Source organism: Streptomyces liangshanensis (genome assembly GCF_011694815.1).
Lineage (GTDB): Bacteria > Actinomycetota > Actinomycetes > Streptomycetales > Streptomycetaceae > Streptomyces > Streptomyces liangshanensis.
Window position 1 is genome coordinate 7643038 of sequence record NZ_CP050177.1, and the last position, 55949, is coordinate 7698986.

General features: G+C 71.7%; 54 protein-coding genes and 1 pseudogene (2 of these 55 only partly in view). 34 read left to right on the forward strand and 21 right to left on the reverse strand.

The window, feature by feature from the left end; all coding sequences use genetic code 11:
* From HA039_RS33180 to HA039_RS33195, 4 genes are all read left to right on the forward strand, one after another.
* Window positions 1-561, forward strand: partial view of a hypothetical protein gene (locus HA039_RS33180; protein WP_167035711.1) — the 3' portion only. Its footprint begins 123 nt before the window's first position; the window shows 561 of its 684 coding nt (coding positions 124-684); its start codon lies off the left edge, out of view; its stop codon occupies window positions 559-561.
* A gap of 315 nt (window positions 562-876) precedes the next feature.
* Window positions 877-2550 (forward strand): ABC-F family ATP-binding cassette domain-containing protein, encoded by a 1674-nt coding sequence (locus HA039_RS33185; RefSeq protein WP_167035713.1) that lies wholly within the window; start codon window positions 877-879, stop codon window positions 2548-2550.
* Complete coding sequence (locus tag HA039_RS33190) at window positions 2540-3064, forward strand: GNAT family N-acetyltransferase (protein WP_167035715.1); 525 nt, start codon at window positions 2540-2542, stop codon at window positions 3062-3064. The genes HA039_RS33185 and HA039_RS33190 overlap by 11 nt, the downstream gene beginning before the upstream one ends.
* Window positions 3061-3438, forward strand: a complete 378-nt coding sequence (locus tag HA039_RS33195) for an SCO4402 family protein (protein WP_167035717.1) — start codon at window positions 3061-3063, stop codon at window positions 3436-3438. Before HA039_RS33190 ends, HA039_RS33195 begins: the two co-directional genes overlap by 4 nt.
* A 576-nt stretch (window positions 3439-4014) precedes the next feature.
* Here HA039_RS33195 and HA039_RS33200 read toward each other — a convergent pair.
* The 4 genes and pseudogenes from HA039_RS33200 to HA039_RS33215 form a co-directional block, all read right to left on the reverse strand.
* Entirely contained in the window at window positions 4015-4782 is a 768-nt protein-coding gene (locus HA039_RS33200) for a dienelactone hydrolase family protein (protein WP_167035719.1), read from the reverse strand.
* A gap of 121 nt (window positions 4783-4903) precedes the next feature.
* Entirely contained in the window at window positions 4904-5410 is a 507-nt protein-coding gene (locus HA039_RS33205; RefSeq protein WP_167035721.1) for a GNAT family N-acetyltransferase, read from the reverse strand.
* 139 nt (window positions 5411-5549) lie between these two features.
* Entirely contained in the window at window positions 5550-6044 is a 495-nt protein-coding gene (locus HA039_RS33210; protein ID WP_167035723.1) for a hypothetical protein, read from the reverse strand.
* Between the two features lie 164 nt (window positions 6045-6208).
* A pseudogene (locus HA039_RS33215) lies at window positions 6209-7032 on the reverse strand (NAD(P)H-binding protein).
* Window positions 7033-7059: 27 nt separating this feature from the next.
* On the opposite strand from HA039_RS33215, the gene HA039_RS33220 reads away from it, so the two are divergent.
* The 3 genes from HA039_RS33220 (at window position 7060) to HA039_RS33230 (ending at window position 9289) form a co-directional block, all read left to right on the forward strand.
* On the forward strand, window positions 7060-7605 hold the full coding sequence (locus tag HA039_RS33220) for a TetR/AcrR family transcriptional regulator (RefSeq protein WP_243870297.1): 546 nt from the start codon (window positions 7060-7062) through the stop codon (window positions 7603-7605).
* Between the two features lie 9 nt (window positions 7606-7614).
* Window positions 7615-8334, forward strand: a complete 720-nt coding sequence (locus HA039_RS33225) for a TetR/AcrR family transcriptional regulator (protein ID WP_208298750.1) — start codon at window positions 7615-7617, stop codon at window positions 8332-8334.
* Between the two features lie 136 nt (window positions 8335-8470).
* Window positions 8471-9289 carry an SDR family oxidoreductase gene (locus HA039_RS33230; protein ID WP_167035725.1) on the forward strand — a complete coding sequence of 273 codons (819 nt, stop codon included), beginning with the start codon at window positions 8471-8473 and terminating at the stop codon, window positions 9287-9289.
* Window positions 9290-9380: 91 nt separating this feature from the next.
* Here the strand turns inward: HA039_RS33230 and HA039_RS33235 are convergent, their stop codons facing one another.
* Window positions 9381-10442, reverse strand: coding sequence for a LacI family DNA-binding transcriptional regulator (locus HA039_RS33235; protein WP_167035727.1), 1062 nt, complete (start codon window positions 10440-10442; stop codon window positions 9381-9383).
* Between the two features lie 140 nt (window positions 10443-10582).
* On the opposite strand from HA039_RS33235, the gene HA039_RS33240 reads away from it, so the two are divergent.
* The 5 genes from HA039_RS33240 to HA039_RS33260 all read left to right on the forward strand — a co-directional run bounded on the left by HA039_RS33240 (window position 10583) and on the right by HA039_RS33260 (window position 16748).
* Window positions 10583-11881 (forward strand): ABC transporter substrate-binding protein, encoded by a 1299-nt coding sequence (locus tag HA039_RS33240; protein WP_167035729.1) that lies wholly within the window; start codon window positions 10583-10585, stop codon window positions 11879-11881.
* A gap of 14 nt (window positions 11882-11895) precedes the next feature.
* Window positions 11896-12834: a carbohydrate ABC transporter permease gene (locus tag HA039_RS33245; protein ID WP_167035731.1), complete on the forward strand. Its 939-nt coding sequence runs from the start codon at window positions 11896-11898 to the stop codon at window positions 12832-12834.
* Window positions 12831-13649: a carbohydrate ABC transporter permease gene (locus tag HA039_RS33250; RefSeq protein WP_167035733.1), complete on the forward strand. Its 819-nt coding sequence runs from the start codon at window positions 12831-12833 to the stop codon at window positions 13647-13649. Before HA039_RS33245 ends, HA039_RS33250 begins: the two co-directional genes overlap by 4 nt.
* Before the next feature lie 134 nt (window positions 13650-13783).
* Window positions 13784-16081 carry a beta-xylosidase/alpha-l-arabinosidase gene (locus HA039_RS33255; protein WP_167038039.1) on the forward strand — a complete coding sequence of 766 codons (2298 nt, stop codon included), beginning with the start codon at window positions 13784-13786 and terminating at the stop codon, window positions 16079-16081.
* Between the two features lie 106 nt (window positions 16082-16187).
* Window positions 16188-16748 carry an isochorismatase family protein gene (locus HA039_RS33260; protein ID WP_167035735.1) on the forward strand — a complete coding sequence of 187 codons (561 nt, stop codon included), beginning with the start codon at window positions 16188-16190 and terminating at the stop codon, window positions 16746-16748.
* Window positions 16749-16839: 91 nt separating this feature from the next.
* On the opposite strand, the gene HA039_RS33265 is transcribed toward HA039_RS33260, so the two are convergent.
* From HA039_RS33265 to HA039_RS33275, 3 genes are all read right to left on the reverse strand, one after another.
* Window positions 16840-18357, reverse strand: coding sequence for an amidohydrolase (locus tag HA039_RS33265; RefSeq protein ID WP_167035737.1), 1518 nt, complete (start codon window positions 18355-18357; stop codon window positions 16840-16842).
* A gap of 72 nt (window positions 18358-18429) precedes the next feature.
* Window positions 18430-18840, reverse strand: a complete 411-nt coding sequence (locus tag HA039_RS33270; RefSeq protein WP_167035739.1) for a VOC family protein — start codon at window positions 18838-18840, stop codon at window positions 18430-18432.
* 117 nt (window positions 18841-18957) lie between these two features.
* Complete coding sequence (locus HA039_RS33275) at window positions 18958-19380, reverse strand: helix-turn-helix domain-containing protein (protein WP_208298751.1); 423 nt, start codon at window positions 19378-19380, stop codon at window positions 18958-18960.
* 89 nt (window positions 19381-19469) lie between these two features.
* Here HA039_RS33275 and cpt point away from each other — a divergent pair, with 89 nt between their 5' ends.
* Window positions 19470-20003 carry a chloramphenicol phosphotransferase CPT gene (cpt, locus tag HA039_RS33280; protein ID WP_167035741.1) on the forward strand — a complete coding sequence of 178 codons (534 nt, stop codon included), beginning with the start codon at window positions 19470-19472 and terminating at the stop codon, window positions 20001-20003.
* 60 nt (window positions 20004-20063) lie between these two features.
* Here cpt and HA039_RS33285 read toward each other — a convergent pair whose 3' ends face one another.
* Entirely contained in the window at window positions 20064-21551 is a 1488-nt protein-coding gene (locus tag HA039_RS33285; RefSeq protein ID WP_425086437.1) for an MFS transporter, read from the reverse strand.
* 252 nt (window positions 21552-21803) lie between these two features.
* Between HA039_RS33285 and HA039_RS33290 the strand changes: the two genes are divergently transcribed.
* A complete protein-coding gene (locus HA039_RS33290; RefSeq protein WP_167038047.1) occupies window positions 21804-22214 on the forward strand; it encodes a MarR family winged helix-turn-helix transcriptional regulator in 411 nt (136 codons plus the stop codon).
* A 66-nt stretch (window positions 22215-22280) separates the two neighbouring features.
* On the opposite strand, the gene HA039_RS33295 is transcribed toward HA039_RS33290, so the two are convergent.
* Both HA039_RS33295 and paaI read right to left on the reverse strand, forming a co-directional pair.
* Window positions 22281-23147: an NPP1 family protein gene (locus tag HA039_RS33295; protein WP_167035743.1), complete on the reverse strand. Its 867-nt coding sequence runs from the start codon at window positions 23145-23147 to the stop codon at window positions 22281-22283.
* Between the two features lie 353 nt (window positions 23148-23500).
* Window positions 23501-23938 carry a hydroxyphenylacetyl-CoA thioesterase PaaI gene (gene paaI, locus HA039_RS33300; RefSeq protein WP_167035745.1) on the reverse strand — a complete coding sequence of 146 codons (438 nt, stop codon included), beginning with the start codon at window positions 23936-23938 and terminating at the stop codon, window positions 23501-23503.
* 205 nt (window positions 23939-24143) lie between these two features.
* Between paaI and HA039_RS33305 the strand changes: the two genes are divergently transcribed.
* From HA039_RS33305 to paaE, 6 genes are all read left to right on the forward strand, one after another.
* Window positions 24144-25367, forward strand: a complete 1224-nt coding sequence (locus HA039_RS33305) for a thiolase family protein (protein WP_167035747.1) — start codon at window positions 24144-24146, stop codon at window positions 25365-25367.
* Window positions 25368-25505: 138 nt separating this feature from the next.
* Entirely contained in the window at window positions 25506-26495 is a 990-nt protein-coding gene (paaA, locus tag HA039_RS33310) for a 1,2-phenylacetyl-CoA epoxidase subunit PaaA (RefSeq protein WP_167035749.1), read from the forward strand.
* The gene (gene paaB, locus HA039_RS33315; protein ID WP_167035751.1) at window positions 26492-26794 is read left to right on the forward strand and encodes a 1,2-phenylacetyl-CoA epoxidase subunit PaaB; all 303 of its coding nucleotides are present in this window, start codon (window positions 26492-26494) and stop codon (window positions 26792-26794) included. Before paaA ends, paaB begins: the two co-directional genes overlap by 4 nt.
* A 10-nt stretch (window positions 26795-26804) precedes the next feature.
* The gene (gene paaC / locus HA039_RS33320; RefSeq protein ID WP_167035753.1) at window positions 26805-27635 is read left to right on the forward strand and encodes a 1,2-phenylacetyl-CoA epoxidase subunit PaaC; all 831 of its coding nucleotides are present in this window, start codon (window positions 26805-26807) and stop codon (window positions 27633-27635) included.
* The gene (gene paaD, locus HA039_RS33325; protein ID WP_167035755.1) at window positions 27629-28144 is read left to right on the forward strand and encodes a 1,2-phenylacetyl-CoA epoxidase subunit PaaD; all 516 of its coding nucleotides are present in this window, start codon (window positions 27629-27631) and stop codon (window positions 28142-28144) included. The genes paaC and paaD overlap by 7 nt, the downstream gene beginning before the upstream one ends.
* Complete coding sequence (paaE, locus tag HA039_RS33330; RefSeq protein ID WP_208298752.1) at window positions 28144-29247, forward strand: 1,2-phenylacetyl-CoA epoxidase subunit PaaE; 1104 nt, start codon at window positions 28144-28146, stop codon at window positions 29245-29247. Before paaD ends, paaE begins: the two co-directional genes overlap by 1 nt.
* A gap of 27 nt (window positions 29248-29274) precedes the next feature.
* Here paaE and HA039_RS33335 read toward each other — a convergent pair whose 3' ends face one another.
* Window positions 29275-29478, reverse strand: a complete 204-nt coding sequence (locus HA039_RS33335) for a hypothetical protein (protein ID WP_167035757.1) — start codon at window positions 29476-29478, stop codon at window positions 29275-29277.
* 333 nt (window positions 29479-29811) lie between these two features.
* Here HA039_RS33335 and HA039_RS33340 point away from each other — a divergent pair, with 333 nt between their 5' ends.
* From HA039_RS33340 to HA039_RS33355, 4 genes are read left to right on the forward strand one after another with little or no spacing between them, the layout of a single operon-like run.
* The gene (locus HA039_RS33340; protein ID WP_167035759.1) at window positions 29812-30561 is read left to right on the forward strand and encodes a (5-formylfuran-3-yl)methyl phosphate synthase; all 750 of its coding nucleotides are present in this window, start codon (window positions 29812-29814) and stop codon (window positions 30559-30561) included.
* Window positions 30562-30569: 8 nt separating this feature from the next.
* Complete coding sequence (locus tag HA039_RS33345) at window positions 30570-31985, forward strand: aldehyde dehydrogenase family protein (RefSeq protein ID WP_167035761.1); 1416 nt, start codon at window positions 30570-30572, stop codon at window positions 31983-31985.
* A 2-nt stretch (window positions 31986-31987) separates the two neighbouring features.
* Window positions 31988-33139 carry an NAD(P)-dependent alcohol dehydrogenase gene (locus HA039_RS33350; RefSeq protein WP_167038053.1) on the forward strand — a complete coding sequence of 384 codons (1152 nt, stop codon included), beginning with the start codon at window positions 31988-31990 and terminating at the stop codon, window positions 33137-33139.
* 13 nt (window positions 33140-33152) lie between these two features.
* The gene (locus HA039_RS33355; protein WP_167035763.1) at window positions 33153-34061 is read left to right on the forward strand and encodes a class I SAM-dependent methyltransferase; all 909 of its coding nucleotides are present in this window, start codon (window positions 33153-33155) and stop codon (window positions 34059-34061) included.
* Window positions 34062-34158: 97 nt separating this feature from the next.
* Here HA039_RS33355 and HA039_RS33360 read toward each other — a convergent pair whose 3' ends face one another.
* The gene (locus tag HA039_RS33360) at window positions 34159-34761 is read right to left on the reverse strand and encodes a TetR/AcrR family transcriptional regulator (RefSeq protein WP_167035765.1); all 603 of its coding nucleotides are present in this window, start codon (window positions 34759-34761) and stop codon (window positions 34159-34161) included.
* Window positions 34762-34881: 120 nt separating this feature from the next.
* On the opposite strand from HA039_RS33360, the gene HA039_RS33365 reads away from it, so the two are divergent.
* Window positions 34882-37104: an MMPL family transporter gene (locus tag HA039_RS33365; protein ID WP_167035767.1), complete on the forward strand. Its 2223-nt coding sequence runs from the start codon at window positions 34882-34884 to the stop codon at window positions 37102-37104.
* A 54-nt stretch (window positions 37105-37158) separates the two neighbouring features.
* On the opposite strand, the gene HA039_RS33370 is transcribed toward HA039_RS33365, so the two are convergent.
* On the reverse strand, window positions 37159-38160 hold the full coding sequence (locus HA039_RS33370) for an aldo/keto reductase (protein WP_167035769.1): 1002 nt from the start codon (window positions 38158-38160) through the stop codon (window positions 37159-37161).
* 220 nt (window positions 38161-38380) lie between these two features.
* Here HA039_RS33370 and HA039_RS34290 point away from each other — a divergent pair, with 220 nt between their 5' ends.
* On the forward strand, window positions 38381-39610 hold the full coding sequence (locus tag HA039_RS34290) for an RICIN domain-containing protein (RefSeq protein WP_243869945.1): 1230 nt from the start codon (window positions 38381-38383) through the stop codon (window positions 39608-39610).
* Window positions 39611-39855: 245 nt separating this feature from the next.
* On the forward strand, window positions 39856-41106 hold the full coding sequence (locus HA039_RS33380) for an MFS transporter (RefSeq protein ID WP_167035771.1): 1251 nt from the start codon (window positions 39856-39858) through the stop codon (window positions 41104-41106).
* Here HA039_RS33380 and HA039_RS33385 read toward each other — a convergent pair whose 3' ends face one another.
* Window positions 41107-41532 carry a VOC family protein gene (locus HA039_RS33385; RefSeq protein WP_167035773.1) on the reverse strand — a complete coding sequence of 142 codons (426 nt, stop codon included), beginning with the start codon at window positions 41530-41532 and terminating at the stop codon, window positions 41107-41109.
* A 176-nt stretch (window positions 41533-41708) separates the two neighbouring features.
* On the opposite strand from HA039_RS33385, the gene HA039_RS33390 reads away from it, so the two are divergent.
* Window positions 41709-42770, forward strand: coding sequence for a helix-turn-helix transcriptional regulator (locus HA039_RS33390; RefSeq protein WP_167035775.1), 1062 nt, complete (start codon window positions 41709-41711; stop codon window positions 42768-42770).
* 20 nt (window positions 42771-42790) lie between these two features.
* On the opposite strand, the gene HA039_RS33395 is transcribed toward HA039_RS33390, so the two are convergent.
* Window positions 42791-43642: an SDR family NAD(P)-dependent oxidoreductase gene (locus tag HA039_RS33395; RefSeq protein WP_167035777.1), complete on the reverse strand. Its 852-nt coding sequence runs from the start codon at window positions 43640-43642 to the stop codon at window positions 42791-42793.
* A 197-nt stretch (window positions 43643-43839) separates the two neighbouring features.
* Here HA039_RS33395 and HA039_RS33400 point away from each other — a divergent pair, with 197 nt between their 5' ends.
* The 3 genes from HA039_RS33400 to HA039_RS33410 all read left to right on the forward strand — a co-directional run bounded on the left by HA039_RS33400 (window position 43840) and on the right by HA039_RS33410 (window position 46200).
* Entirely contained in the window at window positions 43840-44673 is an 834-nt protein-coding gene (locus HA039_RS33400) for a helix-turn-helix transcriptional regulator (RefSeq protein ID WP_167035779.1), read from the forward strand.
* 159 nt (window positions 44674-44832) lie between these two features.
* The gene (locus HA039_RS33405; protein WP_167035781.1) at window positions 44833-45822 is read left to right on the forward strand and encodes an MFS transporter; all 990 of its coding nucleotides are present in this window, start codon (window positions 44833-44835) and stop codon (window positions 45820-45822) included.
* A 111-nt stretch (window positions 45823-45933) separates the two neighbouring features.
* A complete protein-coding gene (locus tag HA039_RS33410; RefSeq protein ID WP_167035782.1) occupies window positions 45934-46200 on the forward strand; it encodes a hypothetical protein in 267 nt (88 codons plus the stop codon).
* 28 nt (window positions 46201-46228) lie between these two features.
* Here HA039_RS33410 and HA039_RS33415 read toward each other — a convergent pair whose 3' ends face one another.
* Complete coding sequence (locus HA039_RS33415) at window positions 46229-46861, reverse strand: hypothetical protein (RefSeq protein WP_167035783.1); 633 nt, start codon at window positions 46859-46861, stop codon at window positions 46229-46231.
* Window positions 46862-47088: 227 nt separating this feature from the next.
* On the opposite strand from HA039_RS33415, the gene HA039_RS33420 reads away from it, so the two are divergent.
* Together HA039_RS33420 and HA039_RS33425 are read left to right on the forward strand one after the other, a co-directional pair.
* Window positions 47089-47697, forward strand: a complete 609-nt coding sequence (locus HA039_RS33420; protein ID WP_167035785.1) for a cadmium resistance transporter — start codon at window positions 47089-47091, stop codon at window positions 47695-47697.
* Between the two features lie 111 nt (window positions 47698-47808).
* Window positions 47809-49287 carry a hypothetical protein gene (locus HA039_RS33425; protein ID WP_167035787.1) on the forward strand — a complete coding sequence of 493 codons (1479 nt, stop codon included), beginning with the start codon at window positions 47809-47811 and terminating at the stop codon, window positions 49285-49287.
* A gap of 272 nt (window positions 49288-49559) precedes the next feature.
* Here the strand turns inward: HA039_RS33425 and HA039_RS33430 are convergent, their stop codons facing one another.
* The 4 genes from HA039_RS33430 to HA039_RS34295 all read right to left on the reverse strand — a co-directional run bounded on the left by HA039_RS33430 (window position 49560) and on the right by HA039_RS34295 (window position 54651).
* Window positions 49560-50204 (reverse strand): response regulator, encoded by a 645-nt coding sequence (locus HA039_RS33430; RefSeq protein ID WP_167035790.1) that lies wholly within the window; start codon window positions 50202-50204, stop codon window positions 49560-49562.
* Window positions 50205-50208: 4 nt separating this feature from the next.
* A complete protein-coding gene (locus tag HA039_RS33435) occupies window positions 50209-51594 on the reverse strand; it encodes a sensor histidine kinase (protein ID WP_243869947.1) in 1386 nt (461 codons plus the stop codon).
* A gap of 78 nt (window positions 51595-51672) precedes the next feature.
* Window positions 51673-52911: a hypothetical protein gene (locus HA039_RS33440; RefSeq protein ID WP_167035793.1), complete on the reverse strand. Its 1239-nt coding sequence runs from the start codon at window positions 52909-52911 to the stop codon at window positions 51673-51675.
* A 1386-nt stretch (window positions 52912-54297) separates the two neighbouring features.
* Window positions 54298-54651 carry a hypothetical protein gene (locus tag HA039_RS34295; protein WP_243869949.1) on the reverse strand — a complete coding sequence of 118 codons (354 nt, stop codon included), beginning with the start codon at window positions 54649-54651 and terminating at the stop codon, window positions 54298-54300.
* 758 nt (window positions 54652-55409) lie between these two features.
* On the opposite strand from HA039_RS34295, the gene tap reads away from it, so the two are divergent.
* Window positions 55410-55949, forward strand: partial view of a telomere-associated protein Tap gene (tap, locus tag HA039_RS33450; RefSeq protein ID WP_208298753.1) — the beginning only. 1815 nt of this gene lie beyond the right edge of the window; the window shows 540 of its 2355 coding nt (coding positions 1-540); it begins with the start codon at window positions 55410-55412; its stop codon lies beyond the right edge, outside the window.

Sequence of the window (55949 nt, forward strand, 5' to 3'; positions counted from 1 at the left end):
CCGCCGCCCCCGTCGACGCCGTGCACGGCGGCCAATCAGGGCGAGGAGCAGGTCACCACCGACGCGAGGGTGGAGCCCACCGTGGTCTCCTTCGCGATAGTCAACGTCGCCGCCGGAACCACCCACACCCAGAGCGTGACGCTCACGCACAGTGCGACGGCCACGACCCAGACCTCCACCAACGTCTCGACCAAGGTCGGGTTCAAGCTCTTCGCCTCGGCGGAGGTCTCGGCGGGGTTCTCGCTGGTCAAGACCAAGAGCAGCACCGACTCCTGGTCCAATACGATGACCTGGAACTTCACCGCTCCCGGACGGTACATCCTCTACAAGGGCACCCGCTCCGTCACCGGCCGTTACGAGAACTACCGCTGCTGGAAGACGGGCCCCACCGCCCCCATCCCTGGCGTGTACATGTGGCAGATCTACAGCCCGACCGGAACCGAATTCGGCACCTACTCGGCCTACAGCGGCGAGGAGAGCGGAACGGTGCGCTGCGAGGAGAACCCGCCCGTCAACACGGTGGCCGGACAGGCCCGGAAGCTGTTGGACGGCTGCGCCTGACGCCGACGGACGACAGCGGGCGCCCCGGCCGCGCGCCGGGGCGCCCGCCCGAAACGCCCGTCCGCCCGCAGGAGCAGCAGTGCTCAATTCGTTTGGCGGGCAAGATCGCCCTTGTTAATCTCGTGATATCAGCGTGACCGGATCAGGGAGCGGACATGGCAGGCGACGACGACATCTCCGGGTGAATCCCGGAAGTGAGAGGCCACCGGCCGCCGCGCACCGAGCGCCGCCACCGTGGCCCCTTTGTCGTACCCCTTCCCTGTCTGCCTTGCCGGGCGGCCCCGACCCGCCCGTACGACCCCTGAGGGCTCACGCATGTCCGACGCGTTCATCGTCTGTTCGAACCTCTCCTTCTCCTGGCCCGACGACACCCCGGTCTTCCAGGACCTCTCCTTCAGCGTGGGAGGCGGCCGCACCGGCCTCGTCGCGCCGAACGGAGCCGGGAAGAGCACGCTGCTCAAGCTGATCGCCGGCGAGCACCGGCCCACCGCGGGGGCCGTCTCCGTCGACGGCGTGCTCGGCCACCTCCCGCAGAGCCTGCCGCTCGCCGACGGCCTGACCGTCGCCGACGTCCTGGGCATCGCGCCGGTGATCCGCGCACTCGACGCCATCGAGTCGGGAGACGCGAGCGACGAGCACTTCGCCACCATCGGCACCGACTGGGACATCGAGGAGCGCACCCGCGCCCAGCTCGACCGGCTCGGTCTCGGCGGGATCGCCCTCACCCGTCACCTGAGCACCCTCAGCGGTGGCCAGATCGTGTCCCTCGGACTCGCGGCGCAACTGCTCAGGCAGCCGGACGTCCTGCTGCTCGACGAACCGACCAACAACCTGGACCTCGACGCCCGGCACAGGCTCTACGGCGTGCTCGACGACTGGAACGGCTGCTTGCTGGTGGTCAGCCACGACCGGGCCCTGCTGGACCGCGTGGACCGCGTCGCCGAACTCGACCGGGGTCATGTGCGTTTCCACGGGGGGAACTTCACCGCGTACGAACAGGCCGTGCGGGCCGCGCGCGAGGTCGCCGAGAAGAACATCCGCAGCGCCGAACAGGACGTCAAGCGGGAGAAGCGCGAGATGCAGCAGGCCCGCGAACGGGCCGAACGCCGCGCGGGAAACGCCGCCCGCAACCTCAAGAGCGCCGGCCTGCCGAAGATCTTCGCGGGGACGATGAAGCGCAACGCCCAGGAGTCGGCGGGCCGATCGAACGAAACGCACGCCACGCGGGTCGGCGACGCCAAGGCCCGGCTCGACGCGGCGGGCCGCGCGCTGCGGGACGAGGACACGATCGCGCTGGAGCTGCCGGGCACGAACGTCCCGGCCGGGCGCACGGTCTTCCTCGGCGAAGGGATGCGGGTACGTCACGGGGAGCGCGACCTGTTCGCCGGGCCGGGCGTCGACCTGACGATCAGGGGCCCCGAACGGATCGCTCTCACCGGCCCCAACGGGGCAGGCAAATCAACGCTGCTGCGCCTGATCCAAGGTGATCAGAACCCGAACCAGGACCGCAACCAACCGGCCGAGGGCAACCAACCGGCCGAGGGCATCAAACGGGCCGAGGGCCGGATCGCGTACCTGTCCCAGCGCCTGGACCTGCTGGATCTCGACCGCACCGTGGCCGAGAACCTGGCCGCGTCCGCCCCCGCGATGCCCGAGGCGCACCGGATGAACCTCCTGGCCCGTTTCCTGTTCCGGGGCTCCCGCATCCACCTCCCGGTCGGGGCGCTCTCCGGCGGCGAGCGGTTGCGCGCCACGCTGGCGTGTGTCCTGTACGCCGAACCGGCCCCGCAACTCCTGCTGTTGGACGAGCCGACCAACAACCTCGACCTGGTCAGCGTCGACCAGTTGGAGGGGGCGCTCCACGCGTACGAGGGTGCGTTCGTGGTGGTCAGCCACAACGAGCGATTCCTGGCGGCGATCGGTGTGAACCGCTGGCTGCGCCTGACCGAGGGCCGGCTGCTGGAGACGGGAGCGCCCCATGAGGGCTGAGACCGGCGCCCGGTGGCTGCTGCGTCCGGCCGCACCCCGGGATGTCGAAGTGATCGCCGAACTGAGGGCGACGGTCATGCGAGCGGACCTGGAGCGGCTCGGCCGTTTCGACGAGCACCGGGTACGGCAACGGCTCCGCGACTCCTTCTCCATGCACTACACCTCGGCCATCGAGGTCGACCACGCGCTCGCGGGCTGCGTCACGGTACGGCCCGCCGGGGACGGTCAGTGGCTGGAGCACTTCTACCTCGCACCGCACCTCCAGGGCCAAGGCCTCGGATCAGCGGTCCTGCACACCCTGCTCGCCCGCACCGACGCCCAGCGGGCGACGGTCCGCCTGAACGTCCTCCAGGGCAGCCCCGCCCGCCGCCTCTACGAACGTCACGGCTTCACCCTGGAGTCCGAGGACCCCATAGACGTCCTGATGGTGCGCCGTGCCGCCACACAACCCCACCCACCCCCACCCGAAGAGCCACCAACGAAGCCACGCGACACGCACACCCCCGATCCGTGACCGACCACGGCATCGCGCTACCCCACTACCGCCTCCACGTCGTGCAGGCGGTCGTCTCCCTGGCCAGCCCGACGTGGCAGCGAGAAGCGTGGCTCGACCCGGACCGCTTCGAGGATCTCGACCACGTGGTGCACGTACTCTTCGACGACTTCTGCGACGCGGACAACCCCCTCCCTTGGCTCGGGCAATGTCTTCGCACAGAGGAGGAGGTCGAACTGATGGCGCGACTCGGCGCGGCCTACGGAGCAGCCCAGGACGCGATGGGCGCCGCCGCCGACAAGGCCTACCTGGAATCACCGGGCTGGCCCGCCGTGATCGCCGCAGCGGACCGGCTCGCTCAGGTACTCGTTTCCAACGACCATCTGGGAGTGTGACCGAGAGACGCGCCAAAGGGGCAAGGGCCGATCTCGAAGCCCTGACCGCGCCGCTCCGACCAGGCATAGCCGATCTCCGGGCACGTCAAGCGCCTGGCGTTCCGCCCGACGCCTCGCGCCCCGGGGAACAGCGGGCCGCCCGTGCGACGCCGATGAACGGGGCTGGCGCGGGGCGATCCCGGACTGCCAGTGCATCCACTCGGTCGCCCGGCCCTGGGCGGTGATCTACCCTCGCTTGTCCTGCGGGTTCGGGCGGAGGTCTGGTTCTGCACCAGCGCGTTGGCACGGTCCGGCGGTATTGGCCGCCACTCGTTGCCGATCGCGGGATCGGCAACGATCCAGTCCTGGAGCCGCCCCAGCCGATCGCTTTGGGCCGGATGGACAGTCCGCATGACGCTGTCGGCCGTCCATCCCGCCCGCCAGAACTCAGGTAGTACAAGGGCCGTCGATCGCGGCGAGGGGCGACGGGGGGCTTCGCTCCGAGGCGGGCGGCGGGCGGGTCCGGTCGTCGCTGGATCGCCGACCAGCATCCGCCCGAATACCGTACTGCTGCGCGGACTTGAAGGGAGGGGAGTGTCAGTGCCGGGCGCTGGAACGCTTCCCTGGGGCGTGCCCCGGATCCTCCGACACGGGCAGGCACTCGGTGAGCAGGTCGAGGACGTCGCGCCAGGCTCGCTGCGCGTGCTGGGGGTGGTGGCCGACGCCGGGGACCGTGGGGTGGTTGACCGGTGGGTGGTGGAAGGCGTGCAAGGCGCCGCCGTAGACCGTGAGGCGCCAGTCGACGCCCGCGGCCTGCATCTCGGCGGTGAACGCCTCCCGTTGCGCGGGCGGCATGATCGGGTCCTCCGACCCGACCCCGGCCCACACCGGGCAGCGAATGCGCGCCGCCTCGCCCGGTCGGCCCGTGGTCGTCGCGTTGACTGTCCCGATCGCGCGCAGGTCGACGCCGGCGCGCCCGAGTTCCAGCCCGACCGCGCCCCCGGTGCCGTAGCCGATGGCCGCGATCCGGTCGGGGTCGGTCCGCGGTTCGGCGCGCAACACGTCGAGCGCCGCATGACCGATGCCCCGCATCCGGTCGGGATCGGCGAGCAGCGGCAGGCAACGCGCCAGCATCTCCTCGGGGTCGCCCACATAGCGCCCGCCGTGAAGGTCGAAGGCCAGCGCTACGTACCCCAGCTCGGCGAGCGCATCGGCCCGTCGGCGCTCGACGTCACTGAGCCCCATGCCCTCCGGCCCGATCAGCACCGCGGGCCGACGGCCGACACCGGCCGGGAGCGCGAGGTGCCCGATCATCGTCAGCCCGTCGGCCGGGTACGCGACCGCACGCGCCGTAATCGTCGTCATGAGACCGGACTGTAGTGAGCGGCGCCCCCCGTCCGGACGCTGTTCCGCCCCCGGCAGAACAGCGCGGGCGCTCCGCTGCCCCAACGCGGTGTTGATCAGGTCCGCCGCGCGATCCGTGACGTCACAGCACTCGGGACATGCAGGCGCGCGGCCACCGGTTCAGGCCGTGTGCCGCTTCGCGTTCGCGGATCCTTCGGAGGCCGGGCGTGAGCGCGGAGTCGTCCAGGAGCCGGAAGCCGCAGCGCGCGTAGTAGGGGGCGTTCCACGGGACCTCCGTGAACGTGGTGAGGGTCAGGGCGCGCGCACCCTCGCCTACGGCGTGGGCCGCCAGATGGTCGAGCAGCGCCCGCCCGACACCACGACGCGCGCTGTCCGGGTGCACCGAGACCTGCTCGACGTGAAGACCGCCGTCGACCCGGTCGGCGATCAGGTAGGCGACCGGGGCGTCGGATTCATCGGCCATGACCCAGGCGAGTCCGGCATCGTGGTAGCGGGCGAGTTCATCGATCGGAAGCGGGTCGTCGTCGGCGATCTCCGGCATCCCCACGTCCCGGAAACACTCCCCGGCGGCCCTCTCGATGTCCTGGAGAACGGTCAGGTCACTCAGGCGCACGGCTCGAATGGGCATGGAGGCATTCTCCATGGCCGGTCGGCCGCTCGGTCGGACAGAGGTACGGAACCGGCCTTGCCGGAATACCCCGCCCGCCGTGGTCCGCCGATGACGTGTCGGCGTCATCGGTGGACCACGGGCCGGCGCCGCGCTGGGGTCAGCCGCGCCAGATCTTGATGTAGTCGATGTCGTCGTTCAGCGTCGACCCCACCCACGGAACGTCACCCGTGAAGCTGGCGTTCCCCCGGTCGCCGCGGGCGAAGGACTTGTTGCAGCCGCTGTGCACGAGGTACGACGACAGGCGGCTCGACCACCAGGAGTTGGGGTTGAACGAGTACCCCGCGCTGTCGCAGGCCGCGCCGCCGTAGATGTGGGTGTACTCGCCGCCGTAGTTGGCGTCCGTCGCCCACGTCATCAGCTGTACGGCGGCGGCGGGCGCCGCGGCGACCGCTCTCCGCTCGGCCTGCGGGCCGGTGAAGCAGGTGTACGACCGGGGCGCGGACGCCTCTTCTCCCGGCCGGAGTTGGTCCAGGACCAGCAAACAGTGCTTCGCGGAGACCGGCTCCGCGTCGGCCGCCGAGACCGGGACGGTGAGGGCCGTCAGCGAGGCGACCGCGGCGGCGACCACGGAGACAACACGTAGAGCTTTCACAATTCTCCCTTTCGAGGTGCTTTCAGCGGAGATTGACTACCCGGCCGCCATTTTCCGGAATCGTCCATGGCGACCTCTCGCCACCGAAGGGAGAGTCGACGACGTGTTGTGGTTCTCTGACCAGTTGGCCGCACAGCCGCACAGCCGCACACCCACCAACCGCCCTACCGCATGGCCCCCTCGGCGTACGCGCGGAAGCTCCTGGCCGGGCGGCCGGTCAAGCGCTCGACAGCGTCCGTGACGCGGTCCTCCGCCCCCTCGGCGATCGCGACGTCCAGACCCGCAAGCAGGGCGGCGAACCCTGACGGCATGCCCGTCGCCGCCAAGCGGTCGCGCATCTGCTCGTACGTCAGCGGCCGGTGCGACACGGGCCGTCCGGTGACGTCGCTGATGACGGCCGCGACGGCGTCGTAACTCAGCGCCTCGGGCCCGGTCATGACCAGGTCCGTGTTGGGGGCCGAGGCGTCGGTGAGCGCCCGTACGGCGACCGCGGCGATGTCGTCGGCGTCGATGAAGCCGACCCGGCCCCTGCCGGTCGCGGACATGATGGCGCCCTCTGTACGGATGCTGTCCGCGTGCAGGTGCCGCCCGGAGAAGTTCTGCATGAACCAGGACGGCCGCAGCACCGCCCACTCCTCGAACAACTCGGCCACCAGGCTGTGCACTTGGCCGACCGCCGGACCCCCGGCGGGTATCGCCGACGAGCTGAGCAGGACCGCGCGCCGCACCCCCGCCGTACGGGCCCGGCGCAGGAACGGCAGCATGACGGCGGCCGGATCCGGTTCGCCGATGGGCGGGATCAGGTACATCCGGTCCGCGCCGCGCAGCGCGTCGGCGTAGGTAGCGGGCTCGACCAGTCGAAGCGGACGGACCCGGCGTCACCCGGCGCGGCGGGCCGGCGGCCGGCCGCCCTGGCGGGGTGGCCCAGCCCGACCAGCCGGGAGACGACCCGGCTGCCGGTGGTTCCGGAGGCTCCGGTGACGAGGATGGCGCGGCGCGCAACCGGGAAGCCGTCCTGGTCGCCGCAGACGAGATCTTCGCCCGCAGCGCGAGCCCGCGCGGCGTATCCATGGACGACGTCGCGGCGGCTGCGGGTGTCGGCAAAGGCACCCTGTTCCGACGGTTCGGCGACCGTACGGGCCTGATCCGCGCCCTGGTCGAGCGGCGGATCGAACCACTGCGCCAGGCCGTCGAGTCGGGTCCCGCGCCACTGGGCCCCGCCACCCCGCCGCGCGACCGCGTCCTGGCGCTGCTCGACGCGATCCTGCGGTTCAAGCTCGACAACCGGTACCTGGCCCTCGCCCTGGAAGAGGCGGGGAGCGCCAGTCCCTACCGGGCCGGGCACTACGCGTGGTGGCACGGCACCCTCCAGGACACGCTGAGCCGGGTGCCGGAAGTCGCCGACAGCGGGTTCACCGCCCACGCGCTGCTGGCCGCCACCCGCGCCGATCTGGTCGAACACCTGGTGACCGAGGAGCGCATGACTCCTGATCGGATGAGGGAGCGCCTGGCGGCCTTCGCCGCCACGACCCTGGGAAACACCGCACAGCCTGTGCGCTAAAGTGGACAGGTGACGAACCCTTCCTTCCAGCGTGCGCGCTCCGCCGAGAACAAGCGCCAGAGGGCGAGCGCGCTCATGGAGGCCGCCCGCTCCCTGGCGCTGGAGAGCGGCGTCGCGTCGGTGACGCTGACGGCGGTCGCCGACCGCGCCGGCGTCCACCACTCAGCCGTGCGCCGCTACTTCAGCTCCCACAAGGACGTCCTTCTCCAGCTTGCCGCCGAGGGGTGGGTGGCCTGGTCGGACGCCGTACGCGAAGGACTCGACGCCCTGGCGCCCGCCACGCCCGTCACGCCCGCCGCCGTGGCCGGGATCCTGGCCCGCGCGCTGGACGCGGATCCGCTCTTCTGCGACCTGCTGGCCAACGTCCCGCTGCACCTCGAACACGACGTCCACGTCGAGCGGGTCACCGCCTTCAAGCACGTCAGCCGCGCCGCCGTCGTCTCCCTGGCCGACGCGATCGAGAACGCCCTGCCCGGGCTCGACGGCCGCGGCGCGCTCGACATCGTGACCGCCGCCAACGCCCTCGCCGCCACGCTCTGGCAGGTCGCGCACCCGCCCGAGGCCCTGGCGCGGGTCTACGCCGAGGACCCCGGCGTCTCGCCTTCCTGGGCCCTCGACTTCGTCCCCACGCTCACCCGCCTGCTCACCGCGACCGTGGTGGGACTGCTGGTCCAGGCGACGGTGACCGGCACCTCCGGCGGCGATGCCATCGCAGGCCCTTCTCGATAACGCACGGGCTGCGCGTTGACTGTCGGGAGGGGTGGGCGTAGGCTCTTTAACACACAAGCTGTGCGTTAAGTCCGAGTCGGCCGCGCGCAGCCCGTACGGGTTCCACCCGTCCCCACGACCCGACAGGAGCCGTCCGATGACGTCCAAGACCTGGTTCATCACGGGAACCTCGACCGGATTCGGCCGCGCGCTCACCGAAGCGCTGCTCGCGCGTGGCGACCGCGTCGCCGCCACCCTGCGGCACCCCTCCGCCCTCGACGACCTTGCAGCCGCGTACGGCGACCGCCTCTGGCGCGCCGCACTCGACGTGAGCGAGCCCGCGCGGGTACGCGACGTCGTCGACGCCGCCTTCGCCGCGCTCGGCCGTATCGACGTGATCGTCTCCAACGCGGGGTACTCGCTGGTCGGCGCCGCCGAGGAACCCACCGACGAACAGGTCGAACGCCAACTCGACACCAACGTGCTCGGCTCGATGACCCTCGCCCGCGCGGCACTTCCCCACCTTCGCGCCCAGGGCGGCGGTCACCTGATGCAGTTCTCCAGCATCGGAGGACAAGCCGCGTTCCCGTTCGTCAGCGTCTACAACGCCACGAAGTGGGCGATGGAGGGCTTCTACGAGGCCCTTGCCCAGGAGGTCGCCGGGCTCGGCATCGCCACCACGCTGATCGAGCCGGGCGGGTTCCGTACGGACGCGAACACCCGCAGCGTCGACGCCGCGCCCGCCCTGCCGGCCTACGCCGAACTGCGCGCGCGGACGCTGGCCGGCTTCTCCGCGCCCATCGGCGACCCGGCCCGCCTGGCCACCGCCGTCATCGCCGCCGCCGACGCGCCCCGCCCTCCCCGCAGGCTGCTGCTCGGGACCGACGCCTACGACGCCGTACACGCGTCCCTCAGCGCCCGGCTCCGGGAAGTGGAAGCGCAGAAGGACACCGTGTCCGTGACGGACCACGCCTGACGGAGAAGCCGCACGCCGACAAGCGAAACGCACGATCGCCCCGCCCCACTGCTCAGACGCCGCCCCGCCCCGCGGCGGCCGACGCGCCCCGCTACTCGGACCCCGCCCCGCCGCCCCCGGAAGGCTCCGCGCCGACAGCGCCGACAGCCGCCGTGCTGTTCCTGACCACCAGCTTCGTCCCCAACTCGATCCGCGCGTCGGTCTGATCGGTGGTGTCGCGCAGCCGCAGCAGCATGCGCGCCGCCTCCTCCGCCATCTCGACCAGGGGCTGGTGGACGGTCGTCAGCGCGGGGCTGGACCACTGCGCGGGCGGGATGTCGTCGTACCCCACGACGGACAGGTCCTCCGGGACCTGGAGGCCGAGGACCCGGGCCGCTTCCAGCACCCCCAGGGCCTGTAGGTCGCTGCCGGCGAAGATCGCGGTCGGGCGGTCGGGACGGTCCAGCAGGTCCAGGGCGTGGGCGTGGCCGGACCCCACATGGAAGTCGCCGAACCGGACGAGCGCGGGATCCGCCTCCAGCCCCGCCATCCCGAGGGCCGAGCGGAAGCCGTCGAGGCGCGCGAGCGAGCAGATCATGTCCTCGGGCCCGGTGATGACGGCGATCCGGCGATGCCCCAGCTCGATGAGGTGGCGGGTCGCGGCCAGCCCGCCCGCCCAGTTCGCCGAGCCCACCGACGGTACGTCGGGCTCGGGGTCGCCCGCCGGGTCGATGATGACGAACGGGATCGCGCGGGACCACAGCTTCTTCTTCAGCTCGTCGGGGAGCGTGGAGAAGACCAGCACCACCCCGAGGGGCCGGCGGCGCAGCACCCCCTCGACCCAGTCGGCGCCGGGGGAGTGCCGGGTGCCGGTCTCCGTGAGCACGACGCTCATCCCCGTGGCCTTCGCGACGTTCTGCACCCCCCTGATCAGCTCCATGGACCAGGCGCTGTCCAGCTCGTGGAAGACGATCTCCAGCAGGGGCGCCTCCGGCGGCGTGGGGGACGAGCGCCGGTAGCCGTGTTCGTCGAGCAGCCCCTCGATCCTCACCCGTGTCGGAGCCGCGACGTCCGCGCGTCCGTTGAGGACCTTCGAAACTGTCGAGAGCGAAACTCCGGCTTGCGAAGCCACCTGGGCGAGGGTCACTCGGCCTGCACTCCTGTCTTCACGCATGGCCGAATGATAGGGCACCGCCGCTCGGTAACGGTTTGGTTGCGCGCGGGCCGGGCTGTTGACCGCTCCCGGTACACGTTCTACGGTCGCCCGCCAAGAGACTTTCGGCAATGCGGCCGATACTTTCGAGAGGTCATTCGATGAAGATACGCATGCGACTCGCCCGGTGTGTGGCGGGCGGCGCGGCCCTGGCGATGGGGCTGTCCCTGACGGCCTGCGGGGACGGCGGCGGCGCCGGCGGGGCCCAGGAGTTCCACGTACTCGTCTACGGAGACGCGGCGAACAAGGTCGAGAAGGAGATCGTCGCGACCTTCAACAAGACCTCCGACGTCAAGGCCGTCCTCGACACCGTGCCCGGCGCCGACTACCAGCAGAAGCTCCAGACCGTCATCAACACCCCGCAGGCCCCCGACGTCTTCTTCAACTGGGGCGGGGGCAGCATCCAGCCCTTCGTCAAGGCAGGGCTGCTGCTGCCGCTCGACGACATGATCAAGAAGGAGCCGGGCCTCAAGGCGAACTTCCTGCCCTCGGTCTTCAACACGGCGGTCGTCGACGGCAAGGCGTACGGCGTGCCGATGCGCGGCACCCAGCCCGTCCTGCTCTTCAACAACCGCGCGGTCCTCGCCGACGCGGGCGTACAACCGCCCAAGACCTGGGACGAACTGCTCACGGCGGTGGACAAGCTCAAGGCGAAGAAGGTCACCCCGATCGCGCTCGGCGGCGGCGACCAGTGGCCCACGCTCATGTGGTTCGAGTACCTGTACGACCGTGTCGCGGGCCCCGGACTCTTCGAGAAGGCCCTCGCGGGCGACAAGGAGGCGTGGGACAGCCCCGACAGCAGGAAGGCGCTGAGCATGCTCAAGGAGCTGATCGACGCCAAGGCCTTCGGGACCAACTACGACTCGGTGAAGTTCACCGACGGCGGTTCCGCCGCCCTCCTGGCGAGCGGCAAGGCCGGGTTCGAGCTGATGGGCTCGTGGGAGTACTCGACCCAGCAGGACGCCAGCCCCGACTTCGCGAAGAAGGACCTCGGGTACGACGCCTTCCCGGCCGTCGCGGGCGGCAAGGGCGACGCCGCCGGCATCGTCGGCAACACCAACAACTTCTACTCCGTGACGAAGAAGACCAAGCACGCCGACGCCATCGCCAAGTTCCTGGAACTGATGTACTCCGACGCGTTCGTGAAGTCGCAGCTCGCCATCGGGAACCTCCCCACCACCACCAACACCGAGAAGCACCTCGCCGGCGCCGCCAACCCCGACTACCTCAAGTACCAGCTCGACCTGGTCGGCAAGGCCCCGTCGTTCCAGCTCTCCTGGGACCAGGCGTACGCCCCCGAGAACATGACCCCCATCCACCAGGCCGTCCAGCAGTTCTTCAACGGCAGCCTCGACGCCGACGGCTTCATCAAGGCCATGCAGGCCCTGACCACCGCGTAGGGGCTGACCTGATCATGACTGCCACCGCCTCCCGGGCGCCACGCGCCCGGCCCCGGCCCGGACGGGGGGTGTCCCCGCCCGGGGTCGCCCGCCCCGGCATCGGCTGGGCCGTGCCCGCCACCCTGTTCTTCGTCCTGTTCGCCCTCGTACCGCTCGTGCTCGTCGCGGTGCTCTCCTTCACCACCTGGAGCGGTCTGGGCTCACCGCGGTTCGCGGGACTCGGCAACTGGACCAAGCTGTTCCACGACCCGGTCATGATCAAGAGTCTCTGGCTCAGCCTCCTGCTCACCGCGCTGGGCGTGGCGGTCCAGACACCCCTGAGCCTCCTCCTCGGTGTCTGGGCGGCCGGCCCCCAGCGCAACCGCGCCGTCCTGTCCGCCGTCTTCTTCGTCCCGCTCCTGCTCTCCGCCACCGCCGTCTCCGTCCTGTGGCGCGCCCTGCTCGACCCCAACTTCGGCGTCCCCGCCCAGGCCCGCTGGCTCTTCGGCGACGGCAACCTCCTGGGCTCACGGACCGGCGCGATCGGCGTCCTCGTCCTCGTCAGCACCTGGCAGTTCACCCCGCTCCACGCACTGATCTACCAAGGGGCCGCGCGAGCCGTACCGACCGTCCTCTACCAGGCAGCCGCCATCGACGGGGCGGGAACGGTACGGCAGTTCTTCCACGTCACCCTGCCGCAACTGCGCAACGCCATCATCACGTCGGTGATCCTCATGGTCGTCGGCGGGCTCACCACCTTCGACACCGTACTGATCCTCACCCAGGGCGGACCGGGCACCGACACCACCATCACGGCCTTCTACATGTACCAAAAGGCCTTCAAGGGCTTCGACTTCGGAGCGGGAGCCGCGATCGCGCTGCTGCTCGTCCTCGTCGCGACCCTCGTCTCGCTCGTCGTGGTCCGGGTCTCCGGCTACGACAAGATGGCCGGCACCAAGGACGGACTCTCATGAGGCGCACCCCCAACTACCTCGCGGGCGCGGGCGTGTTCGTCTGGCTCTGTCTGGTCGGACTGCCGCTGTACGTGCTCCTCGGCGCCACCGTGCAGTCCCGCGCCGAGTACACCGCGGGCGGCCCACTGTCCTTCCCCCGAACCTTCAGCCTCTCCAACTACACCGAGGACTTCTCCAACGGCTTCGGCCGCTACTTCCTCAACACCGTCATCGTGACCACCAGTGTCGTGGTCATCGTCCTCCTCCTCGTCCCCCCGCTCGCCTTCTCGATCGTCCGCCACCGCGGCCGGTCGGGACCCCGCGTCTTCCGCCTCTTCCTGCTCGGGCTCGCCATCCCCGCGCAGGCGGTGATCGTCCCGATGTTCTACGTCATCAGCAAAGCCGGCCTCTACGACAACCTCATCGGCGTCATCCTCCCGACGGCCGCGTTCTGCCTGCCCGTCTGCGCGCTCATCCTCACGGGCGCCATGCGCGACATCACCGACGAGCTCTTCGAGGCCATGGCCATCGACGGCGCCGACACCCGCCGGGTCTTCTTCCAGCTCGTCGTCCCCCTCTCCAAGGGCGGTATCTCGACCATCGTGGTCTTCTCCGCCCTCCAGGCCTGGAACGGCTTCCTCTTCCCCCTCGTCCTGACCCAGTCCGAGAACACCAAGGTCCTCACCCTCGGGCTGTACAACTTCCAGACCCAGTACGGCATCAACATCCCCGGCCTGCTGGCGGCCGTGGTCCTCTCCACCGTGCCGGTCCTGCTCGTCTACCTGTTCGCCCGCCGCGCCCTGGTCCAGGGGCTCATGGGCGTCGGAGGAAAGTGAACCCCAACGTGACCGCCGACACCCGCCCCGACAGCATCCGTCCCGACAACACCCGCCCCCACAGCGCCCATCCCGCCCCTCGCGTCCGGCACGGCGCGTCCGGCGCGCCGACCGTGGACGAGCTGATCGCCGCCATGACGCTGGAGGAGAAACTCGCCCAGCTCTACGGCCTGTGGGCCGGCGCCTCCCACGACGGCGCCGAAGTGGCCCCCCACCAGCACGACATGGACGAACCGCCGACGCTGGACGAGCTACTGCCGCACGGACTGGGCCAGTTGACCCGGCCCTTCGGCACCGTCCCGGTCGACCCCGCCCTCGGGGCCCTCTCGCTCATGCGCACCCAGGAACGCATCGTCGCCGCGAACCGCTTCGGCATCCCCGCCATGGCCCACGACGAGTGCCTCGCCGGGTTCGCCGCCTGGGGCGCCACCACCTACCCGGTCCCGCTGTCCTGGGGAGCCGCCTTCGACCCCGCCCTGGTCGAGGAGATGGCCCGCGCCATCGGCCACGACATGCGGTCGGTGGGCGTGCACCAAGGCCTCGCCCCCGTCCTGGACGTCGTACGGGACGCCCGCTGGGGCCGGGTCGAGGAGACCATCGGCGAGGACCCCTACCTCGTCGGCACCACCGCCGTCGCCTACATCAAGGGACTTGAGTCCGCCGGGATCGTGGCTACCCTCAAACACTTCGTGGGGTACTCGGCCTCGCGCGGCGGGCGCAACCTGGCACCCGTCGGCATGGGGCCCAGGGAGCGCGCCGACGTCATGCTCCCGCCCTTCGAGATGGCGGTGCGCGAAAGCGGCGTACGGTCCGTCATGCACGCGTACACCGACACCGACGGCGTGCCGTGCGCGGCCGACGCGGACCTCCTCACCGGACTCCTCCGCGACACCTGGGGCTTCACCGGAACGGTCGTGGCCGACTACTTCGGCATCGCCTTCCTCGCGTCCCTGCACGGGGTCGCAGCCGACGCGGGCGAGGCCGCCGCGGCCGCGCTGACCGCCGGGGTCGACGTCGAACTGCCCACCGTGAAGACGTTCGGCGCACCCCTGCGCGACCTGGTGTCGTCCGGGCAGGTGCCGGAGGCCGTGGTCGACCGGGCGGTACGCCGCGTCCTGACGCAGAAGGAGGCGCTGGGCCTCCTCGACCCGGACTGGAGCCCGGTCCCGTCGGCCCTCGCCCACGTCGATCCGCGCGTCCCGGGCGCCACGGACCGGCTGCGCGGCACCGTCAGCCTCGACCGCCCCGAGCACCGCGACATCTCCCGCCGGCTGGCGGAGCGGTCCGTCATCCTGCTCAGCAACCAGGGAGCCCTGCCCCTCGGGCGCCCCCGAAGGATCGCCCTCGTCGGCCCGCAGGCCGACACGCCGACGGCCGTACTGGGCTGCTACTCCTTCCCCGTGCACGTCGGGTCCCAGCATCCCGGCACCCCCGTGGGCATCGAACTGCCCACCCTCCGGGAGGCGTTGGCCGCCGAGTTCCCCGACAGCGAGGTCGTCACCGTCGCCGGGTCGGACATCGACACCCCGGACACCAGCGGCTTCGCCCGGGCCGTGGCGGCGGCCAGCGAGGCGGACGTGGTCGTCGTCGCGCTCGGGGACCGGGCCGGGCTGTTCGGCCGCGGCACCAGCGGCGAGGGCTGCGACGCGGAGAGCCTGGCCCTGCCCGGCGTACAGCACCACCTCCTCGACGCGCTCCTCGACACCGGGAAACCGGTGGTGGTGACCCTGCTTGCCGGCCGGCCCTACGCGCTGGGCCGCGCCACCCACGAGGCGGCCGCGATCGTCCAGGCGTTCTTCCCCGGCCAGGAAGGCGCCGGGGCGGTGGCGGGCGTGCTCGGCGGCCGGATCAACCCCTCCGGGCGGCTGCCGGTGAGCGTCCCCCGGCTGGCGGGCGCCCAGCCCTCCACGTACCTGGCCGCCCCCCTGGCCATGGCCGGTGACGTCTCCAGCATCGACCCCACCCCCGCCTTCGGATTCGGACACGGGCTCACCTACACCACGTTCGCCTGGTCGGACCTCGACACGGGCGGCGACGGGGACCGTACGCCCCCCGTGGCCACCGACGGCGAGGTCGCCCTCGCCTTCACCGTCCGCAACACCGGCGAGCGGGCGGGCGACGAAGTGGTCCAGCTGTACCTGCGGGACCCGGTGGCGTCCGTCGTCCAGCCGGTCCAGCGGCTGATCGGGTACGTACGGGTCGCGCTCGACCCGGGCCGGTCGGCGCGGATCGGCGTCACCGTGCCCGCGGACCTGGCGTCCTTCACCGGCAGGGACGGACGACGGGTCGTCGAACCGGGGCGGCTGGAGCTGCGGTTGGCGGCCTCCAGCACCGACGTCCGGTTCACGGCCGCGGTGACCCTCACCGGGCCGCCGAGACACGTGGACCACACCCGTGAACTGCACGCCCGATTCACCGTCACGCGCACCTGAGCGGGGGCGACGGAGGGGAGCGGCCTGGGGGACGAGGCCCATTGTCAGTGGTCACGTCTACGGTGGATTCCAGGAGATGTCCAGCGCGAGTGAGCAAGGGAGAGTCATGACGACGCTTGAGGGCCGGCCGAACACCGCACTGCTTGTGGTCGACGTGCAGAAGGGCGTGGTCGGGGAGGCACACGAGCGCGAGACCGTCGTGGGCAACATCGCCGGCCTCGTCGAGAGGGCGCGGCGCGAACGGGTCCCGGTGGTCTGGGTCCAGCACTCCGACGAGGGGCTCGTGCACGGAAGCGACGACTGGCGGATCGCCCCCGAACTGGCGCCGGACGACGCCGAACCCCATGTCGAGAAGCGGCACGGCGACTCCTTCGAGGACACCACCCTGGAGAGCGTCCTGGCGGACCTCGCGGTGGGTCGCCTGGTCGTGGTCGGCGCGGAGACCGACGCGTGCGTCCGCTCGACCATCCACGGCGCCTTCACCCGGGGGTACGACGTGACCCTGGTGAGCGACGCGCACACGGCGGGGGACAAGTCCCAGTGGGGCGCGCCGCCGCCGGACCAGGTCATCGCGCACACGAACCTGTACTGGAGCTTCCAGACGGCGCCGGGGCGCACGGCCGGGACGGTCGTCAGCAAGGACGTGGACTTCGCCACCGCCCCCTGATCCGACGCGCTGCGCCGGCGTCCACGACCCGGACGCCGGCGCGGTCGCGGCGCACGTGACAGCGCCGCTCACGTTCCGGGGAGGGGATCGATCAGCCCGTTCGGTACGTCCACCGGCCGGCCAGGAGCGTGCCGTACACCGGCATCTCCCGCAGCTCACGCGCGGACACCCGCGCCGGGTCGCCGGCGGTGAGCACCAGGTCGGCCGTGTCCCCGACGCGCGGTCCGCGCCGCCCGCCCGAGGCCGCCACGAGGGCGTCGTCCAGGGTGATCGCCTGCTCGGGGTGCCACGGGTCGCGGCCGTCCGGTCCGGACCGGTGCACCGCGGCCGCGATGCCGTGCCACGGATCCAGCGGGGAGACCGGCGCGTCCGAGCCGATCTCCAGGGTCGCCCCGGCGCGGAGCAACTCGGCGTACGGGTAGGACCGGTCGGTCCGCCCGGCCCAGTGGTGGTCGGCGATGTCACGGTCGTCCGGGGCGTGCGCCGGCTGGACGCCCAGCACGAGACCGGGCGCGGCGAACCGGGCAAGGTCCGCACGGTCGATCAGCTGGGCGTGCTCGATCCGGCCGGGACAGCCGACCTCCTCGAACGCGTCCAGGGCAAGGGTGTTGGCACGGTCGCCGATCGCGTGCACCGCGGCGTGGATGCCGTGCTCCGCCGCGCGGGCCATGAGCCGCGCCAGCTCCGCCGGAGGGGTCTGGAGGATCCCGTGCCGCTCCCCGGGCCGGGCCGCCCCGGGATACGGATCGGCGCACAACGCGGTCCGCGTGTTGAGCGAGCCGTCCACGAAGAGCTTGAGCGGACCGACCCGCGCCAGCCCGCCGGTGCCGGGCAGCACGTCGCCGGTGCGCCGGCCCTCCTCGATCGCCCGCTCCAGATGGGTCGGATAGACCGAGCAGATCACCTGGACGCCCAGGTCCGCCACGGACGCGCGGCGGGTCCAGTCGGCGATGTTGTCGGCGTACTCGAAGTCCAGGATCCCCACCACACCCCGGGCCGCGGCGGCGCGTACGGCGTCGCGCACCCAGCGGTCGACGACCTCGGGACCCGCCTGGGCGAGGCGGGCGACCGCGTCGAGGCACGCCTGCTCGCGCAGCACCCCGGTCGGGTGGCCGCCCTGCCCGATCCGGCGCAGGGCGGCCCGGCCGAACCACGCCGTGTGCAGGTCGTTGCTGACCAGCGCCACGGCATGGCCGGTGTCCTCGGACCACGCGAGCAGGGACGGATCCGGCGCGTCGGGCCACAACCCGTCGCGGAAGCCGAACCCGATGAGCGGCTCGTCCGGTCCGTGCTGCCCGTCGAGCGCCGCGGCGGCCATGAGATCCGCCGCCGCCCGCGCGGACCGTGCGCCGGACAGGTCGACGCGGCGGCGCGCGCTGGCCCACTGGACGCTGTGCACGTGCGCGTCCCAGAAGCCGGGGAGCACGGTGAGGCCCCGGCCGTCCACGGTCTCGCTACCGGGAGGGGGAGCGAGGTCCGTACCGATGGCGGCGATCCGGCCGCCGGAGACCACGAGGTCACGGACCGGACCGCCGGAGCCGACGCGTATCGCGCGGAGCAACAGCGGGGCGGCCCCATCGGCGGCGATGCGTGCGTCACTCGTCTGCATCGGCTCATCCTAGGGACCGCCCAGGTCCGGCAGGCCCGGACCTCAGGGCGCCCGGCTGCGGGCCTTCGGGTCTTAGCCCTTCGGCTCGGTGAAGCGGATGTGGTTGCCGAAGGGGTCGCGGAGGCCGCAGTCGATCCCGTACGGGCGCTCGGTCGGCTCCTCGGTGAACTCGACGCCCTTCTCCACCAGCGTCGCGTAGGTCTTGCGGCAGTCGCCCGTGCTGAAGATGAGGTGGCCGCCCACCGCCCCCTTGGTCAGCAGCTCGCGGACCTGCCCGGCGGTCTCCTCGGACATCGCCGGGGGTCCCGGCTTCTCCAGCAGGATCTGGCGCTCCGGGTGGCCGGGGACGTGGACGGTCAGCCAGCGCATGAAGCCCATGTCGATGTCGGCGCCGACCTCCAGGCCGAGCTTGCCGACGTAGAAGTCGAGGGCCGCGTCCTGGTCGAGGACGTAGATCTGTGAGTGTGTGATCGCGTTGAACATGAGTGTCACGCTACCGACCGGACCGGACGAAAACTTATCCGAAACTGCTCGATCGGCGGCGGTCCCAAGCACGCTGCACCGCCCGGGCACGGTGGACCGCCCAGGTGCGGGGGACGCTCAGGCGCTCGGCCGGGTCCACGCCATGGTGAAACACGTGGGCACCCCCTTGGCGGCCGCCGCTTCCCTGGCCTCCCTGGCGGCCCGGGCCTCCTTCCGGTACGTCCTCGGTGACCGGCCCACGATGTCGCGGAACGTGCGGCTGAAGGTCCCCGGACTGCCGAAGCCGACCTGGAAGCAGATGTCCGTCACACTGCGGTCGGTGTCCCGCAGCAGGAACATCGCCCGCTCCACCCGGCGGCGCTGGAGGTAGCGGTGCGGCGTCTCGCCGAAGGTGGCCCGGAAGGTACGGGCGAAGTGCGCCTCCGACACCAGGGCGATCCGGGCCAGGGTCGGCACGTCCAACGGCCGCGCGTACGCGTGGTCCATCGCGTCCCGCGCGCGGAGCATGCGGCGGTTGGTCTCTTCTGCGGCCCGGCTCACCCGGCCATCACACCACGGCGCCGATCCGCCGCGACAGTCGAGGCGGAAATGGCTTCGACCGCCGCGGTGGTTGCCTCTACCGTGGCCCGGTGACAACTCAGGTGATCGTGTTGAACGGCGGTTCCAGTTCGGGCAAGTCCGGCATCGTCCGGTGTCTCCAGGCAGTGCTGCCGGACCCGTGGCTCGCCGCCGCGATCGACTCGCTGGTCGACGCGATGCCCGCCTCCCTCAGAAGCTCGGACGCCGGCATCGAGTTCACCGCGGACGGGGGTGTGAACCTCGGAGCGGAGTTCCTCAGACTGGAGGCCGCCTGGATGGAGGGCGTCGCCGCGACGGCGCGCGCGGGCGTGGGCGTCATCGTGGACGACGTCTTCCTCGGCGGCCCGGAATCCCAGGAGCGGTGGCGCAAGGCCCTGGTCGGACTGGACGTGCTGTGGGTGGGCGTCCGGTGCGAGACCCCGGTCGCCGAGGGCCGCGAGATCGCGCGCGGCGACCGGGCCAGGGGAATGGCCGCCGCGCAGGCGGACCTGGTCCACCGCGGCGTGGTCTACGACCTGGAGATCGACACCACCCACGCGGAGTCCCTGGACTGCGCACGGTCCATCGCGGCCCGCGTCACCTAGCCGAGGCCGCCCCTCCCTCCCCGCCCGCGCCGGCGGACGCCCTGACGTACGAGACGTCCGTCAGGCCTGCGCGGCGGCCTCGGGCGCGGGGACCGGCGCCGGGGCGGACCCGGCCGGCGTGGTCCTCCGTACCGGAATGAGGGCGGCGACCACCGCCGCCGCCAGCCCCACACCGCATCCGATGAGCATGGCGGCACGGAAGCCGTCCTCGGACGGCAGGGCGTACCCGCCGAAGTCGGTGGTCATCTGCGCCAGGACCACACCGATCACGGCGGCGGAGACCGAGCTGCCGATCGAACGCATCAGTGTGTTGAAGCTGTTGGCGGAGGCCGTCTCCGACAGGGGGACGGCGCCCATGATCAGGGCCGGCATCGCGCCGTACGCGAACCCCACGCCCGTGTTGCAGACGAGGGTGACCACCAACAGGCTCCAGGGGGACCCCGAGCCGAGCAGCGGCAGCGAGAGGCCGTATCCCACGCCGATGACAAGGCTGCCCACGGCCAGGGTGACCTTCGGGCCCTTGACCGCCGACAGCTTCGCGCCGAGCGGCGACATGATCATCATCATGAGGCCGGCCGGCGCCATCCACAGACCCATGGCGAGCATCGACTGCCCCAGGCCGTAACCGGTCGACTTCGGCAGCTGGAGCAGCTGCGGTACGACCAGGGACTGGGCGTACATCGCGAAACCGACCAGCACCGAGGCCGCGTTGGTCATCAGGACCTGGGGGCGGGCGGTCACCCGCAGGTCGACCAGCGGCTCGCTGATACGCAGTTCCCACACACCCCACACGAGCAGCACCACGACGGCGGCCGCGAAGAGCCCCAGGGTGGTGCCGCTGCCCCAACCCCAGTCCGCGCCCTTGGACACGGCGAGCAGCAGGCAGACCAGGCCGGCGCCCAGCCCGATGGCGCCGAGCACGTCGAAGCCCTTCGACCCGGTGGCCTCGCCGCCCGCGGGGACGAAGGCCCAGATGAGGCTTCCGACGGCCAGGGCCAGGGCGGCGACGACCCAGAACAGCACCCGCCAGCTGGTGTTCTCCGCGATCGCGGCGGCGAAGGGGAGGCCGAGCGCACCGCCCACGCCCATCGACGCGCTCATGATCGCGATGGACGAGCCGAGCTTCTCGGCCGGCACCACGTCGCGCAGGAGGCTGATGCCGAGGGGGACCACACCCATGCCGACGCCCTGGAGGCCGCGACCGACAATCATCGGGACGACGGACGACGACAGGGCGCACACCACCGAGCCCACGACGAGCGGCACCAGGGAGACCAGCAGCATGCGGCGCTTGCCGTACATGTCGCCGAGCCGTCCGGCGACGGGCGTGGCGACGGCCGCCGCGAGCAGGGTGGCGGTGATGACCCAGGAGGCGTTGGACGCCGAGGTGTCGAGCAGCTTCGGCAGCTCCGCGATCAGCGGCACCACCAAGGTCTGGGTGATCGCGGCCACGATGCCCGCGAAGGCGAGGATGCCGACCACGCCACCGGGGCGGGCTGCGGGCTGGGAACTGTCCACGGATGTCTCCCTGTTGGTCTGCCAGGTCATGGCGGAGCGCCACCACGGGTGCTCGATGTGCACCATACATGAAGCGTGTGCCATGCATGAGACATGCACCATGCATGAAATGTGCACGGTGCATCAAGGCTGTGATAGGGAGGGAGGGGAGAGCAGGATCCGACGCCGAAGAGAACCCGCGGTGACCCTTCCTTGGACAGCCCCGAGACGCCCGACACCCCTGATGCCGCCCCGACCCCCGACGCGTCCGGAAAGCCCCTGGAGCGGATCGAGTTCGAGGCCATGCTTCTCGGCCGGTACCTGCACCTGCTCGCCGCCCGGGGCGGCGGCCGGCTCGACCGCAGCGCCTACACCGTGCTCAGCCGCATCCGGGCCGAGGGCCCGATGTCGATCGGCCGGCTGAGCGACGCCTTCGGGCTGGACGCGTCCACCCTCAACCGGCAGACCGCCGCCATGCTGCGGGCCGGGACGGTCGAGCGCATCCCCGACCCCGAGGGGAGCATGGCCCGGCGGTTCGCCATCACGCCGGAAGGGGAGCGGCGGTTGGACCGGGACCGGGCCGAGAACGTGGCCGGTCTGGCCAGACTGCTGGAGGCCTGGACGCCGGCCGACGCGGCCCAACTGGCCGACGGCCTCTCGCGTTTGAACCGGGACATCGAACGCCTCGACGGCCGCCCCTGGCCACGCGACTGAGCCGGCAGCGACGCCATGGCGTCACTGCCGGCCCGGGGTCGGCTGTCCGTTACGGTAACTCGCCTGTCAGCCCTGGGGGTTGAACGCGATACCGGCCGGCTTGGAGTTGGTGAGCAGGCCCACGAACCTACCCTCGTTGATCTTGATCGTCGCCGAACCGAAGTCCGCGTTCATCAGCTTGTCGCGCAGCGCCGTGGTGGGCCAGCCGTTCCAGTCCACCAGGGGCGGGTAGCGCCAGTTGTGGTAGTGGTTCTCCGGCGGCTCGTCGTTGTTGTTGGCGAGCCGGAAGAAGTGCGTGGACAGCCCGTCCTTGTGGAAGACGACCTTCGGGTGCGTCCCGTCGAAGCGGACCTGCGAGCGGGGGTAGGTCACCTGGCTGCTGTGCTGTGTGGTCGTCACGTACTCCACCTGGTTGGTGGACTGGTTGATCCAGGAGATGACGTGCTCCCAGTCGTGGCGGTGGCCCCCGAGGCCGCTGCCCGCGACAGCCTGGTCCTTCTCGAAGTAGCTGGCGTACACGACCGCGCACCAGCCGTTGTTGCACTTCGAGCGGGCGTACGTCTGGGAGTTGTCGAGGTCCGACTGGTCCCGGCAGCTGCCGTTGACCGCGCCCGTCGTGTTCAGCCCGGGGGCGAGCGTTCCGTCAGGGCCGATCGCCGGCGTGGCGTAGCAGCCGTCGGTGTCGTAGTCGTAGGCGGGGGAGAAGGACTGCTCCCAACCCCCGGCGTTCTGCGGCAGGTTGCGCGGCGGATCGGCGTGAGCCATCGACGCGGGGATGACGACGGCCAGGACCGTGGCACCGAGCACGGTCGCGAACCGGGCCGCCCCGCGCTTCAGGACGGAGGGCCGGGAGGCGGCGACCGGCGCGTCCGACGTACCCGACGACCTCACCTCCGTCTCGACCGAAGGCGCTTGGCGCAGAAGACTTCTCATTCTTGACTCTCCTCGCAGGACTCAAGACCCATGACGCGACATCAGGTCGGCACGGGGGGAGCGATCCGGCATCCGCGCGGGGACCCGCGCCGACGCACCACACACGTCGCGACTGTTCCGGCACCGACGGGCCGACGCCTGAACAAGGCAAGGAAACCGGATGACATAGACATGATCAATGGCTGCGACAGGATGTCTTTGCGCCGGGCGCCCGTCGGCGAGGGCTCCCACCAGGACAATCCCTCCACGGGAGGACACCCCGTACCAGATCCTCGAAGTCCACCCGCCCCCAAGGCTGTTGTGCTCAGCGGCCCGTGCGGCGGGAGTCCGTCCCGGGCCGGGCGGAAGCCGGGTCACGCCTCCCGGCGGTCCGCCCCCGGCGTACTCCTGAGGCCGCGGCTGCGCCCGCGGAACTCCACGATCACGTCGTCACCGCGCCGGACCGTCACGTCGTACAGGCCACTGCGGCCGAATCGGACCCGCTCCACCGCGACGGCCGTCAGGACGTCGCCCTCCCGCGCGGGGGCGACGAAGTCCACGTCCGCCCCGGCGGCGACCGTCACGGGGCCGTGCCCGTTGCAGGCGCAGGCGAAGGCGGTGTCGGCGAAGAGGAACAAGTAGCCCCCGTGGGCGATCCCGTGCCCGTTGACCATCGCCGCCGTGACGGTCATCCGCGTCACGGCGGTCCCGTCGCCGTGCTCCAGCAGTTCGATGCCCAGGCGCCGGGACGCCTCGTCCGCGGCGAACATCGACACGACGGGATCCGGCTCGGCGGGGGTGGCTCGTGTCATCGTTCCATCCGTCTTGTGTCCCGACCGAACATTCGGTTAGCGTTCGGAGCGGTTACGTTACCCAGCCACGAACCTCGCCTGTCAAGAGGGGGACACATGCAGCGGGAAAGCCCGCCCGGCGCCGTGTTCCCCGGGCCCGCCCGCGTCGCGGTCCCGTCCGCCACCCACCCGTCCCGCCGCCCGGTCCCCGCCGAGGAGCCCGCCCATGCCTGACGACGTCTACCTGATCGACGGAGCCCGTACCCCGCAGGGCCGCTACGGCGGCGCCCTCGCGTCCGTACGCCCCGACGACCTGGCCGCCCTCGTCGTCGGCGAGGCCGTCCGCCGCGCGGGCGTCCCCGGGGACGCCGTGGACGAGGTGATCCTCGGCGCCGCGAACCAGGCCGGTGAGGACAACCGGGACGTGGCGCGCATGGCCGTCCTGCTGGCCGGGCTGCCGCACACCGTGCCCGGCTACACCGTCAACCGGCTGTGCGCCTCCGGGCTGACGGCCGTCGCCTCCGCCGCCCAGGCGATCCGCGCGGGCGAGGCCGACCTCGTGGTCGCCGGCGGCGTCGAGTCGATGACCCGCGCCCCCTGGGTGATGGAGAAGCCCGGCACGCCATGGGCCAAGCCCGGCCAGGTGTTCGACACGTCCCTGGGCTGGCGCTTCACCAACCCCCGGTTCGCGGCGGCCGACCGCGCCGTGCCCGCGGGCGCCGACCCGCGCACCACGAAGGTGACCCTGTCGATGGGGGAGACCGCCGAGGAGGTCGCCGCGCTCGACGGCATCACCCGCGCCGACTCCGACGCGTTCGCCCTGCGCAGCCACCAGCGGGCCCTCGCCGCCCAGGAGGCGGGCCACTTCGACCGCGAGATCGTGCCGGTCCCCGTGAAGGACGGCGAGGTCACCCGCGACGAGGGCCCGCGCCCCACCACCACGCTCGAGAAGCTCGGCGCCCTGCGCACGATCTTCCGCGAGGACGGCATCGTCACCGCCGGCTCCTCCTCGCCGCTCTCCGACGGCGCCGCCGCGCTCGTCGTGGCGAGCGCCTCGGCCGTCGCCCGCTACGGACTCACCCCCCGGGCCCGCATCGTCGCCTCCGCCTCCGCCGGCGTCCAGCCCAACGTCATGGGCCTCGGCCCCGTGCCCGCCACCCGGAAGGTGCTGGCCCGCGCCGGCTGGCAGACCGCGGACCTCGACGCGATCGAGCTGAACGAGGCATTCGCCGCCCAGGCGCTGGCGGTCGTACGCCGTCTCGGACTCGACGAGGACCTGGTGAACGCCGACGGCGGGGCCATCGCGCTCGGCCACCCGCTGGGCTGCTCGGGCGCCCGCCTCGTCCTCACCCTGCTCGGCCGGCTGGAACGGGCCGACGCCCGCAAGGGCCTCGCCACCCTGTGCGTGGGCGTCGGCCAGGGCGTCGCGATGTTGGTGGAGCGCGTATGAGCGCCGCGCCCCCGCGTATCCCGCCGGCCGGCGCACCGCCCGCACGGGACGCGGTCGCCGCCGACCCCGCGCGGCGCGCGGAAGGCCGTAGAATGCTTCGAACGGTGAACCGAACGAATGGTCGGTTGGGGAGATGGCATGGATGACACACAGTCCGGCGCGGCAGTGCACGCCGAACCGGCGCTCGCGGAGTACGAGGAGTCCTTCGCGGCCACGATCGCGCGCGACCAGCGCGTCGAGCCGCGGGACTGGATGCCCGACGGTTACCGCAAGACGCTGATCAGGCAGATCGCACAGCACGCCCACTCGGAGATCATCGGCATGCAGCCGGAGGGCGACTGGATCACCCGGGCCCCCTCGCTGCGCCGCAAGGCGATCCTGTTCGCGAAGGTCCAGGACGAGGCCGGCCACGGCCTCTACCTGTACTCGGCCGCCGAGACCCTGGGCGTCGACCGGGACGACCTCACCACGCGCCTGATCGAGGGCCGCCAGAAGTATTCGTCGATCTTCAACTACCCCACCCCGACCTTCGCGGACGTCGGCGTGATCGGCTGGTTCGTGGACGGCGCGGCGATCTGCAACCAGGTGCCGTTGTGCCGCAGTTCGTACGGTCCGTACGCCCGGGCGATGGTCCGTATCTGCAAGGAGGAGTCCTTCCACCAGCGGCAGGGCTACGAGTTGCTGATGACGATGATGCGCGGGACCGAGGCGCAGCGGGCGATGGTGCAGGACGCGGTGGACCGGTGGTGGTGGCCGTCGCTGATGATGTTCGGCCCGCCGGACGGGAACTCGCCGAACTCGGCGGCGTCGATGGCGTGGAAGATCAAGCGTCACAGCAACGACGAGCTGCGCCGGCGCTTCGTGGACATGACCGTGCCGCAGGCCCAGAAGCTCGGGGTGACCCTTCCGGACCCCGAACTGCGGTGGAACGAGGCGGAGGGCCGCCACGACTTCGGGACCCCCGACTGGGACGAGCTGACGCGCGTCATCACGGGCGACGGGCCGTGCAACGAGGAGCGGGTCCGGCGGCGGCGCGAGGCGCACGAGGAAGGCGCGTGGGTACGGGAGGCGGCCGCGGCGCACGCGGCGAAGCAGGCGGCACGGACGCGCGAAGGAGCGGCGGCATGAGCGAGATCCAGGAGTCGAGGGCGGGCTGGCCGCTGTACGAGGTGTTCGTGCGCGGCAAGCGGGGGCTCAACCACGTCCACGTCGGCTCGCTCCACGCGGCCGACGACCGGATGGCCCTCACCCACGCCCGGGACCTGTACACGCGGCGCAACGAGGGCGTGAGCATCTGGGTGGTGCGCTCGGCGCACATCGCCGCCTCGACCCGTGACGAGAAGGACCCCTTCTTCGAGCCCAGCGCCGACAAGGTGTACCGGCATCCCACCTTCTACGACATCCCCGACGACGTCCCCCACATCTAGGAGCCCGGGCATGACCGACGACCACGTCTACATGACCCTCGCGGAGGGGCACGACGACGGCGACGCCCGGTGGGCGTTCGGCACCGGCTTCGAGGACCCCCTGCACGGCGTGGACACCACCATCCCCGGCGGCGTCGATCGGGCGGACCTCACCGCGACCTGTCTCGCGCTCGGCGACGACGCCCTGATCAGTGCCCAGCGGCTCGCGGAGTGGACCACCCGCGCCCCCGAGCTGGAGGAGGACGTCGCCCTCGCGAACATCGGGCTCGACCTGCTCGGGCAGGCCCGTCTGCTGTACACCCGGGCCGGCCACGCCGACGGCACCGGCCGCGGCGAGGACGCCTACGCGTACTTCCGCGACCCCGCCGCCTTCCGCAACGTACGCCTGGCCGAACTGCCGAACGGGGACTTCGCGTTCAGCGTCGTACGACTCCTGGTCCTGTCCACCTGGCGGCTCGCCCACTTCCAGCGGCTCACCACCACCGCGGACCCCGTCCTCTCCGCCATCGCGGTCAAGGGCGTGAAGGAGCTGACGTACCACCGCCAGTGGGCCGCCGACTGGACGCTGCGCCTTGGCGACGGCACCGAGGAGTCGCACCGGCGCACACGCACCGCGCTGCGGCAGGTCGCGCCGTACCTGGGCGAGCTGTTCTCGGCGTACGACGTCCGCGAAGAAGTCCTCGCGATCCTGCGCCAGGTCCTCGACGCCGCCGGACTCCCCCTGCCCGCGTGGCAGCCGCTCCCGGGATCCGGCCGGGACGGGGACCACACCGAACACCTCGCCCCGCTGCTGGCCGAGTTGCAGTCCGTGGCCCGGGCCCACCCGGAGGGCACATGGTGACCGGTACGGTGGACGTCCGCCGCGCCCGTCACATCGCCGAGGGCGTGCCCGACCCGGAACTCCCCATGCTCACCCTCGCCGACCTCGGGGTGCTGCGCGGAGTCGAGGCCGGCGACGACGGCACGATCGTCGCGTCCCTCACCCCCACCTACTCCGGCTGTCCCGCCATGGCCGAGATGCGCGCCGGGGTGGCGACCCGGCTGAGGGCCGCCGGGTACGCGCACGTGGAGATCCGTACCGTCCTGGACCCGCCGTGGACCACGGACTGGATCACCCCTGCGGGCCGCCGCAAGCTCGCCGAGCACGGCATCGCCCCGCCCGGTCCCGCCCCCCGGCACGCGCCCGGCCCCGTCCCCCTGGTGCTCTCCCCGACGCGCGCACAGGTGGGCTGCCCCTTGTGCGGTTCGGCGGACACCGAGGAAACCTCCCGGTTCGGTGCCACGTCGTGCAAGGCGCTGTGGCGCTGCCGCGCCTGCCGTGAGCCGTTCGAGTACGTCAAGGAGATCTGATGGCAGACCTGTTGAGCCCGGCACCCGCACGGGCCCCACGGCGCCGGCCCGCCTTCCACCCCCTGCGCGTGGCCGAGGTACGGCGGCTGTGCGAGGACGCGGTCTCCGTCGCGTTCGAGATCCCCGCCGAACTCGCCGCGGAGTTCGCCTTCGCCCCCGGGCAGGCGCTCACCCTGCGCCGCCAGGTCGAGGGACGCGACGAGCGGCGCTCGTACTCCATCTGCGCCCCGGCCGGCACCCTCCCGCGCATCGGGGTGCGGGAAGTGCCCGACGGCCTGTTCTCGTCCTGGCTCGTCCACCAGGTGAAGCCCGGGGACGTCATCGACGTCATGGCCCCCACCGGCGCGTTCACCCCCGACCTCACCACGCACGGCCACCACGTCCTGGTCGCGGCCGGTTCCGGGATCACCCCGATGATCTCCATCGCCGAGTCGGTCCTCGCCGCCGACGACCGCTCGCGGGTCACCCTCTTCTACGGCAACCGCCGCACCAACTCGGTGATGTTCGCCGACGAACTCGCCGACCTCAAGGACCTCTACCCGACCCGCTTCCAGCTCGCGCACGTCCTGTCGCGCGAACCGCGCGAGGCCGAGATGCTCACCGGCCGCCTCGACGCAGACCGCCTCGCCGCCCTCGTCGCCGGGCTGGTCGACGTCGCGGACGCCGACCACTGGTGGCTGTGCGGCCCCCACGGCATGGTCCGCGACGCCCAGCGCGTCCTGACCGGGCTCGGCGTCCCCGCCGACCGGGTCCACCGCGAGCTGTTCTTCGCCGACGACGAGCCGGTACGCGAGACACGCCACGTGGACGCCGCCGCCGAGGGCCCGGTCAGCCAGGTCACCCTCACACTCGACGGCCGCACCACCACCGGCCCGCTCGCCCGCACCGAAACCATCCTTGACGGCGCCCAGAAGACCCGCCCCGACCTCCCCTTCGCCTGCAAGGGCGGGGTGTGCGGCACCTGCCGCGCCCTGGTCACCGACGGCAAGGCGGACATGCGCCGCAACTACGCCCTCGAACCGGCCGAGGTCGACGCCGGATACGTCCTCACCTGCCAGACCTACCCCGTCTCGGAAACAGTGAGCGTCGACTACGACAGCTGAAGCAGCGGCCGGGGTGTCCGTGCCCGGTCAGTGCTTCCGGAACTTCTCGATCAGCGCGTCCGGATCCACACTGTTGCTGTCGGACCCGATATTGCCCAGCTCGGTGTTCCCGCCGTGGTCCTCCCACATCTTCAGCAGTTCGAGCTGCCGTTCTCTCGACAATGATTCGACCCATTCCTGATGGGCCGGAGAAATCTGGTCCATCAGTTTGCTCAGCGCTTCCATGGCCATCGGATTCTCCTCCTCGGCCCCCCGTACAACCCGGTGCACGACCCAACGGTCGACACGATCTCACGGCGCCCCACCGCTCGCCACCGGAGCCCGTCCCCGCGATTCGGACGGGGATTCGGACGGGGATTCGGGCCGCGATTCGGACTGGTGTACGCGGCGCGCGGCACCGGGCGTGCACGGCGCATTGAGTGGTGAGGGGCCATTCCTCTCCGGGTTCCGTGCGCTCTACCGAGGGCCGTACGACCCGGTGATGATGAACGGACCGCAAGGAATCCGGTCGTTTCCGTATGCCCGTCCGCCCCGCGGACGGGTGTGCGAGGAAAGGAGTGCACGTTGTTGCTTCTCATTTCTCCGGACGGTGTCGAGGAAGCCCTCGATTGCGCGAAAGCCGCGGAATACCTGGACATTGTCGACGTGAAGAAGCCCGACGAGGGATCGCTCGGCGCGAACTTCCCGTGGGTCATCAGAGAGATCCGTGACGCGGTCCCGGCCGGCAAGCCGGTGTCCGCGACGGTCGGGGACGTGCCGTACAAGCCGGGGACGGTGGCCCAGGCGGCCCTCGGCGCGGCCGTCTCGGGAGCTACGTACATCAAGGTCGGCCTGTACGGCTGCACCACCCCCGACCAGGCCATCGAGGTCATGCGCGGGGTCGTCCGCGCGGTGAAGGACTACCGGCCCGACGCGCTGGTGGTCGCCTCCGGGTACGCCGACGCCCACCGGATCGGCTGCGTCAACCCGCTCGCGCTCCCCGACATCGCCCACCGGGCCGGCGCCGACGCCGCCATGCTCGACACCGCGATCAAGGACGGGACGCGGCTCTTCGACCACGTACCGCCGGACGCCTGCGGCGAGTTCGTCCGCCTCGCCCACGAGGCCGGGCTGCTCGCGGCCCTCGCCGGCAGTGTGAAAGCGGCGGACCTCGGCGCCCTGACCCGCATCGGTACGGACATCGTCGGGGTGCGCGGGGCCGTCTGCGAGGGGGGCGACCGCAACGCGGGAAGGATCCAGCCGCACCTGGTGGCCGCCTTCCGGGCGGAGATGGACCGGCACGCCCAGGAACACGCCGCCGCGGCCGCGAGCTGAGGCCCGGCATGACCTTACGCCGCCCCCCGCACCCACCCGGCATATCCGGGACGCCGAGCCGTGAGCGCTTCGCCGTCGTCGACCCGGCGACGGGCGAGGCCTTCGAGGACGCCCCCGACCAGCGGCCCGACGACCTGGACGCCGCGGTCCGCGGGGCCCAGGAGGCCTGGCGGGACTGGCGCACCGACTCCACCGTCCGTACCAGCGCACTGCTCGCGGCCGCCGACGCCGTCGAGGCGGCCGGGCCGGACCTCGCCCCGCTGCTCACCCGGGAACAGGGCAAACCCCTGGCCGAGTCGTACGCGGAGGTCGACCGCACGGCCGCCCGCCTGCGGCACTTCGCGGGCCTGACCCCGGAGACCCGGCTGATCACGGACGGCCGTCCGGTACGCGGCGAGATCCGCTGGCGGCCGCTCGGGCCCGTCGCCGCGATCGTCCCGTGGAACTTCCCCCTCCAGCTCGCCTCGGCGAAGTTCGCGCCCGCGCTCGCCGCGGGCAACACGGTCGTGCTCAAACCGTCCCCCTTCACCCCCCTCGCCACCCGGCTGCTGGCGTCCGTCGTCTCCTCCGTCCTCCCCGAGGACGTGCTCACCGTCGTCACCGGCCACGAACCCCTCGGCGCCCGCCTCGCCTCCCACCCGGGCATCCGGCACGTCACCTTCACCGGTTCCGCCGCCACCGGGCGGGCCGTCGCGCGGGGCGCGGCGGCCTCGCTCGCCCGGGTCACCCTGGAACTCGGCGGCAACGACGCCGCGATCCTGCTGGAGGACACGGACGTGGAGCGGATCGCGGACCGGCTGTTCTGGGCCGCGTTCCGCAACTGCGGGCAGGTCTGCATGGCCGTCAAACGCGTCTACGCCCCGGCCGCCCTCTACTCCGACGTCGTCGAGGCCCTCGCTCGGCACGCGAAGAGCGTGGTGGTCGGACCCGGCCTCGACCCGGGCACGCAGCTGGGCCCGCTCAACAACGCCCCCCAACTGGCCCGGATCGAGGACCGCACGGCCCAGGCCCTGGCGGACGGCGCCCGGGCCGTGGCCGGCGGCCACCGGCTGGACCGGCCGGGCTACTTCTACGCCCCGACGATCCTCGCCGACGTCCCGCCCGACAGCCCGGTGGTGACGGAGGAGCAGTTCGGCCCCGTCCTGCCCGTGCTGCCGTACGAACACCTCGACGACGCCGTCGAGGCGGCCAACAGCACCGGGTTCGGCCTGGGCGGCTCGGTGTGGGGGACCGACCTCGACCGGGCCCAGGCGGTCGCCGACCGGCTGGAGTGCGGGACGGCCTGGGTCAACCACCACGCCGAACTGTCCCTCGCCCAGCCCTTCGCCGGCATCAAGGACAGCGGCGTCGGCGTCGCGGGCGGGCAGTGGGGGCTCTACGGCAACCTCAGACCCTTTGTCGTCCACCGTCCCCTGGAGGCGTGACGATGAGATTCGGCGCGGCGGTGCTGCGCTCGTACGACAGCCCGTTCACCGTCGAGGAGGTGAACCTCGACCCGGTCCCGGCCGACGGAGAGGTCCTGGTCAGGATCGCCGGCACCGGCATGTGCCGGACCGATCTCGCGGTCCGGCGCTCGGCGGGGCGCTCACCCCTTCCCGCCGTACTCGGCCACGAGGGAGCCGGGGTCGTCGTGGGGACAGGAGGCCCGCACACCGGACTGAGCGAGGGCGACCACGTCGTGCTCAGCTTCGACTCCTGCGGACACTGCCGGAGTTGCCTCGCCGCGGCCCCCGCCTACTGCGACTCCTTCGCCTCGCTCAACCTCTTCGGCGGACGCGCCGAGAACGCGGCGCGGTTCACCGACAAGGCGGGCGGTGCCCTCGCTCCCCGGTGGTTCGGCCAGTCCTCGTTCGCCGAGTACGCGGTGGTCGCGGCCCGCAACGCCGTACGGGTCGACCCCTCGCTGCCCGTCGAACTCCTCGGCCCCCTCGGCTGCGGATTCCTCACCGGCGCCGGCGCGGTCCTCCACTCCTTCGGCGTCGGGCCCGGCGACACCGTCGCGGTCTTCGGCGCGGGAGCCGTGGGCCTGGCCGCCGTCATGGCGGCCACCGCCTGCGGCGCGGAGACCGTCGCCGTCGACCGGTACCCCGAACGGCTCGCCCTGGCACGGCGGTTCGGCGCGACCGCGCTGGACGCCGCGTCGGGCGACCTGCCCGGCCGCATCCGGCGGCTGACCGACGGCGGCGCGCGGTTCGCGCTGGACACCACCGCCTCCGCCCGGCTGATCAACGACGCGCTGCGGGCCCTGCGCCCGACCGGACACCTCGGTCTGGTGGCCCGGCTGCACACCACACTGCCGCTCGAACCGGGCGTGCTGGACCGGGGAAGGAGGATCTCCCACATCTGCGAGGGGGACGCGGTGCCGGGACTCCTGATACCGAGGCTGACCGGGCTGTGGCAGGCCGGGCGGTTCCCCTTCGACGAGTTGATCCGTACGTACCCACTCGCCGACATCAACGAGGCGGAACGCGACTGCGAGGCGGGCCGCGTCGTCAAACCCGTCCTGCTGCCCCGGGCCCCGTCCGCCGGACGAGCCCGGGGCAGCACCCCCCGACGTGCGACCAGGGAGAACATGTGACAAGGGAGAACAGGTGACCGGCACAACGTCTCGCGACACCGAAGTGGAAGGCGTGGAAGGAGGCGTCGGCGTGACCGCTCTCCTGGTCGCCGCGTCACGGGCGATCGAGACCCACCGCCACGACGCCCTGGCCCGTGACGTCTACGCGGAGCACTTCGTGCGCGCCGCGCCCGCGTCGGCCGCCTGGCCGGTGCGCCCGCACCAGGTGGAGGACGGGGACGCGAACCCGCTGTGGGGGCGGTTCGCCCGGTACTTCGGCCTGCGGACGAGAGTCCTCGACGACTTCGTCCTCCGGTCCGTCCGCAAGGGCGGCGCCCGGCAGGTGGTGCTGCTCGGGGCGGGGTTGGACACCCGGGCGTTCCGGCTCGACTGGCCCCCCGGCTGCGTGGTCTACGAGATCGACCGGGAAGGCGTCCTGGCGTTCAAGCACGAGGTCCTCGACGGGCTGTCGGCCCGCCCCAGGGCGGAGCGTGTCACCGTCCCGGTCGACCTGCGGGCCGACTGGGTCGCCGCGCTGGCCGGCGCCGGCTTCGACACGGCGGCGCCGAGCGTCTGGCTGGCCGAGGGGCTGCTGTTCTACCTGCCGCCCGTCGCCGAGACGTACCTCATCGACACGGTCGACCGGTTGGCCTCGCCGGGGAGCGCCCTGGCGTTCGAGGTCAAGCTCGAACGGGACCTGCTGGAGTACCGCGACAGCCCGCTGTACACCGCGACCCACCACCAGATCGGCATCGACCTGCTCAACCTGTTCGACCTGCGGCCGCGCCCCGACTCCGCCGGTGACCTGGCGGTCAAGGGCTGGTCCACCGCGGTCCACACCCCGTTCGACTTCACCCGCTTCCACGGGCGCGGTCCGTTGCCGGAGGAGAACGACGCGCTGGAGGGCAACCGGTGGGTGTTCGCGGACAAACCCCGGCAGTGACGCCGCCGCCGGCCCTCCGTACCGGCTGAACCGGCGCGGGCAGGGCGGGCTTTGGCATCGGTACGGGTGGGTCCGGCGGCGTCGCCGGGCCCACCCGTCAGTCGTTCAGCGCGGCGAACGCGTCCTGCACCAGGGCCGTGAGCTGCTTCATGGTCAGGCCCGTCGTCAGCGTGTTCGGGGTCTGGACCGCGAGGAGCCCGCGCAGCGCGGCGACACCGGCCCGCGCCTTGACCGCGGCCCGCAGGCGCAGCTCGGGGGAGTCGGGGCCGGCGCCCAACCGCTCCTCGATGGCGGCCGTGACCGCGTGCTCCAGGTCCCTCAGCAGGAGCCGGTCGGTCCGGGACGACGTCGGCGTCAGATCCTTGGGCGAGCCGGTCATGAAGATGGCGGGCGGCACCTCGTACTCCGCCGCCAGCGTCAGCACGGCGTTGCACATGGCCCGGTACGGGGCCTCGGCCGCCGGACGCTCCCGCAGCAGCAGGGCCAGGCGGGGGATCAGGTCGCGGACCTGGCCCACGATCAGGGACTCCTTCGAGGGGAAGTAACGGAAGAAGGTCCGCTCCCCGACCCCGGCCGCCGCCGCGATGTCGCGCACCGTGGTGTGCTCGAACCCTCGCTCCCCGAAGAGGCGCGCCGCGGCCTCCTCGATGGCCCGGCGCGTCCTTTGTTTGTTCTGTTCACGGAGTCCAGGGCTGTCCATGCATGGATTATCGCAAGCTCCGGGGCCCCAGAAAGTGGCAGAGCTGCCACTTGGGCTAACATGGCAGCGCTGCCACTTTTGCGCCCGGCTTCTCCGCGACCTTCTTCCTGGAGCACACCCATGGCCACCCTCCTGTACCGGCTCGGCCGATCCTGTTTCCGCCGCCGCCGAGCCGTGTTCGCTGCCTGGCTGGCCCTCATGGCCGCCGTGATCGCTGTGAGCGCCCTGTTCGGCGGGGTGGGGAAGCTGAACGAAGAGTTCTCGATACCCGGTTCCGAGTCCCAGAAGGCCCTGGACGTCATGGGCCGGGCGTTCCCCTCCTCCGCGGGCACCAGCGCCCAGCTCGTGTTCACCGCCCCCGAAGGCCGGAGTGTCGAGGAAGCGCCTCTCAAGGAGGCCATCGACAACACCCTGGCGAAGGCGGCCCGCGCCCCGCAGGTCGCCGGTGTGACGGGACCCGAGGCGACCGGCACCGTCTCGCCCGACGGGAGGGTCGCTGTCGCGCAGGTCGGCTACCGCGTGGCCAAGAACGACCTGGACGCGGACAGCCTGGACAAGCTGGACGCCACCGCCGCCCCGGCCCGGGCGGCGGGTCTGCGCGTGGACCTCGGCGGTTCCGCGTTCGGCGGAGGCGGCGCCGAACCGGGCGCCCAGGACCTCATCGGCGTGCTGGTGGCCGTGCTCGTCCTCGCCGTCACCTTCGGGTCCCTGCTCGCGGCGGGCCTGCCCCTGCTCACCGCGCTCGCCGGGATCCTGGTCGGTGTGGGCGGCGTGCTGGCCCTGACCGGGCTGGTCGGCATCTCCTCCACCGCCCTCACCCTGGCCCTGATGATCGGCCTCGCGGTCGGGATCGACTACGCCCTGTTCATCCTCTCCCGGCACCGCTCCCACCTCGCCGAGGGGAAGAGCCCGGAGGAATCGGCGGCCCTGGCCGCCGGAACCGCGGGCAGCGCCGTGGTGTTCGCGGGACTGACCGTCATCATCGCCATGGCCGGGCTCTCCGTCGTCGGCATCCCATTCCTCACGGTGATGGGCCTGTGCGCGGCCCTCGCCGTGCTGGCCGCCGTCGCCGTGGCGCTCACCCTGCTGCCGGCCCTGCTCGGCGTCGTCGGCACCCGCCTCGTACCGAAGCCCGGATCACGCGCCGCTGGACGGGAGACGGCCGTCGCGGGACCGGACGACCGGGCGGCGAACCTCGGCGAACGCTGGGTCCGCCTCGCCACCGCCAAGCCCTGGCTGACCACGCTCGCCGTCCTCGCGGCCCTCGGCGCCCTGGCCTGGCCCGCGAAGGACCTGAACCTCGCCCTGCCCGACAACGGCTCGGCGCCCGCGCACACTTCCCAGCGCGCGGCCTACGACACCGTCTCCCGCACCTTCGGCCCCGGCTTCAACGGCCCCCTCGTCGTCCTGGCCGACACGCGTGACACCACGTCACCCAAGGACGCGGCCGCGACCATCGCCAAGGACCTGAAGGGCCTCGACGACGTGGCCGCCGTCGCCCCGCCGAAGCTGAACGCCTCCGGTACGTACGCCCTCGTCCAGATCGTGCCCCGGGGCGCGCCCGACGCGCAGAGCACCAAGGACCTGGTGACCACGATCCGCGACCGGGCCGAGCGGATCTCCGAGGAGACGGGGGCGGGCATCCGCGTCACGGGCCAGACGGCGGTGTCGATCGACGTCTCCGTCCAACTCAGCTCCGCCCTCGTGCCGTTCGGCGCCGTCGTGGTCGGCCTGTCCCTGGTGCTCCTGCTGATCGTCTTCCGTTCCTTCGTCGTCCCGCTGAAGGCCGCGGCGGGCTTCCTGCTGTCCGTCACGGCGACGTTGGGCGCCACGGTCAGCGTCTTCCAGAACGGTCACTTCCGGGGCCTGGTGGGGGTCGACGCGCCCACCCCGACGGCGTCGTTCCTGCCGGTCGTGGTCATGGCCGTGCTGTTCGGGCTGGCCATGGACTACGAGGTGTTCCTGGTCTCCCGCATCCACGAGTCCTACGCGCACACCCGCCGGCCCCTGCACGCCATCCACATGGGCGCCCGGCACAGTGCGCGCGTGGTGACCGCGGCGGCCCTGATCATGGTGTCCGTGTTCGCCGCGTTCATCAGCAGCGAGGGCATGATCCTCAAGCAGGTGGCGTTCGCCCTCGCCCTCGGTGTGCTGGTGGACGCGTTCGTCGTACGGATGACACTGGTCCCGGCCGTGCTGGCGCTGACCCGGCACGCCGCCTGGTGGCTGCTGGCCGGTCTCGCCCGGCGGCTGCCCGACGTGGACCTCGAAGGCGCGCGCCTGAACGCTCCCCGACAGGCCTCCGGGCAGCCGGACTTGGTGACGGCCGACGGGAAGGGCTGACCGTCCGCCCGGCCGCTTCGCGCACCACTTCCGGCGCGGCTCCCGGCGCGGTTCTCAGCGCGGCGGAGTGACCCCGTACGACCAGTTGTGCCCCATCTCGGTCTCGCGCTCGCCGACGACCTTCAGTGCGTCGAGCCGTGCGAACTCCTCGCCCGTGAGGGTGAGGTGGGCGGCGCCCGCGTTCTCCTCCAGGCGGGTGGTGTGGAGTGTGCCGGGGATGGGGACGACGTCGGGTGCCTTGGCCAGGAGCCAGGCGAGGGCCACCTGTCCGGGTGCGGCGTCGTGTGCCCGGGCGATCTCCCTGACCACCGCCACGGCGGCGAGGTTGGTGGCGAAGGCCTCGCGGGAGAAGCGGGGCATGGTGCGGCGGTAGTCGTCGGCCGGCAGGTCGTCGATCGAGGTGATGTTGCCGGTGAGCATGCCGCGGCCGAGGGGGCTGTACGGGACGACGCCGATGCCCAGTTCGCGGCAGAGCGGGAACACCTCGTCCTCGATGTCGCGTGACCACAGGGACCATTCGGTCTCGATCGCGGCGAGTGGGTGGGTGGCGTGGGCGCGGCGGATGGTGTCGGGTGCGGCCTCGGAGAGGCCGATGTGCCGGACCTTGCCCTCGGCGACCAGTTCGGCCATGGCGCCGACGGTCTCCTCGATCGGGACGTCGGGGTCGACGCGGTGCTGGTAGTAGAGGTCGATGTGGTCGGTGCCGAGCTGGGTGAGGGACCGCTCGGCCCGTTCGCGCACGTACTCCGGCCGCCCGTTGATCACCGGCGGACCGTCGGGACCCAGAGGGCGCACGATGCCGAACTTGGTGGCCAGGACCACTTGGTCCCGACGCCCGGCGACGGCCTTGCCGATGATCTCTTCACTGGGGCCGTAGACGTCGGCGGTGTCGATGAGGGTGACGCCGAGGTCCAGTGCCCGGCCGATCAGGTCGTACGGGGTGTCGTCGGTGTCGTTGTCCGTCTGCCCGTACGGCTTGGCGAAGCTCATGGCTCCGTATCCGACGGCCCCGACGGTGGCGCCGGCCGTACCGAGGACGCGCTGGGGAATGGTCATCGTGCACCTTCGTGGATCGGTTCGACGATGGCATGCGACCGCATGTCCACCACTGAGGACATCGTATGTCCTCAGTGGTGGACATGCAAACACCCGGTCGTCCCGCCGTGCCGAGTCGAGGGGGTGATCGCAGGCGCGCCGAACCCTGAGCGGCGTGTGGCCGCCTATGGCATGTACCCGCCATTGACCGGCCGCATTGGTCTGAACCATAGTCCTGATCATGTTCACGACTAGGGAACAAATCGGCCGGACCCGGTTCGGTGTGATCGCCGCCGTGGCGTTCACACTGGCACTGTTCGGCATGCTGGTACCGGGACTGACCCCGCCCGCCGCCGCCGCGCCCACCGCGGCGCTGCCGGCCTGTCAGTTCTGGAGCGACGTGGTCCCGCCGGTACGGCCGGTGTCCCCGTGGATCCCTCCCCTCCAGACGTCCCCCGCGGTCAACTTCACCCAGCGGCTCCCCGCCCCCACCGGAGTCACCGGCTCCCTGGTGGGCGGCCGGGTCGCCGTCACCTTCAACCGCGTTCCCGGCGCCCAGTCCTACCGGTTGTGGCGCAACGGCCAGCCCATCGCCTGGCTCCTCGGTTTCGACCAGCCGACCATCACCATCACCGACACCGCGCCCTGCGAGAACGCCTACTACAACGTGATCGCCCTGTCCGACCAGAGCGCCACCGACCCGTCGACCGGCCGGCTCTCGGCGCCGTACCAGCTCAACTCCAGCGGCGTGGTGGTCCCGTGGACGACACCGGCCGGCCGGACGATCGACATGAAGGTCACCGCCTACAACGACACCGGGACGACCGCGTCGGGCTACAAGGCCCAACTCGGCGTCTGCGCCGTCGATCCGCGGGTGATCCCGTGGGGCACGTACTTCACCGTCCCCGGGTACGGGACCTGCTACGCCGCCGACATCGGGACCTGGATCCAGAACAACACCGTCGACGTCTGGCTCCCGCCGGGGACCCAGGCGGACAACTGGGGCGTCCAGAACCGGACCGTCACCATCATCGCCGACCCGTACGCGGGCACACCGCCGACCGGTGACCCCAACCCGCCCACGGGCGGCGCCGGCCAGATCACCGGCCTCGGCGGCAAGTGCGTCGACGTGGCGGCGGCGAGCAGCGCCAACGGCACCGCGGTCCAGCTCTACGACTGCAACGGCTCCACCGCGCAACGCTGGACGGTCGCCTCCGACGGTTCGCTCCGGGCGCTCGGCAAGTGCCTGGACCTCACCGCGGCCGGCACGGCCAACGGCACCAAGGCGCAGCTGTACGACTGCAACGGCAGCGGCGCCCAGAAGTGGCAGAAGGGCACGGGCAACACCCTCGTGAACCCGGCGTCGGGCAAGTGCCTCGACGTGGTGGACCGCTCCACCGCCAACGGCGCGCGACTACAGATCTGGACCTGCGCAGGCGGCACCAACCAACAGTTCACCCTCCCCGCCTGACCCCCCGACCGTAGCAACCGGCCGGTCACCACACCTCGCCACCGGGGCCGCTGAGCTTTCCACGCCGAGGCGTACTGTCCGCCGACGGTACGCGGGCAGCGAAGCGGCCCCGGTCCTCCTCGTACCGCCCCCGGCAGGTGGTCACGAACGCGGTTCCCAGCAGCGGGAAAACGCCGTGCCCACACCCTCGTGACCGTGTCAGCATGGGGCGCGTCCGCATGCCGTGAGCTGTCGGGGAGCCGCCCTTGCCTGTTGACCGCCGTCCCTTCACCGCCGTGCTGGCCTCCAACGTCATCTCCCTCACCGGCAGTGTGTTCACCGGGATGGGTGTTCCGTGGCTCGTCCTGGAGAGCTCGGGAAGCGCCGCCAAGGCCGGGATCGTCGCGTTCTGCTCGGTGTTGCCCGTGATGCTCTCGGCCCTGGCCGGCGGCCCGTTGATCGATGGCATCGGCAGGCTGAAGGTCGGAATCGTGTCCGACGTGATCTGCGGGGCAGCGGTCGCCGCCATTGCGCTCCTGGACCACGCCGGGCTGCTGCGATTCTGGGTGCTGTGCGCGCTGATGGCCGTCACCGGTCTCTTCCACGCTCCGGGCATGACCGCGCGCGGCGCGCTGCTGCCCACGCTCGCCGAGCGCGCGGGAATGCCGCTGGCCCGCGCCGCCGGGTGGTACGACGGGGCCTCACGATCCGCCGGGATGATCGGTTCGGCGGTCGGAGGCGTGCTCATCGCCCTCCTCGGCGCGCGGAACGTCCTGTTACTGGACGCCGCCACCTTCGCCGTGTCCGCCGCGCTCCTCGCCTTCGGCCTGCGCGGCCTGCCCGAGGCCCGACCCCCGAGGGGGCCCGAGCCGGCGTCGGTCCGCTCCTACCGCCGGGAGTGGGCAGAGGGATACCGCTTCATCCTCGGCACCCCTCTGCTCCTCGGCATCTGCCTCATGACACTCGCCACCAGGGGCTTCGACCAGGCCTGGAGCGCCGTGCTCCTTCCGGTCCACTCCCGCGAGGAACTCGGCGGCGCCGCCGACCTGGGCCTGTTGAACGCGACGTTCTCCGCCTTCGCACTGGCGGGCGCGCTGGTCTACGGCGCGGTGGGCAGCCGCTTCCGCCGATGGCCGGTGTTCACGATCGCGTTCCTGGTCGGCGGCATGCCGCGCTTCGCCGTCGCCGCCTGGAGCGACACCGTGGCCCCGCTGGCCGTGACGATGGCGGTCGAGGGTGCCGCGTTCGGAATGATCAACCCCATCCTGACCACGGTGACGTACGAGATCGTGCCCGAGCGATTACGCAGCCGCGTACTCAGCGCGACCACCGCCTCGGTCCTGGCGGTCACCCCACTGGGCGGCCTGGCCGCCGGCTACTTCGCGGACTCGGCGGGGCTGTTCACCACGATGCTGGTGGTCGGCGCCGCGTACCTCCTCGCCACCCTCGTACCCACGCTCTTCCCCACATGGCGCCGGATGGACCGACGCACCCCTCCACCCGACCGAGCGGCGTGATCAGCCCGCCTCGTACGCGACCGCCACGTCCACGACCCACGTGACACCGAAGCGGTCCTGGAGCATGCCGTACAGGGGAGCCCACCGCGCCGGGCTCAGCGGCTGAAGAACGCTCGCGCCCTCGGCGAGCTTCTCCCAGTACGCGGCGACCTCCTCGGCCGTCTCGCCGCGCAGCGAGAGGAAGAACGCGTTCTCGCCCCGGTCCCACGGCCGGCTCGACGGCACGTCGAAGGCCATCACCCGGAATCCGTTGTCGGCCACGACCTGGCCCCACATCACCTGGTCCGCCTCCGCCGGGTCCTGGACGCTCCCGGCGTCCTGGTAGGTGACCACGGACAGGTCCCCGTCGAAGACGGACCGGTAGAAGTCCAGCGCCGCGTGGGCATCTCCTCGGAAGTTCAGGTGGGTCACCGCGTTGACGGACATGATGGGCTCCTCGCCTCTCGTGAACAGCAATCGGCACGGGTGCGGGTCGTCCCGCCCCGTCCCGGACCAGGACCCGCGGGGGGCATCGGCCCCCGGCCGGTCCGGCCCGGTTCGACAACCACAGTCGCAGCGGAAGCGGTCAGGTTGTGGCCGCTTCTCCGCGCACCATGGGAACCATGCAGAAGACATCCGCGCGGTTGCTGTCGTTGCTCTCCCTGCTCCAGACCCGCCGCGACTGGCCGGGTGCGCTGCTTGCCGAGCGGCTGGAGATCAGCCCGCGCACCGTGCGCCGCGACGTCGACCGCCTCCGCGAACTCGGCTACCCCATCGTGACCAGCAAGGGCCCGGACGGCGGATACCGGCTCGGCGCCGGCACGCAGCTGCCCCCGTTGCTGTTCGACGACGAACAGGCCGTCGCCCTGGTCATCGCACTCCGGACCGCCGCCACCAGCGGCGCCGGCACCGAGGAAGCCGCGGCCCGGGCGCTGGCCACCGTCCGGCAGGTCCTGCCCGCCCGGCTGCGCCACCGCGTCGACACCCTGCACGTCACCGCCGTCGAACGGCCCACGACCCACACGTCCCCGCAGGTCGGCGGCGCCGTGCTCGTGACACTCGGCGCCGCCGTCCACGCCCGCGAGACACTGCGCTTCGACTACTCCTCCCCGTCCGCGCCGCCCGCGGGCGCCGACCACACCGACTCGCCCCCGGCGCGCCGGGCGGAACCCCATCACCTGATCACCTGGAACGGACGCTGGTACCTGGTCGCCTGGGACCTCGACCGCGAGGACTGGCGTACCTTCCGCGCCGACCGGATCACCCCGCGCACTCCCAACGGCCCGCGCTTCCCACCGCGCGACCTGCCCGGGGGCGACGTGGCCGCCTTCGTCGCCGCCAGGTTCCAGGGAGCGGACGGCTCCGGCGCCCCGCCCTGCCGCGGACAGGTGATCCTCCGCCGGCCCGCGTCCGAGGTGGCCCCGTACGTCCACGACGGGGTGGTCGAGGAGCACGGACCGCACCACTGCCGACTCACCCTGGGCGCGTGGTCATGGCCCGCTCTCGCCGCCGCCCTCGGCCGGTTCGACGCCGACGTCGAAGCCGTCACCCCGGCTGAACTCCGCTCCGCGTTCGACCACTTGGCCCGCCGCTACGCCGACGCCGCAACAGCACCACCCCACACGCGGGGCGACGGACAACCCGTCACCAAGGACACGGCCTCGCGGTCCGGCGGACCCGGCTGACCCCGCCGTCCGCGCGGGGGTCACGAACCATCCGAGGCCCCGGCGTCGGACCCGTGCGCGGCACGCGACAGCCCCTCCCACTTCTCCCAGCCGTCGAGGCGCCTCGCGTACTCCTCGCGCACCTCGGCCAGGCCCCCGACGCCGAACAGCACCCGCAGCGGAGGCTCGGCGGCGTCGGCGAGTTCCAGTACGGCCCGGCCCGAGGCGGCGACATCGCCGGGCACGATGTGCGCGGCGCCCGCGAAGAGCGCCCGGCGGGCGTGGGCGTACGCGGGGTCCTCGCGGGTCTGGGGGGAGGAGGTCATCAGGCCGGTGTGAAAGACGATCGGCTCGATGAGTGTCACGCGAATGCCGTACGCGGCGACCTCCGCCGCGAGCGACTGGCTGACGGCCTCCAGCGCCCACTTCGACGCGTGGTAGAGGCCGAGCGCGGGGTAGGCGACCACTCCGCCGAGCGAGGAGACCTGGAGGATACGGCCCCCACCCCGCGCGCGCATGCCCGGCAGGACGGCACGGGTGGTCCAGAGCGCGCCGAAGTAGTTGGTGTCCATCTGCCCGCGGACCTGCTCGTCCGTCGCCTCCTCCACCGCCCCGACCAGCATGTGCCCGGCGTTGTTCACCAGCACGTCGATGCCGCCGAAGTGTGTCTCGGCCGCCGCCACCGCCTCGCGTACGGCCGCCGCGTCCGCGACGTCGAACCCCAGCGGCAGCACCTGGTCGCCGTACGCGTCGACGAGCGGCGCCAGCGACGCGGCATCCCGGGCCGTCGCGGCGAGCAGGTCACCGCGCTCCAGCACGGCTCGCGCCCACTGGGCGCCGAGCCCGCGGGACGCCCCGGTGAGGAACCAGGTCCTTCGGCGCTGATCGGTCATGACCGTACTCCTCGGGTTCGCGCGACAGGGCCGGTGTCCCGGCCCCTCCACACCACTGTCCGAGGCCCGCGGCCACGCAGGCAGAGCGAGTTCCTCCCCGGGAGAACGCCTCCCCGGGACGACGCCACCCAGGGAGTGCGCTACCCAGGGAGTGGCGGTCCCTGGCTGACCCGAGCCCCCTGAGCGACACTGGCCCCATGGACTCCGCACAGCTCTCCCACTTCCTGAGGGCGCGGCGCGAGGCGCTCACACCGGGCGAGGCGGGGGTCGTGTCCTCGACCCGGCGGCGCACCCCCGGCCTCCGGCGGGAGGAGGTGGCCGTACGCGCGGGCATCTCGACCGACTACTACACGCGCCTGGAACAGGCCCGCGCCCCGCAACCCTCGCCGCCCGTACTGCGCGGCCTGACACGGGCGCTGCGCCTGACGCTGGACGAGCGGGACCACCTGTTCCGGCTCGCGGGGTACACCGCCCCCGACCGGCTCCCGGCCGACGACCACGTCTCCCCGGTCCTCCTCGGGCTGCTGGACCGCCTGCACGACATGCCGGCGCAGGTGATGACCGACCTGGGCGAGACCTTGGCGCAGAACGCACTCGCGACGGCGGTCTTCGGCGACCACAGGGACCTCGAAGGGCCGGAACGCAGCGTCGTCTACCGGTGGTTCACGTCCCCGGACGCCCGGGCGGCATACCCGCCCGAGGACCGGGCCCAGGAGTCACAGATGCTGGCCGCGGACCTCCGCTCCGCGCTCGTACGGCGAGGTGACGCGCGGGCGCGGGCACTGGTGGACGAACTGCTACGGAACAGCCCCGAATTCGCCGCCCTGTGGTCCACGCACGACGTCGCCGTACTGCGCAGCCGCCGCAAACGCCTCCAGCACCCCGAAACGGGCCTCCTGGAACTGGACTGTCAGGCGCTCCTGGAAGAGAACCGCTCACAGATCCTGGCGCTCTTCGTCCCCGCCCCTGGCACCGCCACCGCCGAACGCCTCGAACTCCTGGGCGTCCTCCACGCCGGTCAGGACCACTGACGCGCCCCCCGAATTCGGTTGCGGCGGGACCGGTGACCCCGGTGAGGTGAGCCCATGGAAGGCACAACGGATCAGGCGCCGACGGCGAGGCCCGTAAGCCGCCGAAGGGCCACGACCCAGCCGACGGCCCGGCACAGATCAGCGGTACTCACGGCCCTGATGCTGGCCGCCTTCACCTTCAACACCGCGGAGAACCTGCCGGTCGGCCTCCTGGAGCCCATCTCCGAGAACCTACGGGTCTCGCTGTCGGCGGTCGGCCTCCTGATCACCGGCTACGGCGTGACGGTCGCCGTCGCGTCCCTGCCGCTCGCCCACCTCGTGCGCGCGGCGCCCCGGCGCCACGTCCTCACGGGACTGCTCGCCGCGCTCGTCGTCTCCAGCCTGGCTGCCGCGCTCGCCCCCTCCTACTGGCCGCTCCTCGCGTCGCGGCTGCTGACCGCGCTCGCCCAGGCACTGTTCTGGGCGGTGATGGGGCCGGTCGCGGTAGGCCTGTTCGCACCGGAAGTCCGAGGCCGCGTGGTCGGGGCACTGTCCGTCGCCGGTTCACTCGCCCTCGTGCTCGGTGTTCCCGCCGGGACGTGGCTGGGCCGACAGACCGACTGGCGGGTGCCGGTCGCCGCACTGGCGGGTCCGGGGCTCGTCTCTCTGATCACGATCGCCGTCCTGCTGCCCACCTCACGCCCGGACGAGGAACACGCCGCCCACGGTGTCGCGTGTCTGGTCGGCGTGAGCATCACCGGGGCGCTGCTGGACCGCTTTCCGCGCAGCGCGCTGCCCACGGCGGTGACCGTGCAGGCGGTGGGCATGCTCGGCCTGTACGCGGCCGGTACCCGCCCGGTGGCGGCCATAGGGTTCCTGGTCCTGATGGGTGGTGCGCTCGGTCCGGTGTTCATGGCCACCCAGAACGAGATGCTGCGCTGCGCGCCGGGGCGTACCGACATCGCCCTCGCGGCGAACTCCGGCGCCTACAACGCGGGTATCGCGGCGGGCGCCGCACTCGGCGGGCTGGCCCTGTCGGTCGCCGGCGTGAGGGGTGCTTTCCTCGCCGGCGGTCTGACGACCACGGGTGCCTGCGCCGTACTACTCGGCGGTCGGCTACGGCACAGGCGCAGCGCGACGACCCGAGCAGCCACACGAAAGGCCTCTTGAACGACTACGTACGGGCACCCCCGAGCCATTCGCAGGCACCCGCACGCACCGGCACTCACTCGCGCATCCGTTTCGATGCTTGCTTCGGGCGGGTGGGGGTATCGGGCCCGTATGGCCTTGAAGAAGCACGTTGCCCTTGCCCCTCGCGCGGTACGGCAACTGCGCCGCGTCCGTTCCGTGTACCTGGTCGGCATCGCTCTGTCGGTCCTGGGCCTGTTGATGCAGTCGGGCCAGGGGAGCACGGGCCGGCAGTCGGAGATCGCCGGCGTCCTGGTGGCGGTGTTCACCGTGCTGCTGGGAGTGACGGTGGTTCAGCTGTGGCGCCACCAGCGAACGGCTCATTGCAGCACGGCCAAGAGGCTGACCCCCTCCGCCTGAGACAGCGCACCCCACTCGCCGTGAGCTGTCACCAGGAGGTCAGGTCGACGGTGCGGGAGCAGTGCGGATCGGCCTCGTCCGCCGCCCAGCGTTCCGTCTCGCGTAGGAGCGAGGGGAGAGCCGCCAGCAGGGCGGTGAGCGCACCGGTCAGACGTACGTCGGCGGCGGTCAGGCCGTCGGCTTCCTCGACCGCGAGGTAGAGGCGCACGGTGTCCGGGCCGGTGAACAGGAAGCCGCACAGTGCCGGGCTCGGCGGTGCCTCGATGTACGGCTGGGCCAGTGTGCGCAGGACCCGCAACGCCTGGTCGGTGAGGGACGGTACGGCGGGTTCGACCGCGTCGGTGTCCACCCGTACCAAGGCCATGCCCATCACCGACTCGTCCGACGCCGGGGGAGTGCCGGCCGCGAGCGTCCGTACGCATCCCAGTACCAGCGGCGCGGTCACCGGTTCGCCGTCGTCACCGAGCAGGGCGAACTCGTAGGTGACCGGCGCCGGTTCCGCCCCGGTGTCCGCGGACCCGGTCACGATCCGTACGGCGTCCCGCGTCGGCAGCACGCCGCGCAGGAAGGTCCGGTCGGCGAGGGGGACCGTCGTGTGTTCGAGGAGGAAGCGGGTCAAGTACGCCTGCTGCTCGACCGATTCCCCGAAGGCGCCGCTCACCACGCCACCCGCTCCGGGCACGCGGCGACGCCGTGACGGGTGGACCTTGCTCGACCACCGCGCTCGGCCTTTTCGCCCGTCGCCCTCATGACGAGAACCGTGCCACATCTGAAGGAGAATGACCCACCTGAGCCGAAGCACGCGCCGCCCGGCACACATGAGCGGAACGCCCCTCGGCCCGCAGACAGACGCAGGCGGACGCAGACATCGGAGGAGAACGCCCACTCATGGACGTCGGCATAATCGGGCAGGCGGCCGGGCTGTTCGCCGTCACCAACATCGACGACATCCTGATCCTGTCGCTGTTCTTCGCCCAGGGCGCCGGACACCGCGGTTCCGCCCGCCGCATCGTGATCGGCCAGTACCTGGGGTTCGCCGCGATCCTCACCGTTGCGGCGGCAGCGGCGTTCGGCGCGACCTTCCTGCCCGAGGCGGCCCTCCCGTATCTCGGCCTGCTGCCGCTCGCACTCGGCCTGAAGGCCGCCTGGCAGGCCTGGAGGAACCACCGGAACGCCAAAGGGGACGAAGAGCGACAGGCGCAGTCCGCCGAACGCGGCCCGGGCTCGCTGGAGGTCGCCGCGGTCACGTTCGCCAACGGCGGCGACAACATCGGTGTCTACGTGCCCGTCCTCGCCTCCGCCGGCGCCGCCGGGATGACCGTGTATGCCGCGGTCTTCCTCGTACTGGTGGCGGTGTGGTGCACCGCGGGCCGGTTCTTCGCCACCCGCCCGGTCATCGCCGAGGCCCTGTCCCGCTGGGGCCACATCCTGCTGCCCCTGGTCCTGATCACCATCGGCCTGCTCATCCTCACCGAGGGCGGCGCCTTCGGCCGGTGAGCGCCCAGGCCGCCGCACGGCGCGGAGGCAATCACGCTCGCTCCCAATCCCTACGGAGTGCCCGTGAGAAACTCGGTGGCCGGATCACGGCTAGGGGGAGGGGACGCTTTTATGTCGGAGGCCATACCGCGGCCGGTGCATCTCGGCAAGGTGGTGGACGGGCTCGCGGAGAACCCCGCGCTGCCGTCCGCTTTCGTTCGCCGCCTCTTCGCCCATCGCGGGGGCCTGTGCAATGTGGCGAAGCGGCCGGATCTGAGTGGTGGCATGATCGCTGAGATCATCGCGACGGATGATCATTGGCTTATACACTCTCTCGCCTTGAACCGTAGCCTTCCACAGGCCTTCCGGATGACGCTTGCCGGGCATCCGGATCCCGACGTTCGCAGGGCTGTGGCGATCGCCGCGGGCGGTGCGCCGCGCGAGTTGTTCGAGCGGCTGATCAACGATGCCGACCCGCGGGTCCGCGAGTGCGTGGCGCAGAGTGATCACGTGCCGGTCGACCTGCGGGCCTTGTTGGCGAAGGACCCGGACCCGAAGGTTCGGGCGGTGCTCGCCCAGTGGTGGACGTCGGCTCCGGAACCGGTGCGCCGGCTGTTGCTGACGGATCCTGATGACTCGGTACGAGCCGGGGCCTGCGCGACCTACTTTCGCCGTAATCCTCACCCTGTTCCGCCGGCGGATCTGGTTCCGGCGTTGCTGGCCGACCCGGTGACGCGCGCGGGGGCGGTACGTCACTGCGCACTGGACGTCGCGACGGCCCGCCGGCTGGCCGGCGACTCCGACGACGTGCGCGCGGAACTGGCCGAGCACCCTGACCTCCCGCCGGCGCTGCGCGACGAGCTCGCCCAGGATCCCAACCCGTGTGTCGCGGTGCGTGTCTTCGCCCGTCAGGATACCCCGGAGCAGGCTCGTGCCGCGATCCACGCACGAATCCGCGACGAAGCACCCTCACCGACCCCACATCAAGACCAGCTGAACCCCCAAGATCTGGACGAGAAAGCACTCGAACGGGAGTTCATGGGCGAGATAGCCCGCTCGGAGCTGCGGACACTGCGTCTGCCGTGGGTGACGGCCGACCCGCTGCCGTACGTGGACTCGCCGTACGCCTGCTTCCGCGCCTCGGCGGCGATGTCCGACCGCCTCCCGCCGCCGCTTGTCGCCCGGCTGCTCGCCGATGAGGAGAGCAGTGTCCGTACGACGATGGCCCTGCACGCCCGGGACCAGGTCGACCCTGAGACCGCCGAGCGCATCGACCGCACGTACCGCCCGTTGAAGAGGGTCCGTTGGCGTCCGGCCGACGACTTCCCCCTTCCGGTGGAGGTACTTCGGCGTCTGGCCACGGACCGCGATCCGAGGATGAGGCAGTTGGCCACCCGCGACCCCGACCTTCCCGTGGACTCCGCGCGAAGCCTGGCGGCCGACCCGGACGCCACGGTGCGCCGTGCGGCTGCGGCGCATCCCCGGCTTCCGGCGGCGGACGTGACGAGGCTGCTGTCCGACCCCTCGGAGTTCGTCGCGGCCGCTGCGGCCGCCAACCCCAACCTCCCCATCACAGCCATGCACCAACTACTCGCCCTCGCGGACCTGTGACACGCGCTTCCCCTCACCAACACCGAGTCGGACACTGAAGGCACGTACGTAGACACCGAGATCCGCGGCCCGCAGCCCGGGTACTCGTACGGGTAGTTGGCGGCCGGCCCCCTGGACGGTTCGCTGAGCATGTGCCCTGCTGAGGTGTTGATTCGTACGGACACGTCCTGTTCGACCCGACGGTTGGGCAGGAGCAGGACCGGCGTGTGCCGCAACCGGCCGACCGGCCGACTCCCGTTCCCGACTCTCGCTCCCGGACGCCCTGCCCGGCGTCAGCCCAACAGTCCCGCTTCTTGTGCCAGTACTGCTGCCTGGACGCGGTTGGTGCAGCTGGTGCGGGTGAGGATGTTGCTGATGTGGGCTTTGACGGTGCCGTTGCTCAGGTGGAGCTGCGCGGCGATCTCGGCGTTGGACAGGCCGGTGCCCAGCAGTCGCAGAACGTCGCGTTCAGTCGGTGTCAGGCCCGCGGTCCGGCGTGACGCGGCGTCGCCGCTGTGGCCCGACCGGGTGCGGAAGTCGAGGAGTTGGCGGGTGACCTGCGGGGCGAGGACGGGTTCTCCGGCCGCGGCGCGGTGTACGGCGTCGATGAGGGCGTGGGGGCCGGTGTCCTTGAGGAGGTAGCCGTGGGCTCCGGCGCGCAGGGCGTTGGTGACGGTTGTTTCGTCGCCGAAGGCGGTGAGCATCACGGTTCGGGTGTGGGGCGAGTGCCGGGCGATCTCGGTGACGGCGGCGATGCCGTCCCCGGGCATGCGGATGTCGAGGAGGGCGACGTCGACGAGGTGGGCGCGGCAGGCTTCGACGGCCTCGGGGGCGTTCTGTGCCTCGGCGGCGATGCGGATCCTGTCGTCGTTCTCCAGGATCAGGCGGATCCCGGCGCGCATCAGTGTCTCGTCGTCGGCGATCAGGACTCGGATCATCGGTTCAGTGTAGGACTGCCATGATCAGCAGGGCGATGGTGCCGCCGATCGCCGGCAGCATCACCAACAGGGCCGCGCAGCCGCCTCCCAGGAGGCGGGGCCAGGTGAGGACTTCCGTGGACAGCGGGGGCCGGGAGCCGGTCGTGCCGGTCGCGCTGCCGGGTGAAGTGGCGTACGGGAGTGGCGTGTCGGCCCGGACGGGTATGCGGGCGGAGAGGGCGAAGCCGCCTCCGGGGCGGGGTCCGGCGTGGAGGGTGCCTCCGAGGAGGCCGATTCTCTCCTGGAGGCCGACGAGTCCGCTGCGGTTCCCGCTGCCGGGCGAAACGGGACCGGGCGGGGCGTCGTTGACGACACCGATCACCACCGTGTCCCCTTCATCCTGGAAGGTGACGCGGACCGGTGCGCCGGAGGCGTGTTTCATCGCGTTGATGAGTCCTTCGCGGGTCACCCGGTGGACGGCCTGCCGGGTGTGGGCGCCCATGTCCGTCCGTCCGGCGGCGTTCCAGTGGAGTTGGGCGTCGGCGCCCGCGCTCTGGGAGTCCGCGACCAGGGCCGCGAGGTCTTCGCGGGTTCCCCGCTCGTTGCTGTTGTCGTCCGACTGGTGGCGCAGGACGTGGAGGATGCCGCGTAGTTCGTCCATGGCGGTGCCGGCGGTGGTGCGGAGAAGTTCGGCCTGGGGGGCGAGCGGGGGTGCCTGGCGTTCGGCGGCGAGCTGGAGGGCTCCGGCGTGTACGGAGATGAGGCTGATGCGGTGGCCGAGCAGATCGTGCATCTCGGCGGCGATGCGAGCCCGTTCCTCCGCGCGGGCCGCTTCGTCGGTGAGGAGGCGGGTCTGTTCGAGGTAGGCGTTGCGTTCCCGCAGCAACCCCGTCAGCGGGCGCCGGCGCCCCATCATGGTGCCGGAGGCGCCGGGCAGCAGGATGAGCAGCGCGGCCACGACGGCGCCCGCCGCCAGATACGGCAGCCTCACGGCTTCGCCGAGGGACTGGGCGGCGAGCGACAGGAACGCGGCGCCGGCAGCGCCCGCCCCGACAACGGCCCAGGCCCGTCGTACGGGGGTGATGCGGCGCACGGCGGACCACACGATCCACGGCACCGTCACCATCGCCCACACGTTGTTCCCCGCGATCACCGGAACGCAGCCCAGCACCGCGAGCGCCGGGTACATCCGCCGCGCGGGTACGAGCAGCGCCACCCATGCCCCCAGGAGGGTCACCGCCACCGGGTGGGCCGGCGGAAGCAGCGGAACCGGTGCCAGTGAGCACAGCAGGACCAGGCCGGCGAGTACGGACTCGGCCGCGACCGTCCGCGGGGGCGCGGCGCGCACCGCCTCCCGGATCGCGGCGGCCTCGCGGCGCGCCCGTGCGCCCGGTCGCACTGCCGTACTCATGTCGTCTCCCCGTGGGCACCGTTCTCTACGGCTGCTCTCGTCGTGTACGTGGGCGGACCACCGCCGCCGCAGGACGCGTCAGGACGTCTGCGCCGCCCCGCCCGGAACCCGGAGTTGCGCCTCCGCCCGCAACCCGGCGACATCCGCCCCGCTCTCGGTCAGTACACGCTCGATCTCCGCTCCGGACTGCGCGTCCGTCCCCTTGTCCAGCAGCGCGGCCAGCAGCTGGGTCGTGCCGACCGTGGGCGATCCCTGGGCGGCAGCGGTCAACTGGGCAACGTGCAGGAGCCGTTGCTCGAAGCCGGCGTGGCCGGGGACCTCCCGGGGCTCCTCCTCCGTGACCCCGGTGGAGGGAAGCAGCACCCGGTGTAGGGCATCCTGCCGTACGCCGTGCCGGCGCAGGAGTACGGCCCCCTGGTTCGCTCCCATCAACTCCTCGGGCAGCTCACGCCCCGCGACGGCCAACGACCGATCCAGCGCCAGGATCCCCAGGAGCACGTCGACGGGTTCCACCTCCGACGCCCCGCGCCGTACCGCCGCCCGTGGTGTCTCCGTGCGAACCGCGCCCACGACCGCGGAACCGAATCCGGCGCCGCCGCCGAATATCCAGGCGGTGAAGTTACGGGTCAGCGGATTCCCGCTCTTCCCGAACGTCCCGGCCTTGCGCAGCACCAACACCGACCCGGGCTCGGGTACCTCGTCGCTGCCCCGCAACGCGTCGAGCGCCACCGCGGCAGCCGGGACGTCCACCTTCTCCAGCACCAACGCCTCGCGGGCACGGCTGTCGGACAGAGCGACCAGTGCACGCGCCACATGCCGGACGCGCACGGAAACGACGCCCTCCTCCCGAGCGGCCTCCAGCGCCCCACGCAAACAGTCCCGCACCGCGCCGCTCATCGCCGGAAGCCCAAAACCCCTCCGTCCCGGCCCCGGCTCCTCCTCCTTCCCCTTCCGATTCGTCGAGCGAAGCCGCTTGGCCCCCTCCAGCCGAACCTCCCGCCAGAAGGCATCGATCTCCCGCTCGTCGTCAGGATTCCCCGCCACGCCGTCCCCCGCGCCCGCGTCCACACTGACCCACACGGATGTCCCCCGGCACCTGATCGAACCCCCAAGCGAACCGGTGGCCCGAACCCCGGACACGATCACCGAACCCGCAACCCAGTCACCCAACACGAGCGCGTACAGGACGCTTTCCGTACCGAGGTCCTCACGTTCCTGCTTGTCCACCGCACGCATCGCCTCCAGCAAGAGCTCGATGACGTCCCTCTCGAACTCGACGCTCACGCCGGCGCTGCGCTCGAACGTTCGCTGATCCATCGGCTGTCTCCCTCTCCGCGGTGTCACCTGCCGAAAAGGACGCTAGCCCGCGCCCTCCCACCCCGCACCGGCCAACCGGCCACACTTCCCGCCCGATCGACCAGTTCCCTCCGCCCGCCCGGCCGACGCCTCCCCAAACCCAACACGCCACCACACGCAGACATTCATGGAGGCACCCCCGTGCGCGCGGGGACTACCCTTGTCGGCCCGGTGGCGGCCTGACTGGGGTTCGTTTCTGCTGCCGCCCGCGGCCGTGCTTCAGATCGTGCCGAGCCTCGGCGTCCGTTGGGGAGGGAGGGAAGGGAGTGCCGAGTGTCGACTGCGGACACCCCGAGTTCTCGGAAGCCGCCTTCGTCACCGTCACCATGCGGACCCTCACCGACGAGACGGAGAGGATGGAGCATTTCAGCGAGACGCAAGCCCTGTTCAAGGCCATGGGCCGCCTGCCCGACAACCAGTTGGACGTCATGGTGCCGTGCCGGCTGTGCGGTATGCCCACCCGGAGGTCTGCGACCTTCTCGGCGTCCCGGTGGCCACCGTCCGCTCGGACGAACGCCACGCCACCCGCTTCCTTGACTTCGCTCGGAACCCGCCGTCCGACAACGAAGGGAACTCCCCGCGACCCCCATCGAACGCGTCCTTGCACGGACACTCCTTCCCCGGAACCGCACCGTCCCCGCGGCATCGTCCCGCCCACCTGCCAATCGGCTCACAGCCGACCCAGGGCAGTCGTCGCCCTTGCCGGACGCCGGCGCGAGCGAGGCCGCCGGCCTCCGCGCCCTGTGCGAGAGCCTCCTCCCGCACACACGGGCAGCCGATGTCGAGGACTTGGTGACCGAGCAGGTCCCCGAACCCCGCAGCGCGCTCGCCTGCGTGCTGCAAATGACCGACACCGATGACGGCGCCCACTTCTGGCGGCAGTACGCCACCGGCGCCGGGCAAGCTGCCGCCTACTACCTCTACCTCCACCACCTTGCGCTCGGCGAGGATGTCACGGCCCGCTGGTGGCACCGGCAGACCGATCACGTTCAGCCGCAGCCCAGCTCCCTACGGCCGCCCGCGAATCCACTGGTCCCGAATGGGACCCAGCCCTCCACCGGGTCACCGGCACCTCCACCACCACGATCCTGCGGATCCTGCGCCACCTGGCGAAGAACACGGTTCGTCCGCGAAGGGCCGCGGTCGCCCACCTCATGGACTACATCCCCACCGCTGTCTCCGGCAGTTCTCAAGCCCGCCCTCTACCGCAAGACCGAGACCTTCACGAAATCGTGAACCACTGACACCAGCCCTCGGGTTCGCCGTAGGGGACGAACCTCAGGGCCGGCGAGCACCCCCTTGACGATTTCCGAGCAGCGCGAAACCGGTTGCCGGAGCGCGGGAGTGTCAGTCGTCGGTCCGAGGGGGGAGGCCGTCGTCGAGGACGATGCGGATGGTGTCGCCTTGCCCGTCGACGTCGGCAAGTTCGGTCGCGATGCGGTTGTAGGAGGTCGTGGCGAGGGCCCAGTCGCCTTGCAGCGGTGTGGCGGTGGAGCGGGTGTTCCACAGCTCGATCAGCAGGGCGATGAGGGAACGTCCGGACAGGACGGTCTGGACGCGTCCTTCTTCGATGTCCTCGACCGAGGGCGGGGTGCGGAAGTGGTTGGTGGTGTGTGGTTGGGGTGGTGGGCTGCTGCCGGGTGTGGCGGTGTGTGGTCGGTTCTGTGCAGGCCATGCTGGTGGCCTTGAGTAGCAGGACACCGTGGGCGACCTTCGGGTCCTGCGCGTCGGCGAAGGCTTGTGGGGTGGTGGCGCGGCTGTGGTGTTGCGGATGGGCTGGTGCCCTGGTGGGCGGCTTCGATGGCGCTTTGGGGAGCGGGGTCCTCCTGTTCCTGGCTTCCTGGCTTCCTGTCTCCGGCCGGCGTTCGTTGTCCTTGATGGTTGCCCCCTGGGAGTCGGTGTCTGATGCGATGGGTGGCTGTGTCGCTTCGGGGGTGACAGGGCCGTGGTCGAGGAACTCCACTCCTGGCTCTGGCGGTACTGCTGCGTTGGCGTGCGTGGGCCCGTCGTCGCTGCTCGCGCTGTGGAGCAGGGGGGTGGAGCGTGCCGGGGCAGTTCAGTAGTTGCCGGAGTTCGCCCCGGGTTTCGTTCGGATCACTGGTCATCCGTTTCTGGCGTCGGCGTTGTTCCCGGTTCTCCTCGCGGAGCCCGGTAACGCCACCTTGGACGGCTTCGGGGATCTTCAGGCGACCTTGCGTGGACTGTCCGTGCAGCGTGGTCAGTCCCACCGTCGGATCGTCAAGATGTCCGACCTGATGGCGTATCGCCTCCAGCTCTTTCATCGCGCCGTCAGACGTGTCTTTCCACTTCACGCGCCCTCTGGTTTCCGGCCGTTCTCCGGAGCGCGACCGCATTGCCTTGGGGTATGGGAGCGGTCGGCCGGGAACCACACACCGCACATGCGTGATTCATGTGCGATCTGAGGGTGAAATGGTGAGCGATCTGAGTGTGATCGGTGTATGGTGCGGCGGGAGGTGGCGTCTGTGTCCACTGAGAACGAGCTGTTCAGCTCTGTCGATGCGTTGCTGGAGCAAGTTGCGCAGGACGACCTGCCGGTGCCTGCGGAGCGCAAGCGTCTGCGGGAGGCGTCGGGGCTGAGTCAGGTGCAGATCGCGGCGGCGCTGGGGGCGCGCCGGGAGGCTGTGGGGAGTTGGGAGGCGGGGCGGACGGAACCGCGGCCGCCGAAGCGTGCCGCGTATGCCCGGCTCCTGGAGGGTCTCGCCGCCCGCTTCCCCGCCCCGGTCCCCGACGCGCCCGCCGCCACCCCGCCCCCGGCGGTCCCGGAGGCGTTCCCCGGCACGGCCGAGGAGCCGGCCACTGCTGGTCCGGCTGAGGGTCTGGCCCCGGCCGGGCCTGCTGCTGGTTCGGCCGAGGGGTCGGCTCCCGCTGCCCCGGCTGCTGCCGCTGCTGCTGCCGTTGCCGTTGTGCCGGTTGTGCCTGTTGTTGGTTCGGTTTCCCGTCCTATGGCCGGGGTGGCCGGTACGACCAGGCCGCCGGTG

Bases quoted from the DNA above. Each gene is read 5' to 3' on its own strand.
- HA039_RS33185 (WP_167035713.1), top strand. From the start codon at position 877: ATGTCCGACGCGTTCATCGTCTGTTCGAACCTCTCCTTCTCCTGGCCC.
- HA039_RS33440 (WP_167035793.1), bottom strand. From the start codon at position 52,911: ATGGATCAGCGAACGTTCGAGCGCAGCGCCGGCGTGAGCGTCGAGTTC.
- HA039_RS33425 (WP_167035787.1), top strand. From the start codon at position 47,809: ATGTCGGAGGCCATACCGCGGCCGGTGCATCTCGGCAAGGTGGTGGAC.
- HA039_RS34290 (WP_243869945.1), top strand. From the start codon at position 38,381: ATGTTCACGACTAGGGAACAAATCGGCCGGACCCGGTTCGGTGTGATC.
- HA039_RS33410 (WP_167035782.1), top strand. From the start codon at position 45,934: ATGGCCTTGAAGAAGCACGTTGCCCTTGCCCCTCGCGCGGTACGGCAA.
- paaB (WP_167035751.1), top strand. From the start codon at position 26,492: ATGAGCGAGATCCAGGAGTCGAGGGCGGGCTGGCCGCTGTACGAGGTG.
- HA039_RS33365 (WP_167035767.1), top strand. From the start codon at position 34,882: ATGGCCACCCTCCTGTACCGGCTCGGCCGATCCTGTTTCCGCCGCCGC.
- HA039_RS33190 (WP_167035715.1), top strand. From the start codon at position 2,540: ATGAGGGCTGAGACCGGCGCCCGGTGGCTGCTGCGTCCGGCCGCACCC.
- HA039_RS33265 (WP_167035737.1), bottom strand. From the start codon at position 18,357: ATGCAGACGAGTGACGCACGCATCGCCGCCGATGGGGCCGCCCCGCTG.
- HA039_RS33335 (WP_167035757.1), bottom strand. From the start codon at position 29,478: ATGGCCATGGAAGCGCTGAGCAAACTGATGGACCAGATTTCTCCGGCC.
- HA039_RS33305 (WP_167035747.1), top strand. From the start codon at position 24,144: ATGCCTGACGACGTCTACCTGATCGACGGAGCCCGTACCCCGCAGGGC.
- HA039_RS33205 (WP_167035721.1), bottom strand. From the start codon at position 5,410: ATGCCCATTCGAGCCGTGCGCCTGAGTGACCTGACCGTTCTCCAGGAC.
- paaI (WP_167035745.1), bottom strand. From the start codon at position 23,938: ATGACACGAGCCACCCCCGCCGAGCCGGATCCCGTCGTGTCGATGTTC.
- HA039_RS33405 (WP_167035781.1), top strand. From the start codon at position 44,833: ATGCTGGCCGCCTTCACCTTCAACACCGCGGAGAACCTGCCGGTCGGC.
- HA039_RS33260 (WP_167035735.1), top strand. From the start codon at position 16,188: ATGACGACGCTTGAGGGCCGGCCGAACACCGCACTGCTTGTGGTCGAC.
- HA039_RS33240 (WP_167035729.1), top strand. From the start codon at position 10,583: ATGAAGATACGCATGCGACTCGCCCGGTGTGTGGCGGGCGGCGCGGCC.
- HA039_RS33245 (WP_167035731.1), top strand. From the start codon at position 11,896: ATGACTGCCACCGCCTCCCGGGCGCCACGCGCCCGGCCCCGGCCCGGA.
- HA039_RS33270 (WP_167035739.1), bottom strand. From the start codon at position 18,840: ATGTTCAACGCGATCACACACTCACAGATCTACGTCCTCGACCAGGAC.
- HA039_RS33395 (WP_167035777.1), bottom strand. From the start codon at position 43,642: ATGACCGATCAGCGCCGAAGGACCTGGTTCCTCACCGGGGCGTCCCGC.
- HA039_RS33360 (WP_167035765.1), bottom strand. From the start codon at position 34,761: ATGGACAGCCCTGGACTCCGTGAACAGAACAAACAAAGGACGCGCCGG.
- HA039_RS33230 (WP_167035725.1), top strand. From the start codon at position 8,471: ATGACGTCCAAGACCTGGTTCATCACGGGAACCTCGACCGGATTCGGC.
- HA039_RS33370 (WP_167035769.1), bottom strand. From the start codon at position 38,160: ATGACCATTCCCCAGCGCGTCCTCGGTACGGCCGGCGCCACCGTCGGG.
- HA039_RS33200 (WP_167035719.1), bottom strand. From the start codon at position 4,782: ATGACGACGATTACGGCGCGTGCGGTCGCGTACCCGGCCGACGGGCTG.
- paaC (WP_167035753.1), top strand. From the start codon at position 26,805: ATGACCGACGACCACGTCTACATGACCCTCGCGGAGGGGCACGACGAC.
- HA039_RS33285 (WP_425086437.1), bottom strand. From the start codon at position 21,551: ATGACCTGGCAGACCAACAGGGAGACATCCGTGGACAGTTCCCAGCCC.
- HA039_RS33295 (WP_167035743.1), bottom strand. From the start codon at position 23,147: ATGAGAAGTCTTCTGCGCCAAGCGCCTTCGGTCGAGACGGAGGTGAGG.
- HA039_RS33430 (WP_167035790.1), bottom strand. From the start codon at position 50,204: ATGATCCGAGTCCTGATCGCCGACGACGAGACACTGATGCGCGCCGGG.
- HA039_RS33435 (WP_243869947.1), bottom strand. From the start codon at position 51,594: ATGAGTACGGCAGTGCGACCGGGCGCACGGGCGCGCCGCGAGGCCGCC.
- HA039_RS33255 (WP_167038039.1), top strand. From the start codon at position 13,784: ATGACGCTGGAGGAGAAACTCGCCCAGCTCTACGGCCTGTGGGCCGGC.
- HA039_RS33390 (WP_167035775.1), top strand. From the start codon at position 41,709: ATGCAGAAGACATCCGCGCGGTTGCTGTCGTTGCTCTCCCTGCTCCAG.
- paaE (WP_208298752.1), top strand. From the start codon at position 28,144: ATGGCAGACCTGTTGAGCCCGGCACCCGCACGGGCCCCACGGCGCCGG.
- HA039_RS33350 (WP_167038053.1), top strand. From the start codon at position 31,988: ATGAGATTCGGCGCGGCGGTGCTGCGCTCGTACGACAGCCCGTTCACC.
- HA039_RS33290 (WP_167038047.1), top strand. From the start codon at position 21,804: ATGCTTCTCGGCCGGTACCTGCACCTGCTCGCCGCCCGGGGCGGCGGC.
- paaA (WP_167035749.1), top strand. From the start codon at position 25,506: ATGGATGACACACAGTCCGGCGCGGCAGTGCACGCCGAACCGGCGCTC.
- paaD (WP_167035755.1), top strand. From the start codon at position 27,629: ATGGTGACCGGTACGGTGGACGTCCGCCGCGCCCGTCACATCGCCGAG.
- HA039_RS33420 (WP_167035785.1), top strand. From the start codon at position 47,089: ATGGACGTCGGCATAATCGGGCAGGCGGCCGGGCTGTTCGCCGTCACC.
- HA039_RS33400 (WP_167035779.1), top strand. From the start codon at position 43,840: ATGGACTCCGCACAGCTCTCCCACTTCCTGAGGGCGCGGCGCGAGGCG.
- HA039_RS33345 (WP_167035761.1), top strand. From the start codon at position 30,570: ATGACCTTACGCCGCCCCCCGCACCCACCCGGCATATCCGGGACGCCG.
- HA039_RS33235 (WP_167035727.1), bottom strand. From the start codon at position 10,442: ATGCGTGAAGACAGGAGTGCAGGCCGAGTGACCCTCGCCCAGGTGGCT.
- HA039_RS33385 (WP_167035773.1), bottom strand. From the start codon at position 41,532: ATGTCCGTCAACGCGGTGACCCACCTGAACTTCCGAGGAGATGCCCAC.
- HA039_RS33250 (WP_167035733.1), top strand. From the start codon at position 12,831: ATGAGGCGCACCCCCAACTACCTCGCGGGCGCGGGCGTGTTCGTCTGG.